This window comes from Pseudomonas fluorescens, assembly GCF_005938625.1.
Lineage (GTDB): Bacteria > Pseudomonadota > Gammaproteobacteria > Pseudomonadales > Pseudomonadaceae > Aquipseudomonas > Aquipseudomonas fluorescens_BD.
The window spans coordinates 1-53,544 of sequence record NZ_VCNJ01000080.1 but is presented as its reverse complement, the minus strand read 5'-3'; the positions used below and the strand labels follow the sequence as shown (position 1 = coordinate 53,544).

Here is a 53,544-nt window from a genome sequence, read left to right as displayed (position 1 = left end):
CGGGCGCTTGTGCGAAATAAAGCGCTCGTCGAATGCAAAAGTGCGCAAGAAGTTGCGCAGTACTGCGCAACTTCTTGCGCACTTGGCTGCAGGCCTTGTGCGACGTGGCTCTCAGCGGTTTTATCAGACTTTTTTGCAAAACAAGTGCGCAACTTCTTGCGCACAGTGGCCAGATGCCTTCATTTGGTTGAGATGGCTATCTCAGGGCTTTCAGATCAAAAGATCGCAGCCTTCGGCAGCTCCTGCATTTGGAATGCATTTCCCCTGTAGGAGCTGCCGCAGGCTGCGATCTTTTGCTTTTTCAACGCGCAAGTTGTGTCAGACACTCATCGATCGAACGCTGCTGCGTCGCCGCATACAACCCCAACTCATCAATGGTCGTGCGCCCCAGCGCCTGCTCGAAGGCTTGCCGATTGGAATGCTCGCCATAATGCGCCTGCGCCGCATCGCCGAGGTTCGACTGAAAAATCCCCGCAGCACTCACCGGCAGGAAATCTTCGTACACCAACGGTTCCGCTTTCACATAACCATCGCGCAACAAGTCCTCCAGAGACGACTGCCCAAGCCCTACAGCAGCGAGACCTTTTTCCGTGGCGAAATAACGAAAGTACGCCAACCCTTGTTCACGCATACCCTCGACACTGTCAGGAAATTCGCCAAAGTGCTGAGTCATCAGCGCGTTGTAGCGTGCGGCGTTGGCTTCGTTGGGGAAATCACCGAGTTCATCGCGCGCGGCATTCAGCAAGCGGTCATACAGCGCCCGACCCTTGGGTGTGAGTGCCGCGCCGCGCTGTTCGATTTCGCCGAAACGCGCGCTGTGGCTGCCACGGGTTTGGTTTTGATCGGTGAAGGCGATCGGCTCGTCCAGCGCCTTGAAACTGGTCTGGCGCAGCAGGATCGGGCATTGCCGGCGCGGCGGGCCTTCGATCACGGCTTTCGGGGTGATGCCATGGGCCGGCATCTGTTCCTGGACGCGGTCGATGTCCAGCGTGCGCGGTGTCAGGTGATTAATATGCGGGCCTTTGAACGCGACCACGTCGGCGATCAAGCGGTGTTGGGCGCTTAAAGTCTGGTATTGCGCGGCAGTCACCGTAGCGCTGTGATGCCAGCGAAAAGTTTCCAGTGCCTGCAGGACGAATGCCTCGGCCTCGCTTTCATTCAGTCCACCTGCGTTTTCAGCTTGCGCGATCAGGCGCAACGCCTCCGAGGTAAAGATCGAACGCTTGGCCAGCACTGATTCGGCAAAGGCACGCAGTTGCGCATCCTCAATCAACTCGAGGCGCAACAACGATGTGAACACCCGAAACGGGCTGACTTGCAGCGCCTGCTCATGCACCGCGCGAAATGCTGTGGAATGCACCGGCACGCCCGCCGGGGTCAGGTCGTAATAACCCACCGGCTGCATACCCATCACCGCAAACAGGCGGGCGAGGGTGGCCAGTTCGGTGGCGGTGCCGACGCGAATGGCGCCATGGCGCTCCATGTCCAGCCGTTCGATTTCACCGGTGCTGTCGAGCTGCCGGGCGATGTCCGGCTGACGTGCAAGCACTTCGCGGTTGGTCTGTTCCACCAACTCCATCAGCGCGCCGTACAGCGGCACTTCTTCGCGGTACATGTCGGACATCGATTTGGAGAAGCGTTGGCGGATCAGGTCGGGGCTGATGAACGGCTGCACGGTCATGAAAAAAATTCCTGCCACGGTCACGGAATGGATGAGGGAAAAGATCGCAGCCTTCTCGCACGCGGGCAAACGAAGAATCCTACGAACTTCATTCTGCCAACGACTGATCCACCAGTTCGATCCAGTGCATCACCCGCGTGCGTCCGGCACTGGCCAGATGGCTCTGACAGCCGACGTTGGAAGTGACGATCAGCTCAGGGCGGCCACTCTCCAGCGCGTTGAGACGGTTGTCGCGCAGTTGCCGGGCGAGCACCGGTTGCGTCAGCGAATAGGTGCCCGCCGAGCCGCAGCACAAATGGCCGTCGGGCACGGCGGTGAGATTGAAACCGAGGCGGGTCAGCACGGCTTCCACCGCGCCGCCCAGTTTCAACGCGTGCTGCAAGGTACACGGGCAATGCACGGCAATCCGCCGTTCAGTGGCGGCGCAGATCTGTTCGAGCGGTTCCTGCGCGAGTATCTGCACCAGATCCAGCGTCCGCTCGCTGATTTCCTGTGCCTTGGCCGCATACACCGGATCGTCTGCCAGCAAATGCCCGTAATCCTTGATGAATGCGCCGCAACCGCTGGCGGTCTGCACAATGGCTTCGGCTCCGTTTTGCAGGTGCGGCCACCAGGCATCGATGTTCTGCCGGGCGCGGTCAAGGCCTTTGGCCTGGGCGTCGAGGTGATAGTCCAAAGCGCCGCAACAACCGGCTTCAGTTACCGGAGTGACGCTGATGCCCAATCGATCCAGCACCCGTGCCGTCGCATCGTTGGTATTGGGTGACAGTCCCGGTTGCACACAGCCTTCCAGCAACAACACCCGCCGGGCATGACGCAGGGCAGGACGCACACCGGAAAGAGCCAGATGCTTTGGCAGTTTGCTTTCAAGCAAACGCGGCAACAGCGGCCGAAACGTCGTGCCCACGCGCAGCAAGCCTTTGAACAATCCCGGATTCGGCGCCAATGCGCGCAAACCCTCGCGCAACAGGCGTTGCGCCGCTGGGCGTGGCACCGCGTGATCGACCACCGCGCGGCCGATGTCGAGCAGGTTGTGATAGTCGACACCGGACGGACAGGTGGTTTCGCAGTTGCGGCACGACAGGCAGCGGTCCAGGTGCAGTTGCGTCTGCGCCGTTGCTGGCGCGCCCTCGAGCGCTTGTTTGATCAAGTAGATGCGCCCGCGCGGACCGTCGAGTTCATCGCCGAGCAACTGATACGTCGGACAGGTCGCGTTGCAGAAACCGCAGTGCACGCAGGTGCGCAGAATCTTCTCCGCCTCGGCGGCGCGGGGCAGTTGTCGCGATTGTTCGCTGAGGGTGGTTTGCATGACTAGAACTCCGCGTACATGCGCCCGGGGTTGAACAGCCCTTGCGGGTCGAGTTGCGCCTTGAGTTGTCGGTGATAGCGCAGCAGTGTCCAGGCCAGCGGCTGGAACGGCGAAGAACTGGCGCCGTGGGTGAAGCAGGTGGCATGGCCGCCGAGTTCCTGAGCGAGGATATGAATGTGCGCCGCGTCGGATTTCAGCCAGCGTTGTGCACCGGCCCAGTCGATCAGTTGCTCGCCGGGCAGATCCAGTGGCCCGAGATTGTTCGGCAACGACAAGCGCCACAGCGGCAGACCTTCGTTGAAAAACCCTAGACGCTGCTCATTCAGATCCCGCCAGAACCCTGAATCCAGCGGCTCGCCACCGAGGCGTTGATGCGCCGCCGTCACCGAACCTTCGCCGCCCTCAAGACGCAGATACAGACTCTGGCCATCGTGGCAGGCGGCACTGATCGGCAGCGGTTGCTGGCCCCACTCGGCAAGCTTGGTCAGTGCCCGCGCGCATTCCATGTCGAGGCGAATGCTCAGGCACTGGCGCGGTTTCGGCAGGACTTTCAGCGATACTTCGGTAAGCACTCCAAGGCAGCCGTAACTGCCGGCCATCAGCCGCGACAGGTCATAGCCGGCGACGTTTTTCATCACTTCGCCGCCGAAACGCAGGTGCTGACCAAGGCCAGTGATCACCCGCGTGCCGAGGACGAAGTCGCGCACCGAGCCAGACCACGGTCGCCGAGGGCCGGACAAACCCGTGGCGATCATGCCGCCCACCGTCGCGCTTTCGCCGAACGCCGGCGGCTCGCACGGCAACATCTGTCCGGCAGCATCCAGCGCCGCCAGCAGCTCGGACAACGGCGTGCCGGCGCGCGCCGTGATCACCAGTTCGGTTGGCTCGTAACGGACGATGCCGCAGTGGGCACGGGTGTCGAGTACTTCGCCGGCCACCTCGCGGCCGAGAAACGCTTTGCTGTTGCCACCCTGAATTTTCAGCGGCGTGGCATTGGCCCGCGCTTCGTTGACCTGATCGAGCAGGGCGCTGGCGGCGTCGACGTCAGCCATCAGAAACGCTCCAGTTCGGGGAAGGGCAACTGCCCGGCGTGAATATGCATCGCGCCGAATTCGGCGCAGCGGTGCAGGGTCGGAATGTTTTTGCCGGGGTTGAGCAGGCCTTTTGGGTCGAACGCAGCTTTTACAGCATGGAACAGGCTTAGTTCGTCGCTGTTGAACTGCGCGCACATCTGATTGATTTTCTCGCGGCCGACGCCGTGTTCGCCGGTGATGCTGCCGCCGACCTGCACGCACAGTTCGAGGATCTTGCCGCCCAAGGCTTCGGCGCGGTGCAGCTCGCCGGGTTGGTTGGCGTCGAACAGAATCAGCGGGTGCATGTTGCCGTCGCCGGCATGGAACACGTTGGCCACGCGCAAACCGTATTCTTCGCCGAGGCGGGCGATACCTTGCAGGACCCCGGGCAATTCGCGGCGCGGGATGGTGCCGTCCATGCAGTAATAGTCCGGTGACAAACGGCCGATTGCCGGGAAAGCATTTTTGCGCCCGGCCCAGAACCGCACGCGCTCGGCTTCGTCGCTGGCCTGACGCACTTCGGTGGCGCCGGCCTCGGTCATGACCTCGCGCACCCGTTGGCAATCGTCGTGGACATCGGCTTCGACACCGTCGAGTTCGCACAACAGAATCGCCTCGGCATCGACCGGGTAACCGGCGTGAATGAAGTCTTCGGCTGCGCGAATGGCGAGGTTGTCCATCATCTCCAGACCACCGGGAATGATCCCCGCCGCGATGATTTCGGCGACCGCGCGGCCGGCCTTTTCCACTGAATCGAAACTGGCCAGCAGGACTTTCGCGACTTGCGGTTTGGGCAGCAGTTTGACCGTGACTTCGGTGATGATCCCCAGCAGACCTTCGGAGCCGGTGAACAAGGCGAGTAGATCAAAACCCGCTGAATCGAGGGCATCCGAACCGAGGGTCAGGCGTTCGCCTTCGATGGTCAGCACTTCGATTTTCAGCAGGTTGTGCACGGTCAGGCCGTATTTGAGGCAATGCACGCCGCCAGCGTTTTCCGCGACGTTGCCGCCAATCGAACAGGCGATCTGCGACGATGGATCCGGCGCGTAATACAGGCCGAAGGGTGCGGCCGCTTGGGAGATCGCCAGATTGCGCACCCCCGGTTGTACCCGCGCGGTGCGGGCGGCGGGGTCGATGTGCAGAATATTATTGAAGCGCGCCATCACTAACAGCAGGCCCTGTTCCAGCGGCAAGGCACCGCCGGACAAACCGGTGCCGGCACCACGGGCAACCACCGGGACGTTTTTCTCATGGCAAAGTTTGAGCAGGGTTTGCACTTGCTCGAGTCGACGGGGCAGGGCGACCAGCATCGGCGTGGTGCGGTAGGCGGAGAGGCCGTCGCATTCGTAGGGTTTGAGTTCTTCTTCGCGCCACAAAATGTCGAGGTCAGGCACCGCTTGCTGCAAAGCCTTGAGGAATTCGGCCTTGTTCACCTGCGGCAACGGACCGTCGAGGCGTTCGTCATAAAGAATGTTCATCCCAAACCCTTACCCTTGATCGTTCCCACGCTCTGCGTGGTAATGCAGCCCGTGACGCTCCGCGTCACTGGACGCGGAGCGTCCCTTAAGACATTCCCACGCAGAGCGTGGGAACGATCAGGAGCTGGGTGCATTGTCATCTCTGGCTTCCCAAAAACTCGCGATAAAGCTCTGCAGTATTCCCCGGTTGTTCAACCATCGGCATATGCCCGACATGATCCCAGACATCCACGCGCAAATTGGCGATGCCCTTGCTCCACACCGGCACGCTGCTGACGTCGATCAGCCGATCCTTGCGCCCCCAGAGCAACAGCGCCGGGCACTTGATGTCGGCGAGTTTCGGCTCCATCGGCGGGCTGGCGCGAAAATCGCGGAAGATCTCTTCCAGTTCATCGCGCTGTTGTTCGTAGCGCTGGGCGATGGCGTCCAGCACCAGGTTCGGCACCCACGGCGGCGATTCCATGGTCATCGCATAAAACCGGCGAAACTCTTCCCGCGAGTTGATCAGAAACGGGTTATGCCCGCGCGCCAGATGCCGCTCCATGTCACTGGGCTCGGGCGCGGTGACACCCGCCGGATCTATCAGCGCCACCGAGGCGATCCGCTCCGGATACGTCGCCGCCAACCACGCAGCGATGTAGCCGCCCATCGAATTGCCGATCACGTGGACTTTCTCCACGCCGCAGACGTCGAGCAACTGGATCATGCGTTTGGCTTGCAGCGGGATGTCATAGCCGCCGCCAGCCTTGAAGCCGGTTTCACCGTGACCGGCGAGGTCCGGGATGATCACCCGATACTGGCGCACGAAGTGCCGGGAAAAGCGCAGCCACAGATTTTTCTCGGCGCTGTAGCCATGCAGCATCAGAATCGCGCTGGCCGCTTCATACGGCCCACCCTGCCAGGTCGAGACGGTCATCTCGGCGATCGGCACTTCGATCTTGTGCAATTTGTACAACTTGGCCTCGATGGCCATGTTCAGGTCATACAGCCAATGGCCGACCGCCGGATAACTCAACCAGCTCCAGGCCACGAAAACCGCGAGGGCGACAAACAGCAAAAGCATCGACGTCTTCCTTTTAGGTGTTCAGGACAGAATGTGGTCGGCCGGTTTCAGCGCCCGGGTCAAGCGGTGATAGCTGAAACTGAAGCCGGGAAACATCGCGATCACATGACCGCTCTTGCTTTGATACCAACTGTGGCAGCCGCCGGACTTCCAGACCGTGCGCTCCATCTCCCGATGAATCATCTCAGTGTAGGTACGTTCCGCTTCACGGCGCACTTCAATGCTGCGCAGGCCTTTGGCCTGCACGGTGCGGATGCAATCGAGGATGTAGTTCATCTGCGATTCGATGATGAACAGCGCCGAGGTGTGGCCGATGCCGGTGTTGGGCCCGGTGACGATAAACAGGTTGGGGAAGTCCGGCAGGCTGGTGCCCAGATACGCGCGCGGGTATTGCGCCCAGACATCTCTGAGTTGCACGGCGTTTTTTCCGCTGACCGGGTAGGAAATCACCCCGTCGGTGGCGTCGTAACCGGTCGACCAGACGATCAGATCAACATCGATGTGCTGACCGTCCTGAGTGTTGATACCGGTTTCGTCGATGGAAGCGATGCCTTGCTCACGGGTATGCAAGGTCACATTGGGACGACTTAACGCCGGGTAATAGGTGCTGGAAACCAGCACCCGTTTGCAGCCGATGGTGAAGTCCGGCGTGAGTTTTTTTTGTAGCGCCGGGTCCGGCACCTGACGTTTGAGAAAGCGCAGGGCGTGCTGCTGCACCAGGTGAATCGCCGCTTTTGAATATTTGAAGGCGATGACCCGGGTTTCGAATTGCCAGTAAATCAGCCAGCGCAACAGTTTGTAAGCGGGTTTGAGTCCGAGCAGCCAGCGTTGCAGCGGTCCGAACTGGCGATCGGCGCGGGGCAGCACCCAATGCGGCGTGCGTTGAAACACATGCAGTTGCTCGACCGGTTCCGCAATGGCTGGAATCACTTGCACCGCACTGGCGCCGCTACCAACGATGGCCACACGTTTACCGCGATAGTCGTAGCTGTGATCCCAGTTGTTTGTATGAAAAGTCTTGCCTTGAAAGCGATCCCGGCCGGGAAAGTGCGGGATAACCGGTTGGCTCAGCGGCCCGGTGGCATTGATCAGGAACTGCGCATAAAAGGTGCCTTTGCTGGCGGTGTGCACGGCCCAGCGCTTTTGTGTTTCGTCCCATTCGACGCGCTCGACATTGGCTTGCAACTCTACGCGCTCGCGCAAACCGAATTGCTCGATGACATGCTCGGTGTAGCGGTGCAGTTCGGCCTGCCCGGCGAACATCTGCGACCAGCGGTACGGCGCGAACGACAGCGAATACAGCGGCGACGGCACGTCAACCGCCGCGCCGGGGTAGGTGTTCTGGCACCAGGTGCCGCCAAAGAAGTCCCGTCGCTCCAGCAGGCGAAAATCGTCGATCCCGGCCTTGAGCAGGTTGACCGCGGCACATTGACCGCCAAAACCGCTGCCAATGATCAACACTTTATAGGTGTGCATGGGCCTCCTTCTTATAGTTGTTTTTCCATTTTGCTCCTTTCATGTATAGCCAAATATTTGCACTGTGTGCGGCCCTGATGTCGCTCTATTCAGCCCGCTGGCCGGTGATGGCTATTTAACGTCGCCCTGTTAGACTCCCAACACATCCGTCCTGCGGTGTGCGTGATCGAGGTCCTTATGGGAAATACCGGAGGAAAGGGACTTTCATTGGCCAGGAGGCTTTATACGTCGCGAGTCCTCGGGCTGTTGCTTGGGCTTTTATGTGTATCTGTCGCGATGTATGCGCTCGATCCGCCGTTGTGGGTCTGGGCACTGATGCTCTTCAACGGCCTGGTCTGGCCGCATCTGGCGTTTCAATGGGCACGCCGTTCCAGGGTTCCCTATCACGCCGAACATCGAAATCTGTTGATTGATGCCTTTTTCGGCGGCTTTTGGCTTGCCGCCATGCATTTCAATCCATTGCCCACTGCCACGACCATTTCGATGATGGCGATGAACAACGTCGCTATTGGTGGTTCACGCTTTCTATTGGCAGGTTCTGCGGCGCAGTTGCTCGGGGTCGGCGTCGGGCTGGTGGTCTTTGCTCCGGCATTCGTTCCGCAGACCTCGCCTGCGCAAATGTACGCCTGTTTCCCGTTGCTGCTGCTGTACCCGTTGGCGCTGGGCTGGATCTGCTTTCGCCAGGCCTACACCCTTGGCCGGCATAAACGCGAATTGCTAGCCCTGAGCCGCACCGACAGTCTGACCGGGTTGCTCAACCACGGCGCCTGGAAGGATCAACTGGAGATCGCTTTTCAGCGTTGCAAACGGCAGAAGCAGGGCGCGGCGATTGCGCTGATCGACATCGATCACTTCAAGGCGATCAACGACACTTACGGCCACGTCGCGGGCGACATTGTGTTGCGGCAGTTGAGCAAGTTGCTCAAGCAGAACCTGCGGGCGACCGATGTTGCCGGGCGCTATGGCGGTGACGAGTTCTGCGTGATTTTGCCGGATTTGCCATTGTTCAATGCCGCACAGGCCATGGAGGCGTTGCGCGAGCGCTTCGCAATTCTCGGTTATGAGCAGAACCCGGCGTTGAAGGTCAGTTTGAGCATCGGCCTGGCGGCGTACGATTCGGCGCATGCCGACGCGACACGCTGGCTCAATGATGCCGATCAGGCGTTGTACGAGGCCAAGGCCAGCGGGCGTAACCGAGTGATCTGCAATTGCGATGACAAGCCCCGGCGGACGTTGCTGGATTCGGTTTGACCGCTATACCCCACATCCCCTGTAGGAGCTGCCGAAGGCTGCGATCTTTTGACTTTGGTCTTTCTAAATCAAAAGCAAGATCAAAAGATCGCAGCCTTCGGCAGCTCCTACACGTGTTCGGTGGTGGTCAGGGAGATGTCGCATTCGGTGTAGAGCCTCGCGCCGATGTCGGGTACGGTTAAATCCCCCCGACGCGAAACAAGGATAGCTTCATGACGTTCTCATTTTCTCGCTCCCTGCTGGCCGCCAGCCTCGGCTTGTCTCTTGCCTTTTCCACTGCACAGGCCTTCGCCGAACCGCATAAACAAGTGCTCGCCGATGCCGAGCAATACCAGCCAGAAGCGCTGAAATTGCTGGAGCGGCTGGTCAATATCGACTCCGGCTCAGGTTATGAACCCGGCCTCAAGCAAGTCAGCGATATCGCCATCGATGAGCTGAAAAAACTCGGCGCGACCATCGAACTGGTGCCCAACACACCGGAAAAATCCAACCATGTACTGGCGACGCTGAAAGGCACCGGCAAGGCGAAAATCCTGTTGATGGCGCACATGGACACGGTGTTCAAGGAAGGTTCGGCGGCCGAGCGGCCGTTCCACATCAAGGAAGGCCGCGCTTACGGGCCGGGGGTGATGGACGACAAGGGCGGTATCGTCGCCGGGATCTATGCGCTGAAAGTCCTGAAAAACCTCGACTTCAAGGACTACGCGCAAATCACCTTCCTGCTCGACGCCAGCGAAGAAACCGGCTCGGACGTCGCCACCGACCTGATCAAGAAAACCGCCAAACAGCACGACGTGACCCTCAATCTGGAGCCGGGGCGTCCGGCCGATGGCCTGGTGGTGTGGCGCAAGGGCAGCGCGACGGCGCTGGTCGAGGTCAAGGGCAAAGCCGCGCACGCTGGTGTCGCGCCGGAACTGGGGCGCAATGCCGCGATGGAGGCGGCGCACCAGATTCTGCAACTGGGCAAACTCGGCGATGAAGCGAAGAAAACCACCATCAACTTCACCGTGCTCAAGGCCGGTGACCGCACCAACGTGATTCCTGATCAAGCAACGGCCAAGGCTGACGTGCGCGCGGCGGTGCCGGAGGAATTTGACCGGATCGAGAAGGATCTGGCGCGGGTGTCGCAGGACAAATTGATTCCTGAGACGGAAGTGAAGACTTCATTGCAGCGGGGCTTGCCACCGATGCCGCAGACGCCCGAGTCGGATCGCCTGATGGCCATGGCCCAGGGGATTTATGGCGAGATTGGCCGCAAGTTGACCGAGGAGGGCAGTGGGGGCGCGGCGGATGCCAGTCTGTCCGCTGGGGTCGGCACGCCGACGCTGGATGGCTTCGGGATTGTTGGCGGCAATATTCACACGCCGGAGGAATACGCCGAAGTGGCGAGCGTGGCGCCGCGGATTTATTTGTTGTCGCGGATGATCATGGAGTTGGCCAAGCCGCGGTGAGGTAGTGATCGTTCCCACGCTCTGCGTGGGAATGCCTCAACGGACGCTCCGCGTTCGCTTTGTGTGGGACGCAGAGCGTCCCGGGCTGCATTCCCACGCGGAGCGTGGGAACGATCATTAAGCCGCGGTGAGGTGGTTTGCGGTGTGATGAGGTCGGCGGGGTGCCAGATAAATCGGCCCCTCACCCTAACCCTCTCCCAGAGGGAGAGAGGACTGACCGTGTTGTTTGTGGTCCATGTGGCAACCGGCAGATCAAGTTGAATGCAAATTCGCATTCAACGCGGTATCACAAGTCGGCGTAAATCCATGGCATCCCCCAATCAGTTCCCTCTCCCTCTGGGAGAGGGCTAGGGTGAGGGGCTTTTGTGGGAAAAGTGGAAGGCGCGGACGGCGTACAACTTTCCAAGACGTTTCCTACAACGTACCCTGTTGCCGCATTTCGGTATCGACCCCTATAGTTCGGGCTCGCGGAAAAACACCGCGAACGACCTTGGCCGGTCGATACAGAGACGTACAGTCTGCCCAACATATTCAGTCGAAGTTTGTCTGTGATGTTGTGTTATGGCGGCTGTGCGTGGGACACCTTCGGGTGTGCCGGTTCCTGTATCCGGTCGGCCAACCCGCGTACGGCTGCCACCTTCCTCGTTTGGCCGCGACTGGTGGTAGCTCTTTCAATACAGGAGTTATACCAATGTGTGATCAAGTAATGCCCCGCTTCCTCCCCATCGACACCTACGACGCCGAATCCCCGGTGCTCTTCCTCAACACTCACTCAGAACTCAGCGACATGGCCGCCTGTGCGATGCACCGGTTTGTGGTTGTGCGCGATCTGGCCGACACCTTTGCCAGTCTCAACCTCAAGGGTATTTCCGATTGTGATCTGACGCGGGTGACCAGCGCGGTGCATCTGTTGATGCGCGAGGGCTGTGCGATTCTGAATGTGATTCAGGCGCGGGCGGTGCAGCGGGAGGAGGCTTACAAGACGCCGGTTTAGCGGTGTAGCGGCGGGCTTCATCGCTGGCAAGCCAGCTCCCACAGGGTTTGGTGTTGAACCATCAATTGATGTCGAACCGCATAACCTGTGGGAGCCTGGCTTGCCAGCGATGGCGTCAGCCCGGCCAACCCATCACTCCTTGACGCTCATGTATTCCTTGGCCCAGAGAATGTATTCCTCCGGCTGGGTATAGGTGTGCGTCAACTCGGTCGCGCTCAAATCGGACGCCTGGGTAAAGATCTGCCGCTGTTCGCGCAGGCTGTCATACGTCGCTTTGATCGCCGCAAAGTATGCGCCATGGCCATCGATGGTAACGCGCACACCGAGTTCGGCCAGACGCTTGTCGTCGCGCAACGCCGGGTTGCCGTAGGTCACCAGCATCAGCGGTACGGTCAGGTGTTCGGCGATTTGCTCAAGCTGATCGAAATCCTGAATGCCGACCATGCAGATGCCGTCAGCCCCGGCCGCCTGGTACTGGCGAGTGCGGCTGATGATTTCCTGATTTGGCAGGATGCCGGCATTGGTACGGGCGATGATTGCCATTTCCGTATCAACCCGGGCTTCCAATGCCGCGCGGATCTTGCCGACGCCTTCGGCAACGGTGATCAGATCGGTGGATTTGCGGCCGAATTGTGCCGGCAGCAAAGTGTCTTCGATGGTCAGGGCGGCGACGCCGGCGCGTTCCAGTTCGACGATGGTGCGCATCACGTTGAGAGCGTTGCCGTAGCCGTGGTCGGCGTCGGCGATCACCGGCAATTGGGCGACGCGGCCGATGCGGGTGGCCTGTTCGGCGAACTCGCTGAGGGTGATCAGGGCAAAGTCGGGGGCACCGAGTACCTGCAACGAGGCCACGGAACCGCCGAGAATCCCCACTTCAAAACCCAGGTCAGCGGCAATGCGCGCGGACATCGGATCGAACACCGAAGCCGTGTGATAGCAGGTGTCGGAAGCCAGCAGTTGACGGAAGTTACGGCGCAAATCTTGATGGGAAAGCCTGGTCATACGAGTTCCACCAATACAAAGGAATGGAAAGGCTTGAACAAAGGTGTCAACGCCGAAGAATGAAAAGGCTATCACGCGAATGGGTCAATGATCATGACGAATTTGCAAGGGACAGGTTGTCGCGGACTCTTTTGCTGAAAGGATTTATCTTTTTTGCGGTGGTGACCGTCAGGCCGCCACCGCCTGTTGCTGTTGATTGGGCAGCATCGCCGCGCGCACCGAATTGCCCGGTTGCAGTTGCAGGCGCTTGGCGGTGAGGCGGTCGATCACCAGGCTGCTGCCGACCCGGCGGGCGCGGGCGACGGTGATGCGGCAGTTTTCCAGACGCCGGTTGTGAATCAGCCACAGCGGTGCCTGTTCATCCGGGCTGCCGAGGTTCAGGGTCAGTTCGACGCTTTCGCGCACAGTGCGGATCGAGCGCACCGGCGCTTCGATCACCGGGCCGCCGTCGAAGATGTCGATGTAACCTTTGTGGGTAAAACCTTCGGCCTGAAGAATTTTCAGCGCCGGCTCGGTATTCGGATGTGCCTGGCCAATCGCCGCCTGGGCTTGTTCGGTGAGCATGCAGGTGTACAGCGGCTGGCGCGGCATCAGTTCGGCGATGAACGATTTGTTGCCAAGGCCCGACAAGTGATCGGCATGGCTGAAGTCCATTTGAAAGAAATGCCGGCCCAGACTGTCCCAGAACGGCGAACAACCGTGCTCATCGGCACTGCCGCGCAGTTCGGCAATCATCTTCTCGCCGAACAGGTGCGGAAACTCGGCAACGAACAGCAAACGCCCCAGTGACAACAAGCGGCCATTGCTACCGTGGCGCTGATCATGGCCAAGAAACAGCGAGCACAGCTCGGATTGGCCGGTCAGTTCGTTGTTGAGAAACAGCGTCGGGATCTGCCGCTGAATACCCAGATCCGGCGCCGAACTCACGGTCAGCCCGACCCGATAGTTGTACCAGGGTTCGCGCAGGCCGACCGCTCCGGCCAGAGCGCTGACGCCGACCACGCGCATGTCGTCGTCTTCGAGCACAAACAGATAGTCAGCGTCGGCCCGCTCCACTTGTTCGGCGAACGCCCGTTGCGCCCAACGGACCCGGTGGGACAGGCGATCTTCGTTGGCCGGCAGGGTGGTGAACCCCGGGCCGGCCTGTTGCACCAGCGCCATCAAGGCTGGCAGGTCGCTGACTTTGACCGGGCGGACAATCATGCTGTAACTCCTTCGCGCCTGTTCGGGCACTGTCGTTGGCTGCGCAACCGCGCGGGTTTCACAGGGCAATCAGCCGGATCGGGCTGCCATCGGTCACGTTCAGCGCCGCACACATTGCCGGGGTGAGGGACAGCGGTTGATCGGGTTGATAATCGAGTTCGGCCATGATCGCGCGAAAGCCGTGCAGCGCGTTGTTGCTCAACAGGTAACGGCCACGGGCATCGATCTGTGGCCGTTGCTGCACCGTTGCCGTCTGGCTGCGGGCAATCGAACGGATATTCGAGGTACGCGCATACAGGGTCGGGCCAGCGTCGAACAGGTCGATGTAGCTGTTGGTTTCAAAGCCTTCGCGCTCAAGGATGTCGAAGGCTTCCTGACCGTCCGGGTGGATCCGACCGATGCACTCCTGCGCCGCTTGCGGCAGCATCGGCACGTAGATCGGGTATTGCGGCATCAGTTCGGCGAGAAAGGTGCGGCTTTGCAACCCGCACAGCCGTTCGGCCTCCGCGTAGGGCAGGTCGAAGAAATGTTTGCCCAGCGCATCCCAGAACGGTGAGTTGCCGGCCTCGTCGCTGTAGCCGACGATTTCGGTAATCACCGCCTCGGCAAAGCGCGGCACATGGGCGGCGATGAACAACAGGCGCGCCCGTGACAGCAACTCGGAGAACGGCGTGCGCACCAGATTGGCGTCGATGTGAAAGCCGCGCAGCAGTGTGTGGTCATTGAGGTCGTGACATAGCGATAGCGCTGGCACGCCGTGTTCGATGTTCAGCTCGCGTGAGGCGCTGGTGAAATGGCGGTTGCGCAGGCTGTAGAACGGCTCGTCGAAGCCCGCAGTCGCGAGAATTTCCGAGCAGCCGCGCAGGCTATGATCATCCAGATCTTCCAGCACAAAGAAGTAATTCTCCGGGCCATGGGACGCCGATTCAGTGTCAAACGAGGCGCAGGAACCGGCGATTTTCTCGCGCAGGCGTTCGCTGTCGTCCGGCAGGGAGGTCACGCCCACCAGACTGTCGCGGGCCAATTGTTGGAGCTGGGGCAGATCAGTCTGTTCGACTGGGCGTAAGACCAGCATGGATGTACTCCTGTATCAAAAGGTTCGGCAAAGTCGCCGAACCTGACTATCACTGTCGGTTTCCACGCGATAAATCGGCGGTCGCCTGATTTGTTGTCAGACGCCGCTCTTTTTCTTGTCAGCCATTGCTCGGGTCAGGCAGCGCGGTATTGGCGCCGAGCTTGTTGAGGAAGAACAGGTACACCAGACCCAGGGCAATCCAGATCAGGCCGAGTTTCTGCGCATCGACGCCCATGTTGTACATGATGGCCGCGACGATGATGAAGCCGACCACCGGGCAAATCAGGTGACGCACGACCTGACCGGACTTCTGCCGACGCCAGTAGTAGTTGATCACTGTCAGGTGCAGCAGCATGAAACCGCTGAGCGCGCCGAAGTTGACCAGCGAGGTGAGGGTGTCGACCGAGTTGATGAACAGGTAGCAGATCACCAGCGACAGCACCGCCACCAGATAAATGCTCAGGTACGGTGTGTTGTGTTTCGGGTGCACCTTGGCCAGCACTTTCGGCAGCTTGCCGTCGCGGGCCATGCCGAACAGCAGACGCGAGACCGCAGCTTGCGAAGTGATCGCCACGGCCACACCCCAGGCGAGTGCCGTCGCGACAGCAGTCAGGGTCGCTAGCCAGCTGCCAGCGGCGATTTCGGCGATTTCATAGAACGCGGTGTCGGCGGATTTGAAACCCATGCCGGCCGCCAGATCGGTGGCGATCCAGGTTTGTGCAACGAAAATCACGCCCATGACTACCAGAGTGATCAACGCGGCTTTGCCGACGCTTTTGCCCGGATCGCCTTTGATTTCTTCGGCGAGGGTGGAGATCGCATCGAAGCCGAGGAACGACAGCACCGCAATCGACACCGCTTGCATCAGCAGGGCGAAGTTGAAGGTTTCCGGGTGATACAGCGGCGCCAGAGTCAACTCGCCGTTACCGCCACCGTTGTGCAGGGCATTCCACGCGTAGAACAGGAAGATGCCGAGTACGACCAGTTGCGCCAGCAGGAAGATGATGTTCATCCGAGCGGTAAAGGTGATGCCGCGCAGGTTGACGAAGGTCGCGCTGACCAGGAATGCCAGAATGAAGCCGACTTTCGGAATATCCGGGTACAAATGGTTCAGCGCCATCGCCGCGTAGACATAGAGCAGCGGCGGGATCAGCAGGTAATCGAGCAGCATCAGCCAACCGGCGATAAAGCCGACGTGCTGATTGAGGCCGCGTTGCGCGTAGGAATACACCGAACCTGCGATCGGAAAAGCCTTGGCCATGCTGCCGTAGCTCAGCGCGGTGAACAGCATCGCCACCATGCCGATGATGTACGCCAGCGGCACCATCCCCGGGGCCTCGGCGTTAACGTAGCCATACACACCGAACGGGGCGATGGGGATCATGAAGATCATCCCGTACACCACCAGGTCGGTCAGCGTCAGGCTACGTTTCAACTCTTGCTTGTAGCCGAATTCTTCAATTTCCATGAAGCGCAACTCCTTGTCAGCCAGTCGGTCGTTTTAGTTGTTATCGGTCCATCGTTTACAGCGTCAGCAGTCGGTAAAACTTGTCATTACAGCAACGGCGCGAGATATCCGGCCCAGCGTGATACGGCTTCGGGGCTGCGCAGCAAGTCATTGCGCACCTCGATCAGCACCGAGTCGAGGCCACGGGCATCGCCGTGCACCGGCACGGTCATGTCGCCCAGCGGATCGATCTTGTACGGCTGATTGCCGGCCACTTTCAACGGCAGTTCGCCAAGACCGTCGAGCAGGCGTTGCGCGTAGGCCTTGGCCTGACCGAACAGCACGCCGACTTCCAGCGGTCGCGGCTGGCCGTAGTACACCGGGGTGAAACTGTGAATCCCCACTACGCGCACCGTTTGGCCTTTAGCAACACGTTCGTCGATCAAGGTTTGCAAGCGCGCGTGAAACGGTTTGAACAGGGTCTGGCGGCGGTATTCGCGGGTGGCTTCGTCCAGTTCGCGGTTGCCCGGCACCTGATAAATCTCGCTCTGCGCCGGAATGCTGTCCGGGGCGTGGCGCGGCCGGTTCAGATCGATCAGCAGCCGCGAATAGTTGGCGCTCAACAGGGTGGCGCCGAGCCTTTCCGATAACTGCTCGGCCAGTTGCAACGCGCCGATATCCCAGGCGATGTGTTCGCGGGCGGCGGCCTCGTCCAGGCCCAGATTGTTCAGGGCCTCGGGGATGTAGCGGCTGGCGTGTTCGCACACCAGAATCAACGGGTGCGTCGAGTCGGCGCGGCTCAGGTTGTAGGCCGGGCGGGTGTACAACCCCAGTTCGGCGGATTCAGTACAGGCGTGCATAGTGCTCACACAAGTCAGCGGGCGAGAGCTGTTCCGTCAGCGCCAGTTCCTCGGTTTTCAGGGCGTAGTAGGTGTCGAGCAGCGGCTTGGGCAGCCATTCGGTGAAGGCGCCACTGTTGCGCAGGCAATCCAGCGCCTGGGCCAGCGAGGCGGGCAGGGCAACGATGCCCCGCGCCTGGCGTTGCTCGTCGTTGAGTGAATCGGGAATTTCATCGGTGATCGCGTTCAGCGCCAGACGCTGTTCGATACCCAGCCGTCCGGCGATCAGCAGCGCAGCCATGGCCAGATGCGGCGAGGCGGTGGCGTCCATGGCGCGGAATTCGAGGTTGAACTGGTTGGCCACGGATTTGCCGCCGAGGGTCACGGTCGGGCAGATGCGCAGCGCCGCCTCGCGGTTCTGTTGGCCGAGACAAGCGTAAGAGGCGCTCCAGTGATGCGGCTGCAAACGTTCGTACGACACCGGCGTCGGCGCGGTGAATGCACACAATGCCGGCAAGTAATGCAGGATCCCCGCCGCCCAATGCTGGCCGAGGCTCGACAGACCGTTGCTGGTGCCGGCGTCGTAGAGCATCGGCAGACCGGCCAGATCAAGCAGGCTGACGTGCAGGTGCACGCCGTTGCACACCGCGTCGGCGGCAGTCTTCGGCGCGAAGCTCAAATCCAGACCCATTTGCCGGGCGATCTCGCGGCTGATCTCGCGCACGTTGACGGCGCGATCTGCCGCTGCCACGCCAAGCGTCGGGCGGCAGGTGATTTCGTATTGGTGCTTGCCGTATTCGGGCAGAAACATTTCCGGCTCGACACCGCCGGCGCGCAGGGCGCTGAGCAGCCAGCCGCCGAACTCGGCACCCTGACGCTGGGCTTCGAGGGAGAACGCCAGATGCTCGGCGAAACCGGCGTGCAGGTTGAATTCGTGTTCGAACGCGGCGTTGACCTGCAAGCCCAGCTCATCGCGATAACGCTCGATTTCATCGCGCAACAGCGTGCGCGGGCAGGCGCCCCACGGGCGGCCATCGGTTTCGCGGATATCGCCGTGGATGAAATCCAGCGCCGGCGCGTCGGCGTCCGGGCCGTTGCCGACGGTGACGCGGCTGCTCAGATCGGGAATCAGCCGCAAATCGCCATAGGCTCCCCACGGATTGGTTGAAGCAATGATGTCCTGCGGCGTCAACGCGCTGTTGGCCGGCACCCAGCCGCAACCGGCGGCTTGATAATGCTCAAGCTCATCAGTGGGAAACGAGCGGCCACGGGTAATACCGATCAGGTCGGTGGTGACCAGCGTGGTCATCGGCAGTGGCGTCAGGCGCGTGCTCATGGCCGCATCTCCTGCAAGCGGGCGAGCACGGTGTCGGTGTCGGTAATCCAGCAGTAACCCTTGATCGCATTCAGGCAGGCATGGTGGCGCTCGGCGCTGTAGGTGGCGCAGGCGTCCTCGACCAGCGTGACCAGATAGCCACGGTCGGCAGCGTCGCGCACGGCCATGTCCACGCATTGATCGGTGACGATGCCAGCGATGATCAGGTGGCGGGTTTCGAGGTTGCGCAGCACGTAGTCGATGTTGGTCGAGTTGAACACTCCGGACGAGGTCTTCGGCAGGACGATTTCGTTTTCCACCGGGCTCAGGTCTTCAATGATTCTGGCCTGCACGCTGCCTTTGGGCAGGTGCATGTCCGAGAGTTTGTGGTCGAGCGAGCGGTCGCGACCATCAGCGGTGAGGCTCTCGATAATCGTGTGCAGCACGTTCTGCTGCGCCTCGCGAAAGGCACTGAGCAAACGACGTTGGTTGGGCACCACCTGCATGTGTGCGCGGGTCAGGAAATACTCGGCGTCAGGGTCATTGAGGTGCGCGTCGAACTGCGGTTCGAGCCAGGCACGCTGCATGTCCACAAGCAACAGTGCGGTGTGGTCAGTGACAAACGGCAGATCCCGTGGCGAGCGATGGGGAAGGCTGAACATCCTTATTTATCCTCCAGCAGGTGGGTGTTGAAGTCATTGCGCAGGGCATCGATGCCTTCCAGGCGATCGGCGAGGTTTTCGGTGCGCAAGGTCAGGCAGGCGATCAGTGCTTCGACCTGAGCCAGTGCCGGCACCATGGTGTCGAACGGCGAGGCCGATTCCACCGGGGCGCTGATGATCAGGTCGGCCAGTTCACGCAGCGGCGAGGCGTAGATATCGGTGAACAACACCACGCGCGCGTTGTTGTTTTTCGCCGCACTGGCGACCCGCAAGGCCTGGGTCTGGTAGCGGCGATAGTCGAACAGCAGCACCACGTCCTGACGTTGCAGATCGAACAGTCGATCAGGCAGTTGCGCGTTGTCTTCCAGCGCGAAGCAACCGGGGCGCAGCAGGCGCAGGTGATTGAGCAGGTAAGTGGCCATCAGACTGCTGAAACGCCCGCCGAAGCAGTACACCTGATGGCGCGCGTCGAGTAGCCAGTCGGTGAGAATGCGCACGTCTTCCGGTTGCGTCAGCGATTGGGTTTCGACCAGCAGGCGATGGCTGTCGCCCAGATAGTGGCTCCAGGCGTCGTCCTTGTGCTGATGGGCGCGCGGTTGCAGCAGCGTGCGCGGCGAGCGCAAGCGGTGGTCCATGTCGCTGAGCAGCGCTTCCTGGAATTCGGAATAACCGCCGAAGCCGAGTTTTTTCACCAGCCGCACGATGGTCGGATCGCTGACGCCGGCATGTTCGGCCAGACGCGCCATTGGTCCCAAGCCGTTGCGTGGGTACTGATCAAGCAAGGCGCGAACGACTTTGCGCTCCGACGGCGTAAGATCCAGGCCGGGATCGGTGATCAGGTCTCTAAGAGGGGGCATCCGGGCTCCTGCTGGATGAGGGTGTTGAATTCGCTTCACAATCCGTTAAAACAGTATTTATGTAACTGGCGCTACATGTCTAGTGAATTTTTTTGCGTGTTGAAAAGGTGCCAAAACATGGCGCAATGCCCGTGTAACAAGGGCTACACGGAATTCGACCGGCTTTGTAGTCCATTGCCTACAACGCTGTCAGATATTGCCGTATTCCTGGCGTCGTCGGTTTTTGCCGGTGGCTATCCCGCCGCCCCGCAATCCTCGGTTTACGGCACAATTGCCCACAGAGCGGCTTTGTGTCGTTGATTTTCATGAAGGCTTACCGGAGCGATGCCTGTGCAGACCACTCGTTTGACATTGATTTGCCATGCGCGAACCGTCGCACAGAAATTGGCGTATTTTCCTACGAATGAGCCTGTTGAAAATAGTGGATTGGCGTCGGGTGCATTGGCCCAGCGTTTCGACGCCGCGCGACGCTTGATTTGCGCGCCGGAATTGCGCACACGCCAGACGGCGGCGTGGTTTGGCGCGGATGCGCAGATCGATGAGGCGTTGCGCGATTGTGACTGGGGCCGTTGGCACGGGATGTCGATCAAGGATCTGCAACGCTCGGAAGACGCCGCGCTGCATGCCTGGCTGGAAGATCACCACGCCATGCCCCATGGTGGTGAGTCGGTGGCGCGGTTGTGTGAACGCGTGGCGCAGTGGCTGACCAGCCTGCAAGCCACGCCGGGGCATTTAGTGGCGGTGACGCATCCGTTTGTCATCCGCGCCGCGCTGATCCACGTGATGCGCGGTTCGGCGTTTCATGACATTGATGTCGAACCGTTGTCAGCGGTCGAATTGCACTTCACCGGGCGCTGGCGTCTGCGTCTGCCGAGCCTCGACGTTAAAGGAGCACTTTGATGAAACAACTGCTGGTAATCGGCATCGGGGCCGGTAACCCCGACTACATCACGATGCAGGCGGTGAAGGCGCTGAACCGGGTCGACGTGTTCTTCCTGATGGATAAAGGCCAGAGCAAGGACAAGCTGATCGACCTGCGCCGTGAGATCTGTGAGCGCTACATCGACGACCCCGACTATCGCTGCGTCGAAGCCCACAGCCCGGAACGCGAACGGGGCGATGTCGACTATACGGCCAGTGTCGATGACCTGAACCGTGCCAAGCAGCAGACCTTTGAACGCCTGATCAATGACGAATTGTCTGACGGTCAGTGCGGCGGTTTCCTGGTGTGGGGCGACCCGGCGTTGTACGACAGCACCGTGCGCATCCTCCAGGCGATTCTGGCCTCGGGCGCGTGTGCCTTCGAGTTTGACGTGATTCCCGGGATCACCAGCGTTCAGGCGTTGGCGGCGCGGCACAAGGTACCGTTGAATACGATCGGCCGTTCCATCGAAATCACTACCGGGCGGCGTTTGGCGGCAGGGCAGGTGAGTGATACGGACAGTCTGGTGGTGATGCTCGATGCTGAGGATTCGTATCACCGGGTGGCCGATCAGCAGACCGAGATTTACTGGGGCGCTTACCTCGGCACGCCGGACGAGATTCTGATCAGTGGCAGGCTTGCCGATGTTGCGGATGAAATCGAGCGGGTGCGCAAGGCGGCGCGGGCGGAGCAAGGGTGGATCATGGATACGTACCTGCTGCGCAAGCCGTAGATTTTCGCTGGCCGGACGGGCCCCTTCGCGAGCAGGCTCACTCCCACATTTTGAAATGCGTTCTCTTGTGGGAGCGAGCTTGCTCCGAAGGCGCCGGAACATTCAACGCAGATTTCGATCAGGCAAAAAACACCCGGTGCAACGCAAGTCGCACCGGGTTTTTGTTGCCAGAAAACAGCGGATGTCGTGGATCCGCCATTCACTGTTGAACTCTGGTTATGCGCGTTCCAGCGCCAGTGCCACACCCTGGCCGCCGCCGATGCACAGGGTCGCCAGACCCTTTTTCGCATCACGCTTGATCATTTCATGCAGCAGGGTCACCAGCACGCGGCAACCCGACGCACCGATCGGATGGCCCAACGCGATGGCGCCGCCGTTAACGTTGACCTTGTCCAGATCCCATTGCAGATCCTTGGCCACTGCCAGCGATTGTGCGGCGAAAGCTTCGTTGGCTTCGATCAGGTCGAGCTGGCCGATGTCCCAGCCGGCCTTGTCGAGGCAGCGGCGGGTGGCCGACACTGGGCCGATGCCCATGATTGCCGGATCAACGCCTGCGTTGGCGTAGGCGGCAATTTTCGCCAGAACCGGCAGGCCGAGGGCTTTGGCTTTCTCGGCGCTCATCAGGATGACCGCAGCGGCGCCGTCATTCAGCGACGAAGCGTTGCCAGCCGTGACGCTGCCGTCCTTTTTAAAAGCCGGACGCAGTTTCGCCAGTGATTCGGCAGTGGTGTCGCCACGCGGTTGCTCATCAACCTTGAACGCCACCGGATCGCCTTTGCGCTGCGGGATCAGGATCGGAGTGATTTCATCAACAAAGCGGCCGGCTTCAATCGCGGCGGCGGCTTTCTGCTGCGAGGCAGCGGCGAAAGCGTCCTGCTGCTCGCGGCTGATCTGGTATTTGTCGACCAGATTCTCGGCGGTGATGCCCATGTGGTAGTCGTTGAACGCATCCCACAGACCGTCACTGATCATGGTGTCGACGATTTGTGCGTGACCCATGCGCAGACCGGTGCGTGCGCCCGGCATCACATAGTTGGACAGGCTCATGTTTTCCTGGCCGCCGGCAATAATCACTTCAGCGTCGCCGCAACGGATCGCCTGTGCGCCGAGGTGCAGTGCCTTGAGACCCGAACCGCAGACCTTGTTCAGGGTCAGCGCCGGCACGGCGTGGGGCAGGCCAGCCTTGATCGCCGACTGACGCGCCGGGTTCTGGCCGGCGCCGGCGGTCAACACCTGGCCCATGATCACTTCATCGACCTGCGCACCGTCCAGACCGGTCTGTTCGAGCAACTGGCGGATCACCGCCGCGCCCAGATCCACCGCGGACACGCTGGCCAGAGAACCCTGGAAACTGCCGATCGCGGTACGCGTGGCGGCAACAATTACGACGTCTTGCATTTTCGAATTCCTCACTGGGCAGCGAACTGCATTTCCGGTACGTGATCCGGGACGATCAGTTTACCAGCGGTTTTTGCGACGATTTCCTCGACGCTGACGCCAGGTGCGCGTTCCTTGAGGACAAAAGCGCCATTTTCGATTTCCAGATAGGCGAGGTCGGTCAGCACGCGTTTGATGCAACCGGCGCCGGTCAGCGGCAGGCTGCATTTGGCGAGCAGCTTGGACTCACCATCCTTCGATGCGTGGGTCATGATCACGATGATGTTGTCGGCGCCGGCCACCAGGTCCATCGCGCCGCCCATGCCCTTGACCAGTTTGCCGGGGATCATCCACGAGGCGATGTTGCCTTCGACGTCGACTTCGAACGCGCCGAGCACGGTCAGGTCGACATGGCCGCCGCGAATCATCGCAAAGGACTCGGCGGAGTTGAAAATCGACGCGCCGATGCGTGCGGTCACGGTCTGTTTGCCGGCGTTGATCATGTCGGCATCAATGGTGTCTTCAGTCGGGAACGGACCCATGCCGAGCAGGCCGTTCTCCGATTGCAGCATGACTTCCATGCCTTCGGGAATGTAGTTGGCGACCAGGGTCGGAATGCCGATGCCGAGGTTCACATAAAAGCCGTCCTGCATTTCGCGGGCGACGCGCTGAGCCATTTGTTCGCGGGTAAGTGCCATGTTTTTATTCTCCGTCAGCCTGAATTATTTGCGGATGGTGCGCTGTTCGATGCGTTTTTCGAACGTGCCGCAAATGACCCGATCGACGTAGATGCCCGGGGTGTGGATCTGCGATGGATCGAGTTCGCCGGGTTCGACGATTTCTTCCACTTCAACCACGGTGATCTTGCCGGCGGTGGCGGCCAGCGGGTTGAAGTTTTGCGCGGTGTGACGGTAGACGACGTTGCCGAAGTGGTCGGCTTTCCAGCCTTTGACGATGGCGAAGTCGCCGGTGATGGATTCTTCCATCAGGTATTTGCGACCCTTGAATTCACGCACTTCCTTGCCTTCGGCGACCGGGGTGCCGACGCCGGTGGCGGTGAAGAAGGCCGGAATGCCGGCGCCGCCCGCGCGCATTTTCTCGGCGAGGGTGCCTTGCGGGGTCAGGATGACTTCGATGTCGCCCTTGAGCAGTTGCTCTTCGAACAGCTTGTTTTCGCCGACGTAGGAGGCGATGACTTTGCTGATCTGACGATCGGTAAGCAGTACGCCGAGGCCGAAACCGTCGACGCCGCAGTTGTTGGAAACGACGGTGAGGTCGCGGGTGCCTTTGCGCTTGATCTCGGCGATCAGGTTTTCCGGAATGCCGCACAGACCGAAGCCGCCGGCGATAACGGTCATGCCGTCCTCAAGCCCGGCCAGGGCTTCCTCGTAGGAACTCACGCGCTTGTCGAAACCTGCCATATGCACCTCTTTTATTATTTGCGGGCGGCTGGCTAGCCGAATTGTTGGAGTGTCGCGCCGGTGAATATATTTGTTAAGTTGATTTTTAAGGTTGATTGATTGATAAAGCTCAATAGTCGCGTTATTGCGTGCTGCGTTGATAGTTCCCCCACGCTCCGCGTGGGAATGCCTCTAGGGACGCTCCGCGTCCAGTGACGCGGAGCTTCACGGGCTGCATTCCCACGCAGGAGCGTGGGAACGATCATCATGGCTTGCCGCTTAACGCTTGTAGCTTACAACTGGAGCGAAGCGACCATGACCATCAAACAGATCCGCGCCTTCCTCGCCGTGGCCCAGAGCCTGAGTTTTGCCGTGGCTTGTGAGCGCCTGCATCTCTCGCAATCGGCCTTGAGCCTGACCATCAAAGCGCTGGAAGAGGGCCTGGGCGGGCGCCTGTTCAGCCGCAACACCCGCAACGTCGCGCTGACTGCCGAAGGTGAATCCTTGCTGCCACTGGCGCGACGGCTGATCGCCGATTGGGACAACGCCGAAGACGAAATGCGCCAGCGCTTCAGCTTGCAGCGCGGGCGAGTGACACTGGCAGCGATGCCGTCGTTTGCCGGCAACCTGCTGCCGCCGATCCTCAAGACCTTTCGCGCGCGTTATCCGAACGTCAACGTCACGGTTAACGACGTGATCAACGAGCAAGTGCTGGAGATGGTTCGTGACCGTCAGGTGGAACTGGGGGTGGCGTTCGAGCCGATGCAGAACACTTCAATGGCGTTTACGCCGTTGTACGTGGATCGCTTCGTCGCGGTGGTGTCGAAGGAGTCGCCACTGGCGCAGCGCGGCGAGATCGACTGGCAGACGTTATTGCAGGAGCCGTTTATCACCTTGCAGCGGCCCTCGACGGTGCGGGTGATGCTCGAAGAGCACTTGCAGGCGCGGGGCATGAAGTTGCCGGTGGAGTTTGAAAGCCATCAATTGGCGACGGTCGGGCGGATGGTTGCCAGCGGACTGGGGGTCAGTGCCGTGCCAGCGTTGTGCGCCGGGCAGATGCAGGAGCTGGGCGCGCATTGCCTGACGCTGGATGACTCGGTGGAGCGGGCCATCGGCGTGCTGACTGAGCCGGGCAATGAACTGTCGGCGGCGGCGCAGGCGTTGTTCGACATTCTCAAGGCTGAAGATCTGAGTCGACTGTGAGATCTACCCTCTCACCCCAACCCTGCCGAAACGTCGGACCGCCCCCAGGGGGGTGAGGGGGCAGGGAGCTGATCGGGGGCATTTCAGAAAATGGGTTCGACTTGAAATTTTCAGGTCGGTGTATTGCTTAATGGCAACAGGGTCAGTTCCCTCTCACCTGGGAGAGGGCGAGGGGTAAGGGAGCTGATCATGGGTTATTCAGATTGTGAGCTCGACTCAGCATTTTCAGGTCGCAGTATTCAGCCCAGACAACTCGGTCAGTTCCCTCTCCCTTGGGAGAGGGCTAGGGTGAGGGGCTGGGCCTTAAGTCGAACCTGGATTGCAGCAACTCACCGAATCAGCTGCCGTACCAATAAAGGCAACAGCTGTTCACACGATGCTTCAATCTTCAAGTCCAGCAAATCATCCGCGCGGGTCTTGCCCAGATTTATCGCAATCAGCGGCTTGCCGCGATCGGCAATCACCCGGCACAGGCGAAACGCCGAATACGCCATCAGCGAAGACCCCACCACTAACATCCCCGCCGCATTTTCGGCTGCCGCCATCGCCCGAGCGGCCGTGGGCTGCGCGACGTTCTCGCCGAAAAACACCACGTCCGGTTTCATCCGCTCGCCAAAGCAATGCGGACACTGCGGTACCTGAAAGCGCGCCTCGAACGCTGGGTCGAGCAGGGTGTCGCCATCCGGTGCCTGCACCGCGTCGACCCCGGCCAGATACGGATTGTGCAATTCCATCAGTTGTTGAATCGCGTCGCGTTCGCTGCGCTGACCGCAGTCCAGGCACAACACCCGGTGCAGGCTGCCGTGCAGTTCGATCACATCGTGACTGCCGGCCTGATCGTGCAGGGTGTCGACGTTCTGAGTGATCAAGTCGCTGATCAGCCCTTGGCGCTGCAAACTGGCCAACGCTTCGTGCGCAGCATTCGGCTGCGCCTGACGCACCCTCGGCCAGCCGAGCATGGCCCGTGCCCAATAGCGGCGGCGCGACTCGGAGGCGGCGAGGAATTCCTGGTACATCATCGGCTGCCGACCACGGCGTACACCGTTGCTGTCGCGGTAATCCGGAATGCCCGACGGCGTGCTGATGCCGGCCCCGGTCAATACGATGAAGTCGCCATCAGCCATCACCTCTTGCAGGGTGTCGAGGTGTTCGCGGGTCGGGCTGTCGAGCATGGTCAGCGCTCCGAAGTGGACAGTGCCAGCAGGTTAGCACGCGACCCGCGTGGGTTACTTGCGCGCCTCCAGAATCAGGTTGAACGGTGTTTGCGTGGCCCGGCGGAAGTGCTTGAACCCGGCCTCGGTAAACACTTTGCGCAGACGCATTTCCCCGGCCTGCGCGCCGAGGCCGAGGCCGACTTCCTGCGACAGCGAGTTCGGTGTGCAGATAAACGTCGAGGCGGCGTAGAACAGCCGCCCGACCGGGTTGATGTTGTCGTCCAGCGTGTCGTTGGCGAACGGCTCGACCAGCAACACTGTGCCGTCGTCTTTCAGCGAATCATAGGCGTGACGCGCGGCGCCGACCGGGTCGCCCATGTCGTGCAGGCAGTCGAAATAGCAGATCAGGTCGTAGTCGTTGCCGGGGTAGCTTCTCGCCGAACCCTGGAAAAACGTCGCCCGGCTGCTGACGCCGCCTTCCTCGGCGCGTTGGGTGGCGACAGTGATCGAGGGTGCGTGAAAGTCGTAGCCGACGAAACGCGAGTTGGGAAAGGCCTGGGCCATAATCACCGTCGAGGCGCCGTGACCGCAGCCGATATCGGCGACTTTGGCGCCTTTTTCCAGTTTGGCCACGACACCGTCCAGCGCCGGCAGCCATTCGGCGATCAGGTGACCTTTATAGCCGGGCCGGAAAAACCGCTCGGTGCCGGTGAACATGCACGGATGATGATCGCCCCAGGGCAGAGCGCCGTTGCCGCGCATGGCTTTGACCAGTTTGTCCTTGTCGTGGAAAAACGACGCCACCACCCCGAGCCCGCCAGCGACGTAGACCGGCGAGTCCTCGACGGCCAACGCCTGCGCCTGTTCTTCCGGTAAACGAAACTGGCCGTCGTGGTGCTCCATGTAACCGGACGCCGCGTGGGCGCTGAGCCATTCGCGCACCAGACGCGGATTGCACGTGGTTTTGGCGGCGAGGGCATCGGCGCTGATTGGCTGACTGTCGGCCATTGCCCGGTACAAACCGAGTTCTTCGCCGACGATGACATTGGCCAGCATCGCCGCGCCGCCCATGTCGTTGACCAGTTTGCCCATGAATTGGTTGAGCTTCGCCTCGTCCATCATGTGTGCTCCTGAAACAGGATCACAGTCCGGCGGCGTCGAAGGTCGAGGCGTGCGCCACCGGGCGGTGGTCACGGAGTTGGGCAGGGCACCGCTGACGTCCTGCGTCCCCCTCGACTGGGTAATAAAGGAGTCTAGCCCCGGTCCGGAACCGCCGCTGTCTTTGTCAACACTGAAAAACCTGTGGGAGCGAGCCTGCTCGCGAAAGCGGCATTTCAGGCAACCCGATATCGACAGGGACAACGCCTTCGCGAGCAAGCTCGCTCCCACATTTGAGAGGGTGTATCACTGTGTATCGCGGAGGCTGGAGGATACACAGGGCTGCAAATGTCCGGTCAGTTGCACACAGCCTTGATACAGGCGTCGATTCCACTAGGTAGACCCATCCATCGAGGTTTCCCATGCAAATTCCTCAATCATCAACGCAACCCAGCGTCGGCCTCGGCCTGCGCCGTGGCTTGCTGAAAGACCTGCAAGCTGCCCGCACCGGCGATTTCGACTTCCTCGAAGTCGCTCCGGAAAACTGGATCGGCGTCGGCGGCGCCCACGGTGCTGCATTGCGTGAACTGGCCGAACGCTACCCGTTGTCCTGTCATGGCTTGTCGCTGTCACTCGGTGGCCCGGCACCGCTGGATGTCGGATTTTTGCAGGAAGTCCGGGTGTTTCTTGACCATTACAACGTGCCGCTGTACAGCGAGCACCTGAGCTATTGCAGCGATGACGGTCATCTGTATGACTTGCTGCCATTGCCGTTCACCGAAGAAGCGGTGCACCACGTCGCCGCGCGAATCCGTCAGGCTCAAGACATTCTCGGCCGGCGCCTTGCGGTGGAAAACGTCTCCTACTACGCCGCTCCGCGTCAGGACATGGACGAGGTGACCTTCACCAATGCCGTGCTGCGCGAGGCCGATTGCGACCTGCTGCTGGACGTCAACAATGTCTACGTCAACACGATCAACCACGGCTTCGATGCGCACACGTTTCTCGCCGGTATCGAGCCGGGCCGGGTGGTGGGCATGCATGTGGCCGGGCATTTTGACGAATCCGATACGCTGAAAATCGACACCCATGGCGCCTCGGTAAAACCGCAGGTCTGGTCGCTGCTGGCCGAGGCCTATGCCCGATTTGGCGCGCAGCCAACGCTGCTTGAGCGAGATTTCAATTTCCCGGCGTTTTCTGAACTGGTCGCTGAGTTGCAAACCATTCGCCACTTGCAGGCGGGAGGCGGCCACCGTGGATAACCTGATACTGCAACAACAGGCCCTGACCCGATATCTGCGCGATCCTGACCATCAACCACCGCCGGCCGACATGAACGCGGCGCGGATTAACGTCTATCGCGATCTGGTGTTCAACAACGTATCGCAACTGTTGAGCGGCACGTTTCCGGTGTTGATCCGCATCATCGGTGCGCAACGCTGGAGTTTGCTGGTGCGCGGCTTTTTGCGGGACTGGCGCGCGCAGTCGCCGAAGTTCGGCGAGATTGCCGAAACCTTTCTCGACTATCTGGCCAAGCAACCGCAGGTAATGCGCGAAGGTGAGTGGCCGGCGTTTTTGCTGGAGCTGGCGCATTACGAATGGGTCGAGATGGTTTTGCAGCAGTCCGATGCTCAGGCGATGCCGCCAAGCGATCCGGCGCTGTTGCTGGAACGCCCGCTGCAGATATCGGCACTGGCCTGGCCGTTGGCGTATGCGTGGCCGGTGCATGAACTCGATCCGGATAATCAGCCCGCCTCGCCACCGGACCAACCGACGTTTTTGCTGGTGCGGCGTGCGGCGGACTGGAGTGTGAAGTTTTCCGGGCTGAGTCCGTTGGCTTGGCGGTTGTTGCAGCGCATCACTGAGTTTGCGTCGTTGACGGGGCGCGAGCAGTTGCAAGGTCTGGCGCGGGAGGCGGGGCAGTCTGCCGGCAATTCGTTCATGGACAACGGTCTGGTGTTGTTGCGGCAGATGCATGAGGACCAAGTGATTGGACTGGCACCTTGAGCGCTAATATTGCGCCGCACACTGTGGGAGCGAGCTTGCTCGCGAAAGCGATCTGTCAGTCAACCTGAACATCGGCTGACAGGACGCCTTCGCGAGCAAGCTCGCTCCCACAGGGAGTTTCGCTGTTATCAGGAGTGCAGGGGGAGTTTCAGTTCCGCACACAACCCGCCACCCTCGCGATTGCTCAAGGTCAGCGAGCCGCCCAACGCCATGGCCAGTTGCTGAGCGATGGCCAATCCCAGGCCGGTGCCGCCGGTGTCGCGATTGCGTGAGTTTTCCACGCGATAGAACGGTTGCAGCACCTGCGCCAGTTCGGCTTCGGCGATGCCCGGGCCACGATCCATGACGGTGATTGCCAGGTTGCCTTTGTTGGCTTCCACCCAGACTTCGGCGGCGCCGGCAAATTTCAGCGCGTTGTCGGTGAGGTTCACCAGAACACGGCGCAAGGCATGGGGCCGAGTGTCGATGACCGCCGCGCTCTTGCCGACCAGTTGCACCTGCTTGCCCATGTCCTGATAGTCGAACACCAGGCTTTCGAGAAAGGAATCCATGTTGGTCCGGCGGCTTTCCTCGGTCGAGCCATGGATGCTGCGTGCATAGGCCACGCCTTCGCGCACCAGATGCTCCATCTCGCTGAGGTCATTCCACAGTTTGTCTTTCTCGACGCAATCGTCCATGAGCTCGGCGCGCAGTTTCATCCGCGTGATCGGCGTTTGCAGGTCATGGGAAATCGCCGCCAGCAGTTGCATGCGTTCTTTGAGGTAGGCAGCGATGCGCGCCTGCATCGTGTTGAACGCCCGCGCCGCGTAAACCACTTCATTCGGGCCGCTTTCGTCGAGGTTGATCGGGTGGGCGTTGGGGTCTAGGGTTTCCACGGCGTCGGCCAGCCGGGTCAACGGGCGGACCGCAATGCGTACGGCCAGCCAGGTGCAGGCGATCATCAGTGCCAGTTGGCCGAGCAGGACCGCCGGCAACCACGGTGACAACGGGACCATGGCGGGGCGCACGTCGATGGTCACCGGGCTGCCGTCGTTCAGGCGCAGATGGCCCTGAAAGTGTTTCTTCGGCCCGGGAATGTCGGTGAAGGTCAGCGGATAGCGTTCACCAATGGCTTCGGTGATCGAGGTGACAGCCACCGGCACATCACTGGCCTCAATCGGCGTGCCCGGTTCGCCTTCGCTCAGCAGGTAGCCATAATTTTTTCGCGCCAGACGCTCGAGCCAGGCAGGACGCTCTTCGGCAGGCAGGCGATCGAGGATCGCAATTGAGGTCGACACGTCGGTTTCCAGATTGCCGAGCATGGTGTTCTTGGCGCTTTGGTAACGTTCGTAATACTGCGCGCCGAACGACAGCGCCTGAGCGAGTAGCAGGCCGATCAGGAAAATCAGCGACAGGCGCGAGGCGAGGGTGCGCGGCCAGTGCAGATTGACGCTCATGCCGGGGCACCGAGAATCTCGACCGGCAGCGAGAATACGTAACCTTCGCTGCGCACGGTCTTGATGTAGGCCGGCTCGCGCGCATCATCGAGCAGACGCTGACGCAAACGGCTGACCAGCAAATCGATCGAACGGTCGAACAGATCGGCATCGCGGCCCTGGGTCAGGTTGAGCAGTTGATCGCGGCTGAGTACCCGTTGCGGGTGATCGAGAAAGACCCGCAGCAAACGGTATTCGGCGCCGCTGAGGGCGACCATGGTGCCGTCCTCGTCGAGCAGGTGACGGGCCGAGGTGTCCAGTTGCCAACGCCCGAAAGCCAGCAAACGACCGGCCTCGGTGACCACCAGATTCGGCGGCAGCATTCGCGTACGGCGCAGCACGGCGTTGATCCGCGCGAGCAATTCGCGGGCGGCGAACGGTTTGGTCAGGTAATCGTCGGCGCCCATTTCCAGGCCGATGATGCGGTCGGTTTCATCGTTGCGCGCGGTCAGCATCAGCACCGGCGTGGCCTTGTGTTTGCCCACGCGCAGTTCGCGGCACAGCTGCAGGCCATCGTCGCCGGGCATCATGATGTCTAGCACGATCAGGTCGACGGTGTTGGCTTCGAGAAAGCTGCGCATCTGCCGGCCATCGGCGACCACGGTGGTGCGCAGGCCGTTTTTCTTCAGGTAGTTGCCCACCAGTTCACGGATCTCTCGGTCGTCGTCGACGATGAGAATGTGATCGACATGATCCATCGGTTCAAGCCTCAGTCAGAAGGGGAATTCCGTGCAGTCTATAGAGCCTTCAATGGCTCGCCTGCCTGCCTTTGTATTGCAGTGTATCTGCCGCATCGGTGGATACACGGGAACGCAAAAACGCGAATTTTCCAGGGTTTTGTATCGCTGTGTATCCCCCGATGGCAGGGATACACAGCGATTGAAACGCGCCTGTTCCTGACACAGACGCGATACCTCGCGAGCCTCAAATAGGCTCCATCGAGGCCCACACAGATCGCCTCGGCTCAAACCCACTGAAGCCTCGAGGAAAACGCCATGAACAACAAATCCGTAATCGCCGCTTGCCTGTTTGCCGCCCTGAACATCTGCACGCTGTCGGCCCGTGCCGAAGCCGCTGTCACCGCGCAAACCTACACCTACGGCACCCACCTGGATATCCAGAAAGTGATCTCGCTGAAACAGGACAACTCGGTGACTTGCGGGATTGTCGAGGCGCGCATGACTTACCTCGATTCCGCTGGTCAGACCCGCGTGCTCGATTACAGCAAATTCGCCGACGGCTGCAACAACGACAACTGAGTCATCACTCTTTATAGAAGGAAACACCCATGAACAACGTATCGCGTTTTTTGACCGCCATCGCCTTCTCCCTGGCCGGCGTCGCCGCCCACGCCAACGCTGCGGTTGAACAGCATAGCTGCCACAGCGGCACCTGCTTCCAGCTGACGCCGGTGGCCAAGCAGGGCAGCGACGGCCTGATTGCAGCGGACGGCTCCAGCCGCACACCGCAGGGTCAGATGTTTGCCGCGGACGGTTCCAGCCGCACGCCACAAGGCCAGATGTTTGCCGAGAACGGTGCCAGCCGTACGCCGCAAAGCCATTGGCTGGACAGCCAGAGCGTCTGAATGCTCGTCACATTCATTGATCAAGGGTGACTCACCATGTACCTCATCGCATTCCTCGGCGGTCTGCTGACCGTGCTCAGCCCCTGCATTCTGCCGGTGGTGCCGTTCCTGTTTGCCGGTGCCCAACGCAGCCGCACCTCGATACTGCTGACCCTCGGCGGCATGGCCTTGACCTTCGCGCTGATCTCAAGCCTGGCGGTCGTCAGCAGCGAATGGGTGATCCAGGCCAGCAACAGCGGACGATACGTCGCACTGATCGTGATGAGCGTGTTCGCCCTGTCGCTGATCTCGGCGCGCATCGGCGACTGGCTGACACGTCCCTTTGTTATGCTGGGCAATCGTCTTGACCCGGATACTCGGAAAAAGGCCGGGTCGATGGGCTCGATCATGCTCGGCGTGGCCACGGGGCTGCTGTGGGCACCCTGCGCCGGGCCTATTCTCGGCGTGATCCTCACCGGTGCCATTCTGCAAGGCGCCAACGCGCAGACCAGTCTGTTGCTGCTGGCTTACGGCGCCGGCAGTGCATTGTCGCTGGGCACGCTGATCTTCACCGGGCGCGGCCTGGTCAACCGCCTGAAACCGTCGATCCCGTTCACCGGTTGGTTGCGTCGTGGTGCCGGGGTTGCGGTACTGGCGACGGCAGCGGTGATTGCCACTGGCCTGGATAAAACCTTGCTGGCGAACACCTCCTCTGAGGGGGTAGCCAGTGTCGAAAAAAGCGTGCTGGAAAACGTGCCGAAAGCGGTCGACTACTTTGTCAGCAAAGTCCGCGCGGACTCGCCGATGGAGGAGGGCAAAGGCGCGATGCCGTCACTGGCCGGCGCGGTGCAATGGCTGAACTCACCTGAGCTGAGCGCCGAAGCCCTGCGCGGCAAAGTGGTGCTGGTGGATTTCTGGACCTACGACTGCATCAACTGCCAGCACACCCTGCCGTACGTCAAAGACTGGGCGAAGAAGTACGAAAAAGACGGCCTCGTGGTGATCGGCGTCCACACCCCGGAATACGGTTACGAGCGGATCATCGACAACGTCAAGGATCAGGTGAAAAAACTCGGCATTACCTACCCGGTAGCCATCGACAACAACTATGCGATCTGGCGCAACTTCGACAACCAGTACTGGCCGGCGCATTACCTGATCGACGCCAAGGGGCAGGTGCGTTACAGCCACTTCGGCGAAGGTCGCTACGAAGCTCAGGAACAGATGATCCAGCAGTTGCTGCTGGAGGCGAAGGCGCCTGCGGCCTGATCAGCAATATCAATGGCTCAGAGGTCGCGGACCATGAGCCATTGTTCGTTGTCCCAGGCGTGAAAACGCTCCAGGACCTCCCAGCCGCGCTTGGCGTAGTAGTCCTGTTTGTTCTGTGTGTGCAGATACAGGCGCGCAAAGCCGCAGTCTTTCGCCTCCTGACAAATCCCTGCAATCAAACGCTCCGCCAACCCTTGCCCGCGTGCTTCAGGACTGACGAACACGCAGGCCAGCCAAGGTCCGAGATCAGGGCGCAGGGCGAGGTCATCGCGTGCCAGCGCGGCGCCGCCGAGCAGATGCTCACCGTCCATGGCGATCAGGCAGGACCAGTCGCCATTGCCTTGGCCCTCAGCAAATTCACGCTGCCAATCGGTCAGCGGGTGGTCGACGTATTCGTAGGGGAATTGTTGGTGGATCCATTGAGCAAATAGGTCGCTGTGATTCATGTGATGCGCGAGCCAATCGAGTTTCAGTGACATCGGTCGAGTCCGTTCCAGAAGCGAGAACGCATCAGAAACCAATCCCCCAACCTTGGCAATCCTCAAGGTGTTCCAGACCCTTTACAGATTTCCACCGCTCATCGGCAAACCCTCGGTTTTACAGGGTTGCCAGACGATTGGCAGGGACGCCGAGCGGCCTCGGCGCGATAGTGCGTGAGCAGGGTCACTGCCGGCCCTGCCACATAAAAAGAACGCGAGGTTGCCATGCCGAAGTTCGTGATTGAACGCGAGATTCCAGGAGCCGGAAAGCTGTCGGAAGTAGAGCTCAAAGCCGTGTCGCAAACGTCTTGTCAGGCGTTGCGCGATCTCGGTCCGCAAGTGCAGTGGCTGCAGAGTTACGTCACCGCTGACAAGGTCTATTGCGTGTACATCGCACCTGACGAAGAGCAGGTACGCGAACACGCCAGGCTTGGAGGATTTCCGGCCAACAGTGTGGCGCGTGTGGTGACGGTCATCGATCCGACGACGGCCGAATGAGCACCGACCCCACCGCAGCGGAGTTCACTCTTATGAGTACCCCGATTGATCTGACTGCCTTGAAAGAACGCCAGAAAGTCGCCTGGGCCAGCGGCGACTACGCCGTAATTGGCACGACGTTGCAGATCGTCGGCGAAAACCTCGCCGAAACCTGCGATCTGCGTTGCGATGAAGAGGTGCTGGATGTCGCTGCCGGAAACGGTAATGCGACGCTGGCAGCGGCGCGACGCGGTTGTCTGGTGACGTCCACCGATTACGTCGCGGCGCTGCTGGAACGTGGCCAGGATCGCGCCCGCGCGGAGCATCTGGACGTGACGTTTCAGGTGGCCGATGCCGAAGCGCTGCCGTTCGCCGACGAGAGCTGTGACGCCGTGCTGTCGACCTTTGGCGTAATGTTCGCACCGGATCAGGACAAGGCCGCTGCTGAACTGGGCCGGGTTTGTCGCCGTGGCGGGCGGATCGGTCTGGCCAACTGGACGCCGGAAGGTTTCGTTGGCCAGATGTTCAAGACCCTCGGCCGGCATTTGCCACCACCTGCCGGTGCACAACCGCCGTCGAATTGGGGCTCTGATGCGTGGCTGCACAAGCATTTCGATGACCGCGATTTTCTGCTGCGTGTGACGCGGCGCGAGTTCAATTTTCGCTATCGCTCGGCCGCGCACTTCATCGACATTTTCCGCCATTGGTACGGGCCGGTGCACAAGGCCTTCGCGGCACTGCCGCCGGAGAGCGGACAGGCGCTGGAAAATGATCTGGCGGATTTGCTCAATCGTTTGAATCGGGCGGGGGAGAGTTCGCTGGTGGTGCCGAGTGAATATCTGGAGGTGGTGATCACTAAACGCTGAGTCACACACGGTTTTCGAATCTATTGCGATCCCTGTAGGAGTGAGCCTGCTCGCGATAGCGGTCTTTCAGTCAAAAATATTCAACTGACAGACCGCTATCGCGAGCAGGCTCACTCCTACAATGGATTTGTGTTGGGTTCTGGAGCTTATTTCACCTGCGGCCGATCAAACCACTCCAGCGCCGTGCGCCAGATGCAGATCCCCAAAAAGTACGCCGACATCAGCAACCACAAACCCATCACCAACGGATTGATCACCGGGTGATTCAGCACCAGCGACAAACTGCACAGCAGCCAGATCGCCGTCACCGCAATGTTGATCGGCATGAACCGACGCACACGGAACGGGTGCAGGAATTTCATCCGTGTCACCGTCAGCAACGCCAGACCGATCACCGTCAGGAAAGTAACCCACGGCCCCGGCCCAATGATGTACAGGCACAGCGCGACCACATTCCACGCCGCCGGAAACCCGACGAAGTAGTTGTCCTTGCTCTTCATATTGACGTTGCAGAAGCAGAACAGCGACGACACCAGGATCAGCGACACGGTCAGCAGCAAGGTGTAGTCGGGCAATGGAATGTAGCGATAGATGAACAGTGCCGGAATGAATACATACGTCAGGTAATCGATCACCAGATCAAGGATCGAACCGTCGAAGCTCGGCAGCACCGATTGCACGTTGACCTTGCGCGCCAGCGCGCCGTCGAGGCCGTCGACAATCAACGCCACGCCCAGCCACATGAGGCAGTGGGTCGGCTGGTTTTCCAGCAGGGCGAGGGTGGCCAGAAAAGCGGTGACCACGCCAGTCGCGGTAAAACCATGGGCGCCCCATGCTTTGAGCCTGGCGATGTGTACGGTCGATATCACGGGGGCGTTCTCCAGAAAGTGAAGCAAGCCGGGTATCACCCTTGGGTGCAAGGGCGCCGGCAAACCGGGTCGGGGTTGCAGCTATCGACCGGTCTGGCCGGGATAAGGTTCACCATTGATCAATCTTAGCTGGCCGGCGAAAAAATACGCGGGCGAAATCCGCCAGACCCTTGAGTGTCAGCCAAACGGTGCTGGCGCTATGGCTTGAGGGGGCTATCGTTGCCAGACGCAGTCACTGCCAATGCTTGAGGATGACGTCATGAACACCAGCGATTTGCTTGAACAACTGCTGCGAGGCCAGGCCTCGGTGGGACAACAATCTTCAGCGTCTGCCGGCGCTGGTTTGGGTGGTTTAGGCGGGTTGCTGGGCGGACTGCTCGGTGGCGGCTCGGGCGCGGCCAGCGGCGGCGGATCTGCCGGTGGACTTGGCGGCTTGGGCGGCTTGCTCGGTGGTTTGCTCGGCGGCGGTGCCGGTGGTGGTCTTGGCGGCGCCTTGGGAGGGGCACTGGGTGGCGGTGGCGGCACACAAAGCCGCTCCGGCGGGACCAATTATGCGGCGCTGGCGTCGCTAGGGATGATGGCGTTCCAGGCGTATCAGGCCTGGCAACGCAGCCAGGCCAGTTCGGCACCGTCACAAACGCCGCAAACGGCTAACCTCCTGGCCGGCCCGGAAATTGAAGAACACAGCCATGCGGTGCTGCGCGCCTTGATTGCCGCGGCCAAGGCTGACGGGCGTATCGATGAATCCGAGAAACACCTGATCAGCAGCGAAATCGGCAAACACACCGATGATCCGCAGTTGCAGCAATGGCTCGACGCCGAAGTCGCCAAGCCGCTGGATCCCGCAGAAGTGGCGCAGTCGGCCAATGGGGATCCGGCCGTCGCCGCCGAAATGTACCTGGCCAGCGTCCTGCTGGTGGATGACCAGCAGGACGCCGAGCGCAGTTATCTGGATGAACTGGCAGCCGCGTTGCAGATCGACCCGGATTTGCAGGTGCATCTGGAACAGCAGGCCAAAGGTCAGGCCTGAAAGCAAAATCAGAAGATCGCAGCCTTCGGCAGCTCCTACAGGGTGTACATCATTCCATGTAGGAGCTGCCGAAGGCTGCGATCTTTTGATCTTGTTTTTTAAAATCAAAATCAAAAGATCGTCCGGTCGCGGCCCGAGCCTTCGGCAGCTCCTACAGAGGAATTAAGTGTGTGCGAGGATCGCGCAGACGGCCGTCCGTCCGGGCAATTTTCACGTCGATTGAATTTTTCGCAGGCGCTGGCTCTCTGCTGCTGTAGAGGCGTGTGGAACAGCGCCCTGCCAATCGACCGAGAATTTTGCCATGACTGTCCTGACACACCTGCAAGCTGCGCCTGCACAACCGCATCTTATGAATGCTGCCGGGAACATCCGGCAGGTCTATGAGGGATTGTTGCGCGATGACAATCCCCAAGACCTTGCGCGGGCGTTTTTGCAGGAGCAATTGCAACACGCCGCGCCACTCACCGATGCTCTGCCTGAAGACCCGACGACGTGGCACTCGTGGGTAGCCGAACATTGCGCCGATGTAGCCCGGCAGTACGCCGACTATCTGCAGCAACGCAAGGCCGGTGGGTCTCGGCAATTTTTCCGTGGCAAAGCGCAGGCACTGTATTTTCTGCAAGCGGTGGCACCGACCAAGCTGGTCGACGGCGCCTGGCTTTCTGGCGTGTTACCGCGCTGGCAGGACCCGCGTTTCCAAGGCCTGCTGCGCACCTTTCTGGAAGAACTGGGCGAGGGCAATCCGGCGCAAAATCACGTGGTGATTTACCGCAAACTGCTCGCCGAACACGACTTGCAGGACAGCAGCGCGATAGCCGATGAGCGCTACCTGCAAGGTGCGATACAACTGGCCCTCGGCGTATGTGGCGCTGATTATTTGCCCGAAGTGATCGGCTACAACCTCGGCTATGAACAACTGCCGTTACACCTGTTGATCAGCAGTTACGAACTCAGCGAACTGGGCATCGATCCGTACTATTTCACCCTGCATGTGACCATCGACAACGCCAGCACTGGCCATGCGCAAAAGGCCGTGCAGGCAGCGCTCGATCTGTTGCCGCTTGAGGCCGATCGCGGCGAATTTCTGCGTCGGGTAGCCCTCGGTTATCGGCTCAACGACCTGGGGCAGGGCAGTCGCGCGATCATCGAAGGTTTCGACCTTGAGCGGGAGTTGCTGGCGATGCTCGAGCGCAAGTGTCCGTTCGCCCAGCACATGCACTCCGATTACTGCCGTTTCGAAGGGCAGACCGTCAATCAGTGGCTGGCTGCACCGGAACAATTGCCCGGCTTTCTTCAGGCGCTGCAGAACAAAGGCTGGATCAAACGCCACGAAGACCCACAGGCCAGTCGCTTTTGGCAACTGATCGCGGGCGATGGTGCGGCGATGTTTGGCGTGTTCAATGCCTACGAAAAACAATTGGTGCACGACTGGATTTCTGGTGACTGGACGTCTTCGGATAAGACGAAACCCGCTCGACGGCACAGTCAAACCGCAGCGCCCATCGACGGTCTTGAACAGGATCCCGACGTACAGGCACTCAACGCTGCGCTGCAAGGTCAGGACGGCTTGGCGCAGATGGCAATTCTGATCCCCTGGCTCGCCCCGGCCCGTCATGCACACCCCGCCGGACTGCTCGCCACGCGGCGTTTTATCGAACTCAAATCCCGCTTGCCTTAAGGACACCGCCGATGAATCAGGAAGAACAACTCTGCCCCAACGACCTCGTGCTGCTGCACCTCGGCCGGCGCTTGTTGGCAGACGGATATCGGTTCGTCACCCCGACGCCGTTGACCCATCAACGGGTCAACCAGCGTGATGAGGGCCAGATGGCCGATTCTTTGCGCGATGTGTTCGGCTGGTCGCGTCCATTTGCGCCGGGGTTGTTGTCGGCCGATGAACAGCGGCAACTGCAAGACGCTCAGATCATTGACGCGTACGAAGGTCACCTGAAGAGTCGGGTGCGCTGGTCAAGTCTGGATGATTTGCTCTTCGTGCATTCGGCGTTCCCCACCGAGGCGGCCGACGCGGTTTTTTTCGGCCCCGACACCTACCGCTTTGCGCAACTGATCCACGCTCACCTGCAGCAAAATTTCGCGCCCATCCATCGCGCAATAGATATCGGCTGTGGGGCTGGCGTCGGTGCGATTCTGATCGGCCGCGCCCGTCGCGAGGCGCAAGTCCTGGCGCTGGACATCAACCCTGCGGCACTGCGTCTGACCGCGATCAATGCGGCACTGGCAGAGGTCGCTAACGTTGAAGCGCGCGCCAGTGATCTGTTGCAGGGTGTCGACGGTGAATTTGACCTGATCGTCGCCAACCCGCCGTACATGGCCGATCCGGCAGAGCGCGCCTATCGCCACGGTGGCGGGACGCTGGGGGCAGGGCTTTCACTGCGCATCGTCGAACAGGCACTGAATCGGCTGGCACCCGGCGGCTCGTTATTGCTCTACACCGGGGTGGCGATGGTCGATGGCCGCGACCCGTTTCTTGACACCGTGCTGCCACGGCTGGATGAAAAGCGCTTTGGCTGGACGTACCGCGAACTCGATCCGGATGTCTTCGGCGAGGAGCTGCTCAACCCCGGCTATCAACGGGTTGACCGCATTGCAGTGGTGGCGCTGACCGTGACCCGAATGGGATGAAACAAGGCAGGTGGACGATGAACAGGAACCTCGATGACTACAACCGCATGCGCGATTTTTCAGCGACCTCGGAGCCGGCCGCCGTCAAGCGCTCCGGGCGTAAAACCGCCACGGATCACGCGTTGCAGTTCTGCATCCAGAAGCACGACGCTTCGCACCTGCATTACGACTTTCGCCTGGAGCTCGATGGCGCCTTGAAGAGTTGGGCGGTGCCGAAAGGGCCATCGCTCGACCCCAAGGTCAAGCGGCTGGCGGTGCATGTCGAGGATCATCCGCTGGATTATGCGACGTTTGAGGGCAGCATTCCTGAAGGGCATTACGGCGCTGGGGATGTGATCGTCTGGGATCGTGGCGTGTGGATTCCGCTGGAAGATCCGCACAAGGCCTACGCCAAAGGCAAGCTCAAGTTCGAGTTGCAGGGCGAGAAACTCGGCGGCATCTGGAATCTGGTGCGCACGCACATGCCGGGCAAGAAGGAGAACTGGTTTCTGATCAAGCATCAGGACAGCGCTGCTCGCCCGCAAGATGATTACGATGTGCTGGTAGCCGAGCCGGACAGCGTGTTGAGCGAGCGCACGCTGGTTACCAAGCCCAAGCTGGCCGCGGAGCAAAGCAAACCGACGAAAAAGGCCCCGGCCAAAGCGCGCAAGCAAGCGACCGGCAAACTCACTGGCGCGCACAAGGCTAAACTGCCAACGCAACTCAAGCCGGAACTGGCCACGCTGGTCGACAGCGCGCCCGACGGGCAGTGGAGCTACGAGATCAAATTCGACGGCTACCGGATCATGGCGCGTATTGATCACGATCAGGTGCAGCTGTTCACCCGCAACGGACATGACTGGACGCACAAGTTGCCGCAACAAGCCAAAGCACTGGCCGCGCTGGGGCTGGAATCCGCATGGCTGGACGGTGAAATGGTCGTCGCCAACGAACACGGCGTGCCGGACTTTCAGGCCCTGCAAAATGCTTTCGAAGCCGGACGCAGCGGCAACATTCTCTACTACCTGTTCGACCTGCCTTATCTCAATGGCGTCGACTTGCGTGAAGTCCCGGTCGAAGAGAGACGTGCAGCGTTGTCAACGGTGCTCGGCAGCCATGAACAACCGTTGCTGCGCTTCTCCGAAGCCTTCGATGAAACCCCGGACGCCCTGCTCAACAGCGCCTGCCAGATGCAGATGGAAGGCCTGATCGGCAAACGCCTTGGCTCTCCCTATGTATCGCGGCGCAGCGGCGACTGGATCAAACTCAAATGCAAACACCGCCAGGAATTCGTGGTCGTCGGCTACACCGACCCGAAGGGTTCGCGCAGTGCCTTCGGCGCATTGCTGTTGGGGCTGCACGATCGCGACAGCGGTGAATTGCGCTATGCCGGCAAGGTCGGCACCGGTTTCAACGAGTCGACGTTGAAAAGCATTCTGGCCCAACTCAAGCCCTTGCAGGTGAAGAAGCCAGCGGTGATCAATCCACCCAGCGGCTTTGAGGTCAAAGGCGTGCACTGGCTCAAGCCGAAACTGCTGGCAGAAGTCGCATTTGCCGAAATGACCAAGGACGGTTCGGTACGCCACGCTGTGTTCCATGGCTTGCGCGACGACAAGCCAGCCAAGGACATCACTGAGGAGCGAGCGAAACCGGTGAAGACTGCAGAGAAGAAAACGCCGGCGAAGAAACCGCCGAAAAAGGCCCCGGCGAGCAACGCTGAAACCGCGCCGTCTCAGCTCGGACTGGCCAACGGCAAGGTGCGCATCACTCACCCGGACCGGGTGATCGACGCGGTCAGCGGCACCACCAAGATGCAACTGGCCGAGTATTACGCCAGCGTCGCCGAATGGATCCTGCCGCAACTCAAGGATCGGCCGGTGGCGCTTGTACGCGCCCCGGACGGCATCGCCGGCGAGTTGTTCTTCCAGAAAAACGCCGAACGCCTGGCGATTCCCGGCATCACCACGCTGGACAAGGACGTCACCGGACAACCGGTGATGCTGATCAACAACGCTGAAGCGCTGATCGGCGCGGTGCAGATGAGCACCGTCGAACTGCACACCTGGAACGCCACCACCGTCGATCTGGACAAGCCTGACCGCTTCGTCCTCGACCTCGACCCGGATCCAGCGTTGCCGTGGAAAAGCATGGTCGAAGCGACGGCGCTGACATTGACCGTGCTCGATGAATTGGGGTTGAAGGCTTTCCTGAAAACCAGTGGTGGCAAGGGTATTCACTTGGTGGTGCCGCTGACCCGTAAACTTGGTTGGGATGAAGTAAAGGATTTCAGCCACGCCATCGTCAGTCATATCGCCAAGCTGTTGCCTGATCGGTTTTCTGCGGTATCGGGACCGAAAAACCGCGTCGGGCGGATCTTTATCGATTACCTGCGCAACGGTCTAGGCGCCACCACCATTTGCGCTTATGCGGCGCGCACCCGCGAAGGTCTGCCAGTATCGGTGCCGTTGTTTCGGGAAGAGGTTGCCGAGATCAAGGGCGGCAATCAGTGGAACGTGCACAACGTTCATCAGCGTTTGGCAGAAGTCGGCGACGAACCCTGGGCTGATATGAAGAAAACCCGCCAGAGCATCACGGCCGAGATGCGCAAACGGGTCGGTCTGAAAAGGTAATCAGGTGTCGCGCAGCAAGTCGTGGGCGTTGAGCAGTTCGAAGGCGATTTTGGGCTGATTTTCCAGTCCGCGACGAATGGCGGCCGGGATGGCAGCGCGGGTCTTGCGACAAAGTCCCGGTAACTCATCGATCTGAATGGCAATGCCGCGCATTGTGCGCACTTCGTTGAAACCGGGGGCGACGTCGACGCGAATCCCCAGTTGCTCGAACATTCGCTGTTGCAGATGTTTGAGGTCATTCAAATCTTTGAGGGTTTCGAGGCGAGCGAGCAGGCGTTTCTCTTCTTCACGGGTCAAACGCAGAATGCGCAAATCCGCGGCGGGGTTTTCCAGCAACGGATCGCGCCCGCAATTGCAGGCGCCGGGCGGGCAAGGGGAGCGCAAAGGCGCAGTAGTCGTCATGGCCTCCATCATAGAGGCCGTCAGACGGTTTTGCCTATGCGCCTTCAGCGGCCATCCATCGGCTGCTTTTTCCGTGATGGCTACTGATTCAGGCCTTCGTAATGCACCAGAATCGCGTTGGCCAGATCTTCATCGCTGGCGTTGATGCCAGGATTGTCCTGGCGAACCTGTTGCAGCACCGACTCAAGATAAACCCCACGAATGGCCCCGCCACTGGCGACAAATGCAGACAAGTCGTCACGGGCTGGAATCACCATTTTGTGATCCTTGAAGGTCGAGTACAGCGACGCGGAGACACCGGCCGAGGTGGCGACATCTCCGGCATCGACTTTGGCCAGAGCGGAACCAACGGGCAGGCATAGGAGTAAAGAAGAAACGAGCACTAACTTGCGCATGACGGTGTTCCTCCACAAGCGCGAAGCAAAAAGGGAAGGACTACATAATGTGAGAGGGGCTCGGTGCGTGGGAGTTCCGTGGCGCAGCAAAGTCTGCGTTATTGCAAAACGGACGCGGGCAACGCCATTGCGGGTTGCCCGGCCGGCAGACTGCGACGGCTCAGATCACCCCGCAGGCCATGCGATCACCGCCACCGCCCAGTGGCTTGGGCATGTCGGCGTGGTTGTCGCCGCCGGCGTGGATCATCAGCGCGTGGCCTTTGATCTCGGAGATCCTTTTCAGGCGCGGCGCCAATACCGGGTAATTGGCAATGCCGTCAGCGGTCACGTAAACCGCCGGAAGATCACCCAAATGACCGTCGGCGTAAGGGCCGAGGTGCTTGCCGGTTTTTTGCGGATCGAAATGCCCGCCTGCGGCCAGTGCCGCGCCTTTCACGCCGTCCTTCATGCCGGCGTCGCAGCTACCGTTTTCATGCACGTGGAAACCGTGCACGCCGGCCGGCAGGGATTTCAGATCGGGCGTGAACAACAGGCCATAGGCGGTTTCACTGATGGTGACTGAGCCGATCGCCTGCGGCGCACCGTCGGCGCTGACCAGATTGATGGCGACTTCTTCCGTCGCCGCCTGCGCGGTACCGATGGCGAAGGTGCCGAGCAAACCCAACCATAATGCGCGTTTCATAGGCGTTTCCTTTTGCTGTACGAATGTTCAGAGCGACGAACTCAATAGCCTGCCGGCATTAACCGGCGATGAAGGCGCATCCGCCTGCGTTGCAAAGTGAGACTTGTCGCGCAATCGGAAAGTTTTGCTGCCGTTAGCCAGCATGTCGACACCTGCTGACACGCTCTGGCGCGGCAGACCTGCGCAAATAGGCTTAACTGAAGGCTGACAAGCGCTTACGGGCGTGGCCAAGGAGGAAAAACCGGTGTCGATCAAACTGCGTTTAGTGTTGCTGATTGTGACAAGTCTGCTGACGGCGTTGATCGTGAGTCTGGTCAGCTACGTCGGCAACCAACGGATGGCCTCAGCGGTCAGCGACAACGCAGTCAGCATGAGCGCGCTGCGCAACCACATGGAAGCCGACATGATGCACGACGCCCTGCGCGCCGATGTCTACTCGGCGATGCTGGTCGGGCTGGGCAAAAGCACCAGCACGGCGAGCGAGGTGCGCGATTCGATCAACGAGCATGCCGGGCATTTTCGTGAGGTGCTTGAAGACAACCTCAAGTTACCGATCAACCCGACTTTGCGCACCGCGCTGGAGCAGATCAAGCCGAGCCTCGATACCTACATCAACGCGGGCGAACGGATCGTCGGGTTGGCGCTGGACAATCCCGATGCCGCTCAACAGGAACTGGGCACCTTCAACACGGCGTTTGGTCAGCTTGAAGAGCAAATGGCCGCGTTGAGCGAGTTGATCGAGTCCAATACACGGCAGACCAGCGCAGGCACCGAGTCAGCCATCCGCAATGCCAACGTCGCGCTCGGCGTGGTTTTGATCGCCAGTCTTGTGCTGCTTTTGATACAGGGTCGCTGGGTCATTCTGAGCATCATGGGGCCGTTGAAGACCGCCAGTCGAATCGCCGAAAGCATCGCCCACGGCAATCTCAGCGAGCCAATCGCCGAGCCGTCCGGCAAGGACGAAGCCAGTGTCCTGATTCGCACTTTAGCGACCATGCAGCGCGACTTGCGCAACATGATCGATGTAGTGCGGCGCAACGCTCATGGCGTCAGTGGCATGAGCGAACAACTCAGCCACGGCTGCCATCAGGTCGCCGATAGCAGCCAGCAACAAAGCGTCGCTGCGGGCACCATGGCCGCCGCCGCCAGCCAGATGACCGCGAGCATCGAGGAAATCACCCGCCACGCCGAACGTGCCCTGAGCATGGCCAGTCAGGCCGAGACCCTGGCCAAGGAGGGGGGCGGAGTGATTCATCAAGTGGTCAGCGACATGGACGATATTGCCCGATCAGCGCAACAGTCGGCACAGGTGATCCGCACGCTGGATCAGGAATCCGAAGCCATTTTCAACATCATTCAGGTGATCAAGAGCATCGCCGACCAGACCAACCTGCTGGCGCTCAATGCCGCCATTGAAGCGGCACGCGCCGGCGAGCAGGGCCGGGGCTTTGCCGTGGTGGCTGACGAGGTGCGCAGTCTGGCGGCACGCACCAGTGCCTCAACCCAGGAAATCGCCGCGATGGTCGCGCGCATTCAGCACAGTACCCGCGAGGCGGTCAGCAGCATGGAGGCGGGCGTCGCGCAGGTCGACAAGGGCATGGCGGTGACGGCGGATGTCGAACGCGCTATTCGCGAAATCCTTGAGGCGACGTTGAGCACGACGCAACTGGTCAACGACATCACCCGCACGATTGGCGAGCAGAGCCAGGCCAGTAATGAGATCGCCCATCAGGTGGAAATGATTGCCGGGATGTCCGAGGGTAATAGCCGGGTGATCGGGCAAACGGCGAATACTACTGACGAGTTGTCGAGTCTGGCGGGGCAGTTGGCGCAGTCGGTGGATCGGTTTCGGCTGTAGTGGTGAAATCCGTCGTATTTGTGCTGGCCGGGCTGCCGCTTTCGCGAGCAAGCTCGCTCCCACAGGTTTCGTGGTGTAAATGCAATATTCGCTGCGCCACCGAACACTGTGGGAGCGAGCTTGCTCGCGAAGAGGTCTGTTCAACCAACACTAATGCTGGATAAATTCACACAATCAAAACTTGAACGCCTGCCGCCCCACCAACAACCACTTGCCGTCCTGCTTCTGCCAGATCTGAAAGTTCTCGATCTCCGTCGGCACCACCTCGGTCCCTTTCAACGCCTGCGCGGAAAAGTGGTGGCGCACCAGCGCGGTATCGCCTGAGAGGGTGATGGTCTGCTTCTGCATCTCGAGGGTCTTGAAAGCGCTTTTGCCGGTTTCGATGTCAGCGATGAATTCCTTCTTGTCCTGAATCTTGCCACTGGAATGGCCGTAGGTCAGGTTGGGTGCGGTGAGCGCGTTCAGTTCGGCGATGTCCTTGTGCAGCATCGCTTGGGTCAGATGGTCTACCGCTTGGGCGACATCTTTTTCCGCGGTGGTAGACGCGGCCATGGCGTAGCCGTTGAAGGCACAGAGAAAACCGATCAGGAGTCGGGTCTTGGTCATGAACGTTATTTCCTTGTTGTTATGAGGGATGACCGATTCATCAGTCATCGTACAACCTAGCAGATAATCTTCAGATAAGGCACTGCTTCAAAGTGCTGATCGTCGGGGTCATGTTCAGCCTTCATCGGCCGATACCGTCCAGAGCGGAAAAAGACTCTCAAGTCGGGAACAGACGCGCGGGTTTGCCCTGACGTGATATTCTTCGCGCCAACTTGGTTTGACCTTATTCAGTTTGCTTGCCTTTGGGCGGGCCGACGGAATCCCTGTCGCTCAAGTAGCTGAGCCAATAATGATAAGAAGTCAGTTCAGAAGGGACATTAACTGAGGTCGATGCAGCATGTCGGCCTTGTGTGCCCACCCGTCAAAATTGAAGTGTGCCGCAATCCCAGACGCTAGCCTGAGCGTCATCAAAGCGGATCGCATACAGATAACAGCGGCGGGCGGAAGGCGTTTTATCATAGGTGCAACAGATGTTTAAAAAAGTGAACACAGCCCTGCTGGGTCTGGCTTTGGCGATGGGGATGACATCCGCCAATGCTGACGAAGCAAAGAAAGTCGACGTTCTGCTGATCGGCGGCGGCATCATGAGCACCACCCTCGGTGTGTGGATCAATGAGCTGGAGCCAAGCTGGTCGATGGAAATGGTCGAGCGCCTTGACGGCGTCGCCCTCGAAAGCTCCAACGGCTGGAACAACGCCGGTACCGGTCACTCGGCGCTCGCTGAGCTGAACTACACCCCGGAAGACGACAAAGGCAACGTGACGATCCCGAAAGCCGTCGAGATCAACGAAGCGTTCCAGGTCTCCCGTCAGTTCTGGGCCTGGCAGGTTCAGCAAGGCGTTCTGAAGAACCCTCGCTCGTTCATCAACACCACTCCGCACATGAGCTTCGTGTGGGGCGATGACAACATCAAGTTCCTGAAAAAGCGCTACGAAGCCCTGCAAGCGAGCCCGCTGTTCGCCGGCATGCAGTACTCTGAAGACCCGGCTGTGATCAAGAAGTGGGTCCCGCTGATGATGGAAGGGCGTGACCCGAACCAGAAAATCGCGGCCACCTGGAGCCCGCTGGGTACCGACATGAACTTCGGCGAAATCACCCGCCAGTTCGCTGCCCACCTGCAGACCAAGCCTAACTTCGATCTGAAACTGTCGAGCGAAGTGCAGGACATCACCAAGAATGCCGATGGCACTTGGCGCGTCAGCTACAAAAACCTGAAAGACGGCACTAAAACCGAAACCGACGCCAAGTTTGTGTTCATCGGCGCGGGCGGCGGTGCACTGCACCTGCTGCAGAAGTCGGGCATTCCTGAAGCCAAGGAATACGCTGGCTTCCCGGTAGGCGGCTCGTTCCTGGTGACCGATAACCCGGCCATCGCTGAACAGCACCTGGCCAAGGCCTACGGTAAAGCGTCGGTTGGCGCACCACCGATGTCCGTTCCGCACCTGGACACCCGTGTCCTGGACGGCAAGCGCGTCATTCTGTTTGGCCCATTCGCGACCTTCAGCACCAAGTTCCTGAAAGAAGGCTCGTACCTGGACCTGCTGACCAGCACCACCACCCACAACATCTGGCCTATGACCAAGGTCGGCATCAAGGAATACCCGCTGGTCGAGTACCTGGCTGGCCAACTGATGCTGTCGGATGAAGACCGCATGAACGCGCTGAAGGAATACTTCCCGAACGCCAAAGCCGAAGACTGGCGCCTGTGGCAAGCCGGCCAACGCGTGCAAATCATCAAGCGTGATGAAGCCGCTGGCGGCGTGCTGAAACTGGGCACCGAGATCGTTGCTGCACAAGATGGCTCCATTGCCGGCCTGCTGGGCGCATCGCCAGGCGCGTCGACCGCTGCCCCGATCATGCTGAGCGTGCTGCAGAAAGTCTTCAAAGACAAAGTCGCAACGCCTGAGTGGCAAACCAAGCTGCACCAGATCGTTCCAAGCTACGGCACTCAGTTGAACAGCGATCCAGCCAAAGTGGCTGCAGAGTGGGCGTACACCGCCAAGATCCTCGAACTGCCGACACCTCCAGTGATCGGTCAGGCTGCTGCTCCGGCTGCACCTGCCGCTGAAAAAGCTGAAGCTCCGAAAGAAAACGCGGCACGTGACATGGCGCTGTAACCAGACGCCTGACACACAAAGCCCACTGAACCGGCGACGGTCAGTGGGCTTTTTTGTGGCAGACAGTTTTGTAGGAGCTGTCGAGTGAAACGAGGCTGCGATCTTTTGATCTTGATCTTGCTTTTGAAGGATCAAGATCAACAGATCGCAGCCTGCGGCAGCTCCTACAGGGATTTGGCTGATGTCAGATAAGCGCCGAGGCGCCGGCCCATCTCTTCGCCCAAGGCTTGCAGACCGCTGAGTGGCCGCACCATCACCTCGAACTCGACAATCTTGCCGCTCTCGTCAAAGCGAATCATATCGATGCCTTTCAGCTCCTTCGAACCCACCTTGGCGCTGAACTCCAGAATCACATTCAAGCCATCGGCAGTCGCCAGTTCGCGGTGGTAGGTGAAGTCTTCAAATACCTCAAACACGGTATTGAGGATCATCGACACTACCGGCGCACCCGGGTAAGGCGTGTGCGCCATCGGCGAGCGGAACACGGCTTGCGGACCAAGCAATGAGGGCAGCCCGCTCAAGTTGCCCGTGCGGATCATTTCGTGCCATTGCTTCAGGGATTCGGCGACGTTGGCTTGCAGGTTCAGGTCAGTCATGTGCACTCCGCGATGTTGTTGGTCTTGTGGCGACCGCCATGACTCTAGATCAATCACAGTGAAAGGAAACCCTTGTGTGTCGACCTGAATGTCGGCCCATGGCCAGTGCAGATCAGATGCGCATCTGATCCGTATTTTTTCGTCTTATCTGACGCTGTTACCGGCGCAGCTGAACGCTCAAAATGCCCCGGCAGTGCGGTCACTCTCGACAGTTCTTCATTCCGAAGCGTTCAGTGCACCGCAAACCCGGCATTGAGGAGAGCAACATGAACAAAATGGCGATTTTCCTGGGTGGCTTTCTGACACTGACCATTCTGATTGGCTTGCTCGCGACGATTTCTCCGGTCTGAGATCCGGCCACCGGATGATGTCGGGGGGTGTTGCGCGCGAATCGTGTTTAAATGCCGCGCCTTCAAACCTCGAAATGGACGTCACCCATGGCCGAACAGCGGATCCGTGCCCTCGCACTTTGCGTTTTTCATCACAATGGCAAAATTCTGGTCAACGAGTTTCGTGACCCGGTCAGCCAGCAAACCTGCTTTCGGCCTATTGGCGGCGGTATTGAATTTGGCGAGACCAGCGCCGAAGCGATCGTGCGCGAAGTGCAGGAGGAGTCAGGCCTGTCCATGACTGACGTGCGCCTGCTCGGCACACTCGAAAGCCTCTTCGTCTACAACGGCAAACCGGGTCATGAAATCGTTCAGGTGTATGACGCGACGTTTGTCGACCGGGGCGTTTACGCGCACTCGCAGATCGAGGGTCATGAAAGCAACGGAGCTCCCTTCATCGCGCGCTGGCATGCCATCTCAAGCTTCAGCGAGCAGGCGCCGTTGGTGCCCAAAGGCTTGTCCGATCTACTGAAGAATGCCGGATTGCTGGTTTGAGAACCGGCGAAAAAACCAGGTTCATCGGGCCGCCGGGGTGAAATTGGCAATCGCGGCCCACGTTATGACGGTGTCTGTACTGGCCTCTTCGCGAGCAGGCTCGCGCCCACAATGATTGAGGGTGAACACACATTTTGTGATCGGCCGCAAACCCTGTGGGAGCGAGCCTGCCCGCGATCGCGAATTGTCAGTCAGCGCTATTTCGGCGACGTTCGATGCCGTCTGGATTGCCCATGTCCAGCAATCTTCTTTCCAGCAGAATGTTCTCAAGCGCCTGACGCTCGATCGGCGCCATTTGGTGTGCGCGCTTTTTCAGCTCCAGCAGAATCGGGCTGGACCAGGCGCGGTAGGTCTGTTCAATGTTGCGACGCGACGTCATCAGTCTCTCCTTGATCAAAAGCCCGGTGAAGCTGGCAGGGGCTCAATCCGATGAGGGTTTAACCTTAGTCGACAAAGCCGTGGCGCGCGAATGCATACGTGCTGTGCAGGCACTGCGCAGGTTTGGACTTGGTCGGCACGATCACGGGCCGCTGCGGTCGTAATCTTCACATGGGCGTATCACTTGTGGAGATCCAATGAGCCAGGAAGTCCTGACCACCGAAACCAACCGCCGCCAGTTGCAGCAGATCATCGCCGGGCTGTCCGACGGGGTGATTCTGCTGGAGCTGGATCAGAGCATTCTCTGGGCCAACGAAGCCGCGCTGGCCATGCACGGTGTCAAGCGCATTACCGATCTGGGCCACAATGCCGACGAATACGCCAAAAAGTTCAACCTGCGCTATCGCAACAATCACTCGATCACCGCTGAAAACTACCCCATCAGCCGCGTAGCGCGCTGTGAGAGTTTCAATGACGTGCTGATTGAAGTATCGCCCACCGACGATCCGGAGCGCATCTGGGTGCACAGCGTGCGCAGCATGATTCTCACGGATCGCGAGGGGCAGCCGGAGTCGCTGGTGCTGATCATGAGCGACGTCACTGACTGGGCCAACGCCGAGCAGCGTTTCGAAAGGACGTTTAACGCCAACCCTGCGCCAGCGGTGATCTGCCGTCTCAGCGATCTGCGCTACATCAAGGTCAATCCCGGTTTTCTGGAGATGACCGGCTATACCCGCGAGCAGGTGATTGGCACTTCGGCCTATGAGATCGACATCTTTGAGCAGGCCGAGAAAAAAGATCTGGCGATTCAGCGTCTGCGCGACGTCGCGACCATTCCGCAGATGCAGGCCGAGCTGCGCCTGCCCGATGGCAGCAGCAAGCAAGTGATTGTTGCCGGGCAGCCGCTGACGCTCAACGATGAGGATTGCATGCTGTTTTCCTTTGTCGACATGGAGTTGCGCCACAAGGCCGAGGTGGCGCTGCGCCAGAGCGAGGAGCGTTTTGCCAAGGCGTTTCGCCTGACGCCGGTGCCGATCCTGATCTGCAGTGCCGACGAGCAGCAGGTGATTGACGTCAATCAGGCGTTCCTCGAAACCCTGGCCTATGACAGCGAAGACGTGCTCGGCAAAACCGTGACACAGCTGGATTTCATTGATGACAGCGGTGCGCGCACGCGGTTGCTGGCTGCGTTGGCGAAAAACGGGCGAGTCGATCGGGTGGATGTGCGGGTGCGCAGGAAGGATGCGGATCTGCTCGAATGTGCGCTGTCCGCCGATACCGTGAATATTCAGGACACACCGTGTTATTTGCTGGTGTTGATGGACATCACCGAGCGCAAACGCACCGAGCTTGAGCTGGTGGCGGCGATTGAGGAAGTGATGAAAGATGCTTCGTGGTTCAGTCGGACGCTGATCGAAAAACTGGCCAATGTGAAGAAGGTCAATTCGCCGCAACTGCCTAGCGTTTCGTTTACCGATCTGACGGCGCGGGAACGTGATGTACTGGGATTGATCTGTGAAGGGCTGGCGGACAAAGAGATCGCGGCGCGGCTGAAACTGGCACCGAACACGGTGCGTAACCATGTGGCCACGGTGTATTCCAAGCTGGATGTGCACAGTCGCAGTGAGGCGATTGTCTGGGCGCGGGAGCGTGGGTTGTTTTCTGGGGAATCGGTTGGCAAGGGTCAGCGATAGGGTGCAAATGCACTAGTGGGTCTGGTGCAATTTGAGGTGTTGGCGGGCGGCGGCTGTTCTTAGTCTGGTGGGGTGCGGTGCAAGCCTTTTGAGGTTTGTGGTCGCGTCCCTTCGAAGTGGCTAAAGGAACAACCGCAATGATGAATCTTGCGCAGTTGCGCGCGCAGCTGGAGCGCAGTTTTTCGCCGCTGGCGTGTGAGTGTCTGGTGGATGGTGATCATTCGCTGACCGTGAAGCTTTATCACCCGGTGTCGGGTCAGGTTGATCTGGTGATCAGTGGGTTGAAGCTTGATGCGTTGCGTACGCCTGAGTCGGTTGAGGCGTTGGTTGAAGAGTTGCGGTATGAGCTTGAGAGCAATTCTTTGCGTTCTTCTCGGGATCCGGATTTGGCTTAGGGCTTTGTGTTTGTGTTTGTGTTTGTGTTTGTGTTTGGGCTTGGCGGCCTTTGGGCCGACCATGCTCTTGGGGGTTGGGTGTATATTCGGTTCTTCGGATGCTGCGGCTGGCGGTTCCGCTCTTACAGCGGGTCACTTTTTCCAGGCGCCGAAAAAGTAACCAAAAAGGCTTGCTCCTGCGTGCGG

Annotated in this window: 52 protein-coding genes and 1 pseudogene; 24 read left to right on the top strand and 29 right to left on the bottom strand. The window is 60.1% G+C overall.

Features of this window, described 5'->3' with window-relative positions:
• A partial coding sequence (locus tag FGA82_RS32340) for a hypothetical protein (protein WP_212760557.1) occupies positions 1-270 on the top strand: 270 nt, incomplete at its 5' end.
• 31 nt (positions 271-301) lie between these two features.
• Here FGA82_RS32340 and hglS read toward each other — a convergent pair.
• The 6 genes from hglS to FGA82_RS29645 all read right to left on the bottom strand — a co-directional run bounded on the left by hglS (position 302) and on the right by FGA82_RS29645 (position 8,080).
• The gene (hglS, locus tag FGA82_RS29670) at positions 302-1,681 is read right to left on the bottom strand and encodes a 2-oxoadipate dioxygenase/decarboxylase HglS (protein WP_141129847.1); all 1,380 of its coding nucleotides are present in this window, start codon (positions 1,679-1,681) and stop codon (positions 302-304) included.
• Between the two features lie 88 nt (positions 1,682-1,769).
• Positions 1,770-2,990: a glycolate oxidase subunit GlcF gene (gene glcF, locus FGA82_RS29665; protein WP_141129846.1), complete on the bottom strand. Its 1,221-nt coding sequence runs from the start codon at positions 2,988-2,990 to the stop codon at positions 1,770-1,772.
• Positions 2,991-2,992: 2 nt separating this feature from the next.
• Positions 2,993-4,042, bottom strand: coding sequence for a glycolate oxidase subunit GlcE (gene glcE, locus FGA82_RS29660; protein WP_141129845.1), 1,050 nt, complete (start codon positions 4,040-4,042; stop codon positions 2,993-2,995).
• Positions 4,042-5,541 carry a glycolate oxidase subunit GlcD gene (glcD, locus tag FGA82_RS29655; protein WP_141129844.1) on the bottom strand — a complete coding sequence of 500 codons (1,500 nt, stop codon included), beginning with the start codon at positions 5,539-5,541 and terminating at the stop codon, positions 4,042-4,044. Before glcD ends, glcE begins: the two co-directional genes overlap by 1 nt.
• A gap of 136 nt (positions 5,542-5,677) precedes the next feature.
• Complete coding sequence (locus tag FGA82_RS29650; protein ID WP_141129843.1) at positions 5,678-6,604, bottom strand: alpha/beta fold hydrolase; 927 nt, start codon at positions 6,602-6,604, stop codon at positions 5,678-5,680.
• Between the two features lie 21 nt (positions 6,605-6,625).
• Entirely contained in the window at positions 6,626-8,080 is a 1,455-nt protein-coding gene (locus FGA82_RS29645; protein WP_141129842.1) for a flavin-containing monooxygenase, read from the bottom strand.
• A 177-nt stretch (positions 8,081-8,257) separates the two neighbouring features.
• On the opposite strand from FGA82_RS29645, the gene FGA82_RS29640 reads away from it, so the two are divergent.
• The 3 genes from FGA82_RS29640 to FGA82_RS29630 all read left to right on the top strand — a co-directional run bounded on the left by FGA82_RS29640 (position 8,258) and on the right by FGA82_RS29630 (position 11,776).
• Entirely contained in the window at positions 8,258-9,331 is a 1,074-nt protein-coding gene (locus tag FGA82_RS29640) for a diguanylate cyclase (RefSeq protein ID WP_141129841.1), read from the top strand.
• 212 nt (positions 9,332-9,543) lie between these two features.
• The gene (locus FGA82_RS29635; protein WP_141129840.1) at positions 9,544-10,782 is read left to right on the top strand and encodes a M20/M25/M40 family metallo-hydrolase; all 1,239 of its coding nucleotides are present in this window, start codon (positions 9,544-9,546) and stop codon (positions 10,780-10,782) included.
• Between the two features lie 691 nt (positions 10,783-11,473).
• On the top strand, positions 11,474-11,776 hold the full coding sequence (locus FGA82_RS29630; protein WP_038369113.1) for a hypothetical protein: 303 nt from the start codon (positions 11,474-11,476) through the stop codon (positions 11,774-11,776).
• Positions 11,777-11,908: 132 nt separating this feature from the next.
• On the opposite strand, the gene FGA82_RS29625 is transcribed toward FGA82_RS29630, so the two are convergent.
• The 8 genes from FGA82_RS29625 to FGA82_RS29590 all read right to left on the bottom strand — a co-directional run bounded on the left by FGA82_RS29625 (position 11,909) and on the right by FGA82_RS29590 (position 20,176).
• The gene (locus tag FGA82_RS29625) at positions 11,909-12,778 is read right to left on the bottom strand and encodes an isocitrate lyase/PEP mutase family protein (RefSeq protein WP_007919546.1); all 870 of its coding nucleotides are present in this window, start codon (positions 12,776-12,778) and stop codon (positions 11,909-11,911) included.
• Positions 12,779-12,946: 168 nt separating this feature from the next.
• Positions 12,947-13,981: an arginine N-succinyltransferase gene (gene astA / locus FGA82_RS29620; protein ID WP_141129839.1), complete on the bottom strand. Its 1,035-nt coding sequence runs from the start codon at positions 13,979-13,981 to the stop codon at positions 12,947-12,949.
• A 58-nt stretch (positions 13,982-14,039) separates the two neighbouring features.
• Positions 14,040-15,056 carry an arginine N-succinyltransferase gene (locus FGA82_RS29615; protein ID WP_141129838.1) on the bottom strand — a complete coding sequence of 339 codons (1,017 nt, stop codon included), beginning with the start codon at positions 15,054-15,056 and terminating at the stop codon, positions 14,040-14,042.
• 118 nt (positions 15,057-15,174) lie between these two features.
• Entirely contained in the window at positions 15,175-16,524 is a 1,350-nt protein-coding gene (locus FGA82_RS29610) for an APC family permease (protein ID WP_141129837.1), read from the bottom strand.
• 86 nt (positions 16,525-16,610) lie between these two features.
• On the bottom strand, positions 16,611-17,363 hold the full coding sequence (locus tag FGA82_RS29605; RefSeq protein ID WP_141129836.1) for an N-formylglutamate amidohydrolase: 753 nt from the start codon (positions 17,361-17,363) through the stop codon (positions 16,611-16,613).
• Positions 17,347-18,678 carry a glutamine synthetase gene (locus FGA82_RS29600; protein ID WP_141129835.1) on the bottom strand — a complete coding sequence of 444 codons (1,332 nt, stop codon included), beginning with the start codon at positions 18,676-18,678 and terminating at the stop codon, positions 17,347-17,349. The genes FGA82_RS29605 and FGA82_RS29600 overlap by 17 nt, the downstream gene beginning before the upstream one ends.
• The gene (locus FGA82_RS29595; RefSeq protein WP_141129834.1) at positions 18,675-19,319 is read right to left on the bottom strand and encodes an isochorismatase family cysteine hydrolase; all 645 of its coding nucleotides are present in this window, start codon (positions 19,317-19,319) and stop codon (positions 18,675-18,677) included. Before FGA82_RS29595 ends, FGA82_RS29600 begins: the two co-directional genes overlap by 4 nt.
• 2 nt (positions 19,320-19,321) lie before the next feature.
• A complete protein-coding gene (locus FGA82_RS29590; protein ID WP_141129833.1) occupies positions 19,322-20,176 on the bottom strand; it encodes a MurR/RpiR family transcriptional regulator in 855 nt (284 codons plus the stop codon).
• 330 nt (positions 20,177-20,506) lie between these two features.
• On the opposite strand from FGA82_RS29590, the gene FGA82_RS29585 reads away from it, so the two are divergent.
• Both FGA82_RS29585 and cobF read left to right on the top strand, forming a co-directional pair.
• Positions 20,507-21,076: a histidine phosphatase family protein gene (locus tag FGA82_RS29585; RefSeq protein WP_141129832.1), complete on the top strand. Its 570-nt coding sequence runs from the start codon at positions 20,507-20,509 to the stop codon at positions 21,074-21,076.
• Entirely contained in the window at positions 21,076-21,831 is a 756-nt protein-coding gene (gene cobF, locus FGA82_RS29580; RefSeq protein WP_141129831.1) for a precorrin-6A synthase (deacetylating), read from the top strand. The genes FGA82_RS29585 and cobF overlap by 1 nt, the downstream gene beginning before the upstream one ends.
• Before the next feature lie 216 nt (positions 21,832-22,047).
• On the opposite strand, the gene FGA82_RS29575 is transcribed toward cobF, so the two are convergent.
• From FGA82_RS29575 to FGA82_RS29565, 3 genes are read right to left on the bottom strand one after another with little or no spacing between them, the layout of a single operon-like run.
• Positions 22,048-23,229, bottom strand: coding sequence for an acetyl-CoA C-acetyltransferase (locus tag FGA82_RS29575; RefSeq protein WP_141129830.1), 1,182 nt, complete (start codon positions 23,227-23,229; stop codon positions 22,048-22,050).
• Positions 23,230-23,240: 11 nt separating this feature from the next.
• A complete protein-coding gene (locus tag FGA82_RS29570; RefSeq protein WP_122599988.1) occupies positions 23,241-23,906 on the bottom strand; it encodes a CoA transferase subunit B in 666 nt (221 codons plus the stop codon).
• Positions 23,907-23,930: 24 nt separating this feature from the next.
• Entirely contained in the window at positions 23,931-24,629 is a 699-nt protein-coding gene (locus FGA82_RS29565; RefSeq protein WP_007919568.1) for a CoA transferase subunit A, read from the bottom strand.
• A gap of 294 nt (positions 24,630-24,923) precedes the next feature.
• Between FGA82_RS29565 and FGA82_RS29560 the strand changes: the two genes are divergently transcribed.
• Positions 24,924-25,811, top strand: coding sequence for a LysR family transcriptional regulator (locus FGA82_RS29560; protein WP_141129829.1), 888 nt, complete (start codon positions 24,924-24,926; stop codon positions 25,809-25,811).
• A gap of 329 nt (positions 25,812-26,140) precedes the next feature.
• On the opposite strand, the gene FGA82_RS29555 is transcribed toward FGA82_RS29560, so the two are convergent.
• Both FGA82_RS29555 and FGA82_RS29550 read right to left on the bottom strand, forming a co-directional pair.
• On the bottom strand, positions 26,141-26,983 hold the full coding sequence (locus tag FGA82_RS29555; protein WP_141129828.1) for an NAD-dependent protein deacetylase: 843 nt from the start codon (positions 26,981-26,983) through the stop codon (positions 26,141-26,143).
• Positions 26,984-27,037: 54 nt separating this feature from the next.
• On the bottom strand, positions 27,038-28,084 hold the full coding sequence (locus tag FGA82_RS29550) for a class I SAM-dependent methyltransferase (protein ID WP_141129848.1): 1,047 nt from the start codon (positions 28,082-28,084) through the stop codon (positions 27,038-27,040).
• Between the two features lie 401 nt (positions 28,085-28,485).
• Between FGA82_RS29550 and FGA82_RS29545 the strand changes: the two genes are divergently transcribed.
• Positions 28,486-29,325 (top strand): HvfB family MNIO-type RiPP peptide maturase, encoded by an 840-nt coding sequence (locus tag FGA82_RS29545; RefSeq protein ID WP_141129827.1) that lies wholly within the window; start codon positions 28,486-28,488, stop codon positions 29,323-29,325.
• Entirely contained in the window at positions 29,318-30,070 is a 753-nt protein-coding gene (locus FGA82_RS29540) for an HvfC family RiPP maturation protein (RefSeq protein ID WP_141129826.1), read from the top strand. Before FGA82_RS29545 ends, FGA82_RS29540 begins: the two co-directional genes overlap by 8 nt.
• Before the next feature lie 128 nt (positions 30,071-30,198).
• On the opposite strand, the gene FGA82_RS29530 is transcribed toward FGA82_RS29540, so the two are convergent.
• Together FGA82_RS29530 and FGA82_RS29525 are read right to left on the bottom strand one after the other, a co-directional pair.
• Positions 30,199-31,506 carry an ATP-binding protein gene (locus FGA82_RS29530; protein ID WP_141129824.1) on the bottom strand — a complete coding sequence of 436 codons (1,308 nt, stop codon included), beginning with the start codon at positions 31,504-31,506 and terminating at the stop codon, positions 30,199-30,201.
• On the bottom strand, positions 31,503-32,243 hold the full coding sequence (locus FGA82_RS29525; protein ID WP_141129823.1) for a response regulator: 741 nt from the start codon (positions 32,241-32,243) through the stop codon (positions 31,503-31,505). Before FGA82_RS29525 ends, FGA82_RS29530 begins: the two co-directional genes overlap by 4 nt.
• Positions 32,244-32,540: 297 nt before the next feature.
• Between FGA82_RS29525 and FGA82_RS29520 the strand changes: the two genes are divergently transcribed.
• Genes FGA82_RS29520 through FGA82_RS29510 form a run of 3 tightly spaced genes read left to right on the top strand, consistent with a single transcriptional unit; the run spans position 32,541 to position 34,378 of the window.
• Positions 32,541-32,804: a DUF2790 domain-containing protein gene (locus tag FGA82_RS29520; RefSeq protein WP_123593946.1), complete on the top strand. Its 264-nt coding sequence runs from the start codon at positions 32,541-32,543 to the stop codon at positions 32,802-32,804.
• A 29-nt stretch (positions 32,805-32,833) separates the two neighbouring features.
• Complete coding sequence (locus FGA82_RS29515) at positions 32,834-33,130, top strand: hypothetical protein (RefSeq protein ID WP_141129822.1); 297 nt, start codon at positions 32,834-32,836, stop codon at positions 33,128-33,130.
• Between the two features lie 36 nt (positions 33,131-33,166).
• A complete protein-coding gene (locus tag FGA82_RS29510; RefSeq protein ID WP_141129821.1) occupies positions 33,167-34,378 on the top strand; it encodes a cytochrome c biogenesis protein DipZ in 1,212 nt (403 codons plus the stop codon).
• Positions 34,379-34,395: 17 nt separating this feature from the next.
• On the opposite strand, the gene FGA82_RS29505 is transcribed toward FGA82_RS29510, so the two are convergent.
• The gene (locus tag FGA82_RS29505; protein ID WP_141129820.1) at positions 34,396-34,857 is read right to left on the bottom strand and encodes a GNAT family N-acetyltransferase; all 462 of its coding nucleotides are present in this window, start codon (positions 34,855-34,857) and stop codon (positions 34,396-34,398) included.
• A 225-nt stretch (positions 34,858-35,082) separates the two neighbouring features.
• Here FGA82_RS29505 and FGA82_RS29500 point away from each other — a divergent pair, with 225 nt between their 5' ends.
• Together FGA82_RS29500 and FGA82_RS29495 are read left to right on the top strand one after the other, a co-directional pair.
• Positions 35,083-35,355 (top strand): DUF4242 domain-containing protein, encoded by a 273-nt coding sequence (locus FGA82_RS29500; protein WP_141129819.1) that lies wholly within the window; start codon positions 35,083-35,085, stop codon positions 35,353-35,355.
• A gap of 32 nt (positions 35,356-35,387) precedes the next feature.
• Complete coding sequence (locus FGA82_RS29495) at positions 35,388-36,200, top strand: class I SAM-dependent methyltransferase (protein ID WP_141129818.1); 813 nt, start codon at positions 35,388-35,390, stop codon at positions 36,198-36,200.
• Positions 36,201-36,346: 146 nt separating this feature from the next.
• Here FGA82_RS29495 and pcsA read toward each other — a convergent pair whose 3' ends face one another.
• Positions 36,347-37,069, bottom strand: a complete 723-nt coding sequence (gene pcsA, locus FGA82_RS29490; RefSeq protein WP_141129817.1) for a phosphatidylcholine synthase — start codon at positions 37,067-37,069, stop codon at positions 36,347-36,349.
• A 259-nt stretch (positions 37,070-37,328) separates the two neighbouring features.
• Between pcsA and FGA82_RS29485 the strand changes: the two genes are divergently transcribed.
• The 4 genes from FGA82_RS29485 (at position 37,329) to ligD (ending at position 43,351) form a co-directional block, all read left to right on the top strand.
• Positions 37,329-38,099: a tellurite resistance TerB family protein gene (locus FGA82_RS29485; protein WP_141129816.1), complete on the top strand. Its 771-nt coding sequence runs from the start codon at positions 37,329-37,331 to the stop codon at positions 38,097-38,099.
• 301 nt (positions 38,100-38,400) lie between these two features.
• Positions 38,401-39,777, top strand: coding sequence for an iron-containing redox enzyme family protein (locus FGA82_RS29480; protein ID WP_141129815.1), 1,377 nt, complete (start codon positions 38,401-38,403; stop codon positions 39,775-39,777).
• 11 nt (positions 39,778-39,788) lie between these two features.
• Complete coding sequence (locus FGA82_RS29475; RefSeq protein ID WP_141129814.1) at positions 39,789-40,742, top strand: methyltransferase; 954 nt, start codon at positions 39,789-39,791, stop codon at positions 40,740-40,742.
• 17 nt (positions 40,743-40,759) lie between these two features.
• Positions 40,760-43,351 carry a DNA ligase D gene (ligD, locus tag FGA82_RS29470; RefSeq protein ID WP_141129813.1) on the top strand — a complete coding sequence of 864 codons (2,592 nt, stop codon included), beginning with the start codon at positions 40,760-40,762 and terminating at the stop codon, positions 43,349-43,351.
• Here the strand turns inward: ligD and FGA82_RS29465 are convergent, their stop codons facing one another.
• From FGA82_RS29465 to sodC, 3 genes are all read right to left on the bottom strand, one after another.
• On the bottom strand, positions 43,352-43,753 hold the full coding sequence (locus tag FGA82_RS29465; RefSeq protein ID WP_171057387.1) for a hypothetical protein: 402 nt from the start codon (positions 43,751-43,753) through the stop codon (positions 43,352-43,354). It abuts the gene before it with no gap.
• Between the two features lie 80 nt (positions 43,754-43,833).
• A complete protein-coding gene (locus FGA82_RS29460; protein WP_141129811.1) occupies positions 43,834-44,148 on the bottom strand; it encodes a DUF2388 domain-containing protein in 315 nt (104 codons plus the stop codon).
• Between the two features lie 160 nt (positions 44,149-44,308).
• The gene (gene sodC, locus FGA82_RS29455; RefSeq protein WP_141129810.1) at positions 44,309-44,830 is read right to left on the bottom strand and encodes a superoxide dismutase family protein; all 522 of its coding nucleotides are present in this window, start codon (positions 44,828-44,830) and stop codon (positions 44,309-44,311) included.
• A 223-nt stretch (positions 44,831-45,053) separates the two neighbouring features.
• Here sodC and FGA82_RS33040 point away from each other — a divergent pair.
• Positions 45,054-45,830 (top strand): annotated as a pseudogene (locus tag FGA82_RS33040) (MCP four helix bundle domain-containing protein); the annotation flags it as partial.
• Positions 45,825-46,688 carry a methyl-accepting chemotaxis protein gene (locus FGA82_RS33035; RefSeq protein ID WP_371857731.1) on the top strand — a complete coding sequence of 288 codons (864 nt, stop codon included), beginning with the start codon at positions 45,825-45,827 and terminating at the stop codon, positions 46,686-46,688. The pseudogene FGA82_RS33040 and the gene FGA82_RS33035, both read left to right, overlap by 6 nt.
• Positions 46,689-46,862: 174 nt before the next feature.
• Here the strand turns inward: FGA82_RS33035 and FGA82_RS29445 are convergent, their stop codons facing one another.
• Positions 46,863-47,294 carry a nuclear transport factor 2 family protein gene (locus FGA82_RS29445; protein WP_141129808.1) on the bottom strand — a complete coding sequence of 144 codons (432 nt, stop codon included), beginning with the start codon at positions 47,292-47,294 and terminating at the stop codon, positions 46,863-46,865.
• Positions 47,295-47,764: 470 nt separating this feature from the next.
• Between FGA82_RS29445 and mqo the strand changes: the two genes are divergently transcribed.
• Positions 47,765-49,411, top strand: coding sequence for a malate dehydrogenase (quinone) (mqo, locus tag FGA82_RS29440; protein WP_141129807.1), 1,647 nt, complete (start codon positions 47,765-47,767; stop codon positions 49,409-49,411).
• A 164-nt stretch (positions 49,412-49,575) separates the two neighbouring features.
• Here the strand turns inward: mqo and FGA82_RS29435 are convergent, their stop codons facing one another.
• Complete coding sequence (locus tag FGA82_RS29435) at positions 49,576-50,007, bottom strand: nuclear transport factor 2 family protein (RefSeq protein ID WP_141129806.1); 432 nt, start codon at positions 50,005-50,007, stop codon at positions 49,576-49,578.
• A 437-nt stretch (positions 50,008-50,444) separates the two neighbouring features.
• Between FGA82_RS29435 and FGA82_RS29425 the strand changes: the two genes are divergently transcribed.
• Positions 50,445-50,891: an NUDIX hydrolase gene (locus tag FGA82_RS29425; RefSeq protein ID WP_141129805.1), complete on the top strand. Its 447-nt coding sequence runs from the start codon at positions 50,445-50,447 to the stop codon at positions 50,889-50,891.
• 187 nt (positions 50,892-51,078) lie between these two features.
• On the opposite strand, the gene FGA82_RS29420 is transcribed toward FGA82_RS29425, so the two are convergent.
• Entirely contained in the window at positions 51,079-51,270 is a 192-nt protein-coding gene (locus tag FGA82_RS29420) for a hypothetical protein (protein ID WP_141129804.1), read from the bottom strand.
• A 196-nt stretch (positions 51,271-51,466) separates the two neighbouring features.
• On the opposite strand from FGA82_RS29420, the gene FGA82_RS29415 reads away from it, so the two are divergent.
• A complete protein-coding gene (locus FGA82_RS29415) occupies positions 51,467-52,963 on the top strand; it encodes a helix-turn-helix transcriptional regulator (RefSeq protein WP_141129803.1) in 1,497 nt (498 codons plus the stop codon).
• Between the two features lie 137 nt (positions 52,964-53,100).
• Entirely contained in the window at positions 53,101-53,358 is a 258-nt protein-coding gene (locus FGA82_RS29410) for a DUF1652 domain-containing protein (RefSeq protein WP_141129802.1), read from the top strand.
• Positions 53,359-53,544 lie beyond the last annotated feature (186 nt).

Bases quoted from the DNA above. Each gene is read 5' to 3' on its own strand.
- hglS (WP_141129847.1), bottom strand. From the start codon at position 1,681: ATGACCGTGCAGCCGTTCATCAGCCCCGACCTGATCCGCCAACGCTTC.
- glcF (WP_141129846.1), bottom strand. From the start codon at position 2,990: ATGCAAACCACCCTCAGCGAACAATCGCGACAACTGCCCCGCGCCGCC.
- glcE (WP_141129845.1), bottom strand. From the start codon at position 4,042: ATGGCTGACGTCGACGCCGCCAGCGCCCTGCTCGATCAGGTCAACGAA.
- glcD (WP_141129844.1), bottom strand. From the start codon at position 5,541: ATGAACATTCTTTATGACGAACGCCTCGACGGTCCGTTGCCGCAGGTG.
- FGA82_RS29650 (WP_141129843.1), bottom strand. From the start codon at position 6,604: ATGCTTTTGCTGTTTGTCGCCCTCGCGGTTTTCGTGGCCTGGAGCTGG.
- FGA82_RS29645 (WP_141129842.1), bottom strand. From the start codon at position 8,080: ATGCACACCTATAAAGTGTTGATCATTGGCAGCGGTTTTGGCGGTCAA.
- FGA82_RS29640 (WP_141129841.1), top strand. From the start codon at position 8,258: ATGGGAAATACCGGAGGAAAGGGACTTTCATTGGCCAGGAGGCTTTAT.
- FGA82_RS29635 (WP_141129840.1), top strand. From the start codon at position 9,544: ATGACGTTCTCATTTTCTCGCTCCCTGCTGGCCGCCAGCCTCGGCTTG.
- FGA82_RS29630 (WP_038369113.1), top strand. From the start codon at position 11,474: ATGTGTGATCAAGTAATGCCCCGCTTCCTCCCCATCGACACCTACGAC.
- FGA82_RS29625 (WP_007919546.1), bottom strand. From the start codon at position 12,778: ATGACCAGGCTTTCCCATCAAGATTTGCGCCGTAACTTCCGTCAACTG.
- astA (WP_141129839.1), bottom strand. From the start codon at position 13,981: ATGATTGTCCGCCCGGTCAAAGTCAGCGACCTGCCAGCCTTGATGGCG.
- FGA82_RS29615 (WP_141129838.1), bottom strand. From the start codon at position 15,056: ATGCTGGTCTTACGCCCAGTCGAACAGACTGATCTGCCCCAGCTCCAA.
- FGA82_RS29610 (WP_141129837.1), bottom strand. From the start codon at position 16,524: ATGGAAATTGAAGAATTCGGCTACAAGCAAGAGTTGAAACGTAGCCTG.
- FGA82_RS29605 (WP_141129836.1), bottom strand. From the start codon at position 17,363: ATGCACGCCTGTACTGAATCCGCCGAACTGGGGTTGTACACCCGCCCG.
- FGA82_RS29600 (WP_141129835.1), bottom strand. From the start codon at position 18,678: ATGAGCACGCGCCTGACGCCACTGCCGATGACCACGCTGGTCACCACC.
- FGA82_RS29595 (WP_141129834.1), bottom strand. From the start codon at position 19,319: ATGTTCAGCCTTCCCCATCGCTCGCCACGGGATCTGCCGTTTGTCACT.
- FGA82_RS29590 (WP_141129833.1), bottom strand. From the start codon at position 20,176: ATGCCCCCTCTTAGAGACCTGATCACCGATCCCGGCCTGGATCTTACG.
- cobF (WP_141129831.1), top strand. From the start codon at position 21,076: ATGAAACAACTGCTGGTAATCGGCATCGGGGCCGGTAACCCCGACTAC.
- FGA82_RS29575 (WP_141129830.1), bottom strand. From the start codon at position 23,229: ATGCAAGACGTCGTAATTGTTGCCGCCACGCGTACCGCGATCGGCAGT.
- FGA82_RS29570 (WP_122599988.1), bottom strand. From the start codon at position 23,906: ATGGCACTTACCCGCGAACAAATGGCTCAGCGCGTCGCCCGCGAAATG.
- FGA82_RS29565 (WP_007919568.1), bottom strand. From the start codon at position 24,629: ATGGCAGGTTTCGACAAGCGCGTGAGTTCCTACGAGGAAGCCCTGGCC.
- FGA82_RS29560 (WP_141129829.1), top strand. From the start codon at position 24,924: ATGACCATCAAACAGATCCGCGCCTTCCTCGCCGTGGCCCAGAGCCTG.
- FGA82_RS29555 (WP_141129828.1), bottom strand. From the start codon at position 26,983: ATGCTCGACAGCCCGACCCGCGAACACCTCGACACCCTGCAAGAGGTG.
- FGA82_RS29550 (WP_141129848.1), bottom strand. From the start codon at position 28,084: ATGGACGAGGCGAAGCTCAACCAATTCATGGGCAAACTGGTCAACGAC.
- FGA82_RS29545 (WP_141129827.1), top strand. From the start codon at position 28,486: ATGCAAATTCCTCAATCATCAACGCAACCCAGCGTCGGCCTCGGCCTG.
- FGA82_RS29530 (WP_141129824.1), bottom strand. From the start codon at position 31,506: ATGAGCGTCAATCTGCACTGGCCGCGCACCCTCGCCTCGCGCCTGTCG.
- FGA82_RS29525 (WP_141129823.1), bottom strand. From the start codon at position 32,243: ATGGATCATGTCGATCACATTCTCATCGTCGACGACGACCGAGAGATC.
- FGA82_RS29520 (WP_123593946.1), top strand. From the start codon at position 32,541: ATGAACAACAAATCCGTAATCGCCGCTTGCCTGTTTGCCGCCCTGAAC.
- FGA82_RS29515 (WP_141129822.1), top strand. From the start codon at position 32,834: ATGAACAACGTATCGCGTTTTTTGACCGCCATCGCCTTCTCCCTGGCC.
- FGA82_RS29510 (WP_141129821.1), top strand. From the start codon at position 33,167: ATGTACCTCATCGCATTCCTCGGCGGTCTGCTGACCGTGCTCAGCCCC.
- FGA82_RS29505 (WP_141129820.1), bottom strand. From the start codon at position 34,857: ATGTCACTGAAACTCGATTGGCTCGCGCATCACATGAATCACAGCGAC.
- FGA82_RS29500 (WP_141129819.1), top strand. From the start codon at position 35,083: ATGCCGAAGTTCGTGATTGAACGCGAGATTCCAGGAGCCGGAAAGCTG.
- FGA82_RS29495 (WP_141129818.1), top strand. From the start codon at position 35,388: ATGAGTACCCCGATTGATCTGACTGCCTTGAAAGAACGCCAGAAAGTC.
- FGA82_RS29485 (WP_141129816.1), top strand. From the start codon at position 37,329: ATGAACACCAGCGATTTGCTTGAACAACTGCTGCGAGGCCAGGCCTCG.
- FGA82_RS29480 (WP_141129815.1), top strand. From the start codon at position 38,401: ATGACTGTCCTGACACACCTGCAAGCTGCGCCTGCACAACCGCATCTT.
- FGA82_RS29475 (WP_141129814.1), top strand. From the start codon at position 39,789: ATGAATCAGGAAGAACAACTCTGCCCCAACGACCTCGTGCTGCTGCAC.
- ligD (WP_141129813.1), top strand. From the start codon at position 40,760: ATGAACAGGAACCTCGATGACTACAACCGCATGCGCGATTTTTCAGCG.
- FGA82_RS29465 (WP_171057387.1), bottom strand. From the start codon at position 43,753: ATGACGACTACTGCGCCTTTGCGCTCCCCTTGCCCGCCCGGCGCCTGC.
- FGA82_RS29460 (WP_141129811.1), bottom strand. From the start codon at position 44,148: ATGCGCAAGTTAGTGCTCGTTTCTTCTTTACTCCTATGCCTGCCCGTT.
- sodC (WP_141129810.1), bottom strand. From the start codon at position 44,830: ATGAAACGCGCATTATGGTTGGGTTTGCTCGGCACCTTCGCCATCGGT.
- FGA82_RS33035 (WP_371857731.1), top strand. From the start codon at position 45,825: ATGCAGCGCGACTTGCGCAACATGATCGATGTAGTGCGGCGCAACGCT.
- FGA82_RS29445 (WP_141129808.1), bottom strand. From the start codon at position 47,294: ATGACCAAGACCCGACTCCTGATCGGTTTTCTCTGTGCCTTCAACGGC.
- mqo (WP_141129807.1), top strand. From the start codon at position 47,765: ATGTTTAAAAAAGTGAACACAGCCCTGCTGGGTCTGGCTTTGGCGATG.
- FGA82_RS29435 (WP_141129806.1), bottom strand. From the start codon at position 50,007: ATGACTGACCTGAACCTGCAAGCCAACGTCGCCGAATCCCTGAAGCAA.
- FGA82_RS29425 (WP_141129805.1), top strand. From the start codon at position 50,445: ATGGCCGAACAGCGGATCCGTGCCCTCGCACTTTGCGTTTTTCATCAC.
- FGA82_RS29420 (WP_141129804.1), bottom strand. From the start codon at position 51,270: ATGACGTCGCGTCGCAACATTGAACAGACCTACCGCGCCTGGTCCAGC.
- FGA82_RS29415 (WP_141129803.1), top strand. From the start codon at position 51,467: ATGAGCCAGGAAGTCCTGACCACCGAAACCAACCGCCGCCAGTTGCAG.
- FGA82_RS29410 (WP_141129802.1), top strand. From the start codon at position 53,101: ATGATGAATCTTGCGCAGTTGCGCGCGCAGCTGGAGCGCAGTTTTTCG.